Source organism: Paraburkholderia sp. FW306-02-B, assembly GCF_058782725.1.
The window spans coordinates 2,757,466-2,813,204 of sequence record NZ_JBYSXZ010000001.1 but is presented as its reverse complement, the minus strand read 5'-3'; the positions used below and the strand labels follow the sequence as shown (position 1 = coordinate 2,813,204).

The 55,739-nt window shown below is 62.5% G+C and carries 54 protein-coding genes and 1 other RNA gene (2 of these 55 only partly in view); 29 read left to right on the top strand and 26 right to left on the bottom strand.

Features of this window, described 5'->3' with window-relative positions:
- The 6 genes from AC3WOG_RS12425 to AC3WOG_RS12400 form a co-directional block, all read left to right on the top strand.
- Nucleotides 1–578, top strand: the 3' portion of a protein-coding gene (locus AC3WOG_RS12425; protein WP_492578277.1) for a sulfate ABC transporter substrate-binding protein. It extends 463 nt beyond the left edge of the window; 578 of the gene's 1,041 nt are visible here — the last part of the coding sequence; its start codon lies off the left edge, out of view; it ends in the stop codon at nucleotides 576–578.
- 136 nt (nucleotides 579–714) lie between these two features.
- Entirely contained in the window at nucleotides 715–1,623 is a 909-nt protein-coding gene (gene cysT, locus AC3WOG_RS12420; protein ID WP_492578276.1) for a sulfate ABC transporter permease subunit CysT, read from the top strand.
- Nucleotides 1,620–2,648: a sulfate ABC transporter permease subunit CysW gene (gene cysW, locus AC3WOG_RS12415; protein WP_492578275.1), complete on the top strand. Its 1,029-nt coding sequence runs from the start codon at nucleotides 1,620–1,622 to the stop codon at nucleotides 2,646–2,648. Before cysT ends, cysW begins: the two co-directional genes overlap by 4 nt.
- Nucleotides 2,648–3,706: a sulfate/molybdate ABC transporter ATP-binding protein gene (locus AC3WOG_RS12410; RefSeq protein ID WP_492578274.1), complete on the top strand. Its 1,059-nt coding sequence runs from the start codon at nucleotides 2,648–2,650 to the stop codon at nucleotides 3,704–3,706. Before cysW ends, AC3WOG_RS12410 begins: the two co-directional genes overlap by 1 nt.
- A gap of 70 nt (nucleotides 3,707–3,776) precedes the next feature.
- Nucleotides 3,777–4,703: a CysB family HTH-type transcriptional regulator gene (locus AC3WOG_RS12405; protein ID WP_341312321.1), complete on the top strand. Its 927-nt coding sequence runs from the start codon at nucleotides 3,777–3,779 to the stop codon at nucleotides 4,701–4,703.
- 112 nt (nucleotides 4,704–4,815) lie between these two features.
- Entirely contained in the window at nucleotides 4,816–5,871 is a 1,056-nt protein-coding gene (locus AC3WOG_RS12400; protein WP_492578273.1) for an asparaginase, read from the top strand.
- Between the two features lie 582 nt (nucleotides 5,872–6,453).
- Here the strand turns inward: AC3WOG_RS12400 and AC3WOG_RS12395 are convergent.
- From AC3WOG_RS12395 to gcl, 3 genes are all read right to left on the bottom strand, one after another.
- Complete coding sequence (locus tag AC3WOG_RS12395; protein ID WP_492578272.1) at nucleotides 6,454–7,362, bottom strand: 2-hydroxy-3-oxopropionate reductase; 909 nt, start codon at nucleotides 7,360–7,362, stop codon at nucleotides 6,454–6,456.
- A 72-nt stretch (nucleotides 7,363–7,434) separates the two neighbouring features.
- Nucleotides 7,435–8,244 carry a hydroxypyruvate isomerase gene (gene hyi, locus AC3WOG_RS12390; RefSeq protein ID WP_492578271.1) on the bottom strand — a complete coding sequence of 270 codons (810 nt, stop codon included), beginning with the start codon at nucleotides 8,242–8,244 and terminating at the stop codon, nucleotides 7,435–7,437.
- A gap of 99 nt (nucleotides 8,245–8,343) precedes the next feature.
- On the bottom strand, nucleotides 8,344–10,122 hold the full coding sequence (gene gcl / locus AC3WOG_RS12385; protein ID WP_492578270.1) for a glyoxylate carboligase: 1,779 nt from the start codon (nucleotides 10,120–10,122) through the stop codon (nucleotides 8,344–8,346).
- A 174-nt stretch (nucleotides 10,123–10,296) separates the two neighbouring features.
- On the opposite strand from gcl, the gene AC3WOG_RS12380 reads away from it, so the two are divergent.
- The 10 genes from AC3WOG_RS12380 (at nucleotide 10,297) to AC3WOG_RS12335 (ending at nucleotide 18,048) form a co-directional block, all read left to right on the top strand.
- Nucleotides 10,297–11,211 (top strand): LysR family transcriptional regulator, encoded by a 915-nt coding sequence (locus AC3WOG_RS12380; RefSeq protein ID WP_341312316.1) that lies wholly within the window; start codon nucleotides 10,297–10,299, stop codon nucleotides 11,209–11,211.
- Nucleotides 11,212–11,410: 199 nt separating this feature from the next.
- Nucleotides 11,411–12,136, top strand: a complete 726-nt coding sequence (locus AC3WOG_RS12375; RefSeq protein ID WP_492578269.1) for an RNA polymerase sigma factor — start codon at nucleotides 11,411–11,413, stop codon at nucleotides 12,134–12,136.
- Nucleotides 12,126–13,034, top strand: a complete 909-nt coding sequence (locus AC3WOG_RS12370; protein WP_492578268.1) for an anti-sigma factor — start codon at nucleotides 12,126–12,128, stop codon at nucleotides 13,032–13,034. Before AC3WOG_RS12375 ends, AC3WOG_RS12370 begins: the two co-directional genes overlap by 11 nt.
- Before the next feature lie 247 nt (nucleotides 13,035–13,281).
- Nucleotides 13,282–13,656, top strand: a complete 375-nt coding sequence (gene rpsF, locus AC3WOG_RS12365; protein ID WP_006048823.1) for a 30S ribosomal protein S6 — start codon at nucleotides 13,282–13,284, stop codon at nucleotides 13,654–13,656.
- Nucleotides 13,657–13,706: 50 nt separating this feature from the next.
- Entirely contained in the window at nucleotides 13,707–14,006 is a 300-nt protein-coding gene (gene priB / locus AC3WOG_RS12360; RefSeq protein WP_341312313.1) for a primosomal replication protein N, read from the top strand.
- Nucleotides 14,007–14,008: 2 nt separating this feature from the next.
- Entirely contained in the window at nucleotides 14,009–14,284 is a 276-nt protein-coding gene (rpsR, locus tag AC3WOG_RS12355) for a 30S ribosomal protein S18 (protein ID WP_012432802.1), read from the top strand.
- 27 nt (nucleotides 14,285–14,311) lie between these two features.
- Nucleotides 14,312–14,764, top strand: coding sequence for a 50S ribosomal protein L9 (rplI, locus tag AC3WOG_RS12350; protein WP_492578267.1), 453 nt, complete (start codon nucleotides 14,312–14,314; stop codon nucleotides 14,762–14,764).
- Nucleotides 14,765–14,912: 148 nt separating this feature from the next.
- Nucleotides 14,913–16,298, top strand: coding sequence for a replicative DNA helicase (locus AC3WOG_RS12345; protein WP_410832829.1), 1,386 nt, complete (start codon nucleotides 14,913–14,915; stop codon nucleotides 16,296–16,298).
- A 113-nt stretch (nucleotides 16,299–16,411) separates the two neighbouring features.
- A complete protein-coding gene (locus AC3WOG_RS12340) occupies nucleotides 16,412–17,038 on the top strand; it encodes a DUF47 domain-containing protein (protein ID WP_492578266.1) in 627 nt (208 codons plus the stop codon).
- Nucleotides 17,038–18,048, top strand: a complete 1,011-nt coding sequence (locus AC3WOG_RS12335; protein ID WP_492578265.1) for an inorganic phosphate transporter — start codon at nucleotides 17,038–17,040, stop codon at nucleotides 18,046–18,048. Before AC3WOG_RS12340 ends, AC3WOG_RS12335 begins: the two co-directional genes overlap by 1 nt.
- Nucleotides 18,049–18,105: 57 nt before the next feature.
- Here AC3WOG_RS12335 and AC3WOG_RS12330 read toward each other — a convergent pair whose 3' ends face one another.
- From AC3WOG_RS12330 to AC3WOG_RS12275, 12 genes are all read right to left on the bottom strand, one after another.
- On the bottom strand, nucleotides 18,106–18,912 hold the full coding sequence (locus AC3WOG_RS12330; protein WP_492578264.1) for an SDR family oxidoreductase: 807 nt from the start codon (nucleotides 18,910–18,912) through the stop codon (nucleotides 18,106–18,108).
- Nucleotides 18,913–19,018: 106 nt separating this feature from the next.
- Nucleotides 19,019–20,203 carry a C40 family peptidase gene (locus tag AC3WOG_RS12325; protein WP_492578263.1) on the bottom strand — a complete coding sequence of 395 codons (1,185 nt, stop codon included), beginning with the start codon at nucleotides 20,201–20,203 and terminating at the stop codon, nucleotides 19,019–19,021.
- Between the two features lie 205 nt (nucleotides 20,204–20,408).
- The gene (locus tag AC3WOG_RS12320) at nucleotides 20,409–22,283 is read right to left on the bottom strand and encodes a PhoH family protein (protein ID WP_492578262.1); all 1,875 of its coding nucleotides are present in this window, start codon (nucleotides 22,281–22,283) and stop codon (nucleotides 20,409–20,411) included.
- A gap of 347 nt (nucleotides 22,284–22,630) precedes the next feature.
- Nucleotides 22,631–23,092 (bottom strand): peroxiredoxin, encoded by a 462-nt coding sequence (locus AC3WOG_RS12315; protein ID WP_492578261.1) that lies wholly within the window; start codon nucleotides 23,090–23,092, stop codon nucleotides 22,631–22,633.
- A 126-nt stretch (nucleotides 23,093–23,218) separates the two neighbouring features.
- Complete coding sequence (locus AC3WOG_RS12310) at nucleotides 23,219–24,115, bottom strand: polysaccharide deacetylase family protein (protein WP_492578260.1); 897 nt, start codon at nucleotides 24,113–24,115, stop codon at nucleotides 23,219–23,221.
- A gap of 10 nt (nucleotides 24,116–24,125) precedes the next feature.
- A complete protein-coding gene (locus AC3WOG_RS12305) occupies nucleotides 24,126–25,172 on the bottom strand; it encodes a bifunctional UDP-4-keto-pentose/UDP-xylose synthase (protein ID WP_492578259.1) in 1,047 nt (348 codons plus the stop codon).
- A complete protein-coding gene (locus tag AC3WOG_RS12300) occupies nucleotides 25,169–26,104 on the bottom strand; it encodes a formyltransferase (protein ID WP_492578258.1) in 936 nt (311 codons plus the stop codon). The genes AC3WOG_RS12305 and AC3WOG_RS12300 overlap by 4 nt, the downstream gene beginning before the upstream one ends.
- A complete protein-coding gene (locus tag AC3WOG_RS12295) occupies nucleotides 26,101–27,144 on the bottom strand; it encodes a glycosyltransferase (protein WP_492578257.1) in 1,044 nt (347 codons plus the stop codon). Before AC3WOG_RS12295 ends, AC3WOG_RS12300 begins: the two co-directional genes overlap by 4 nt.
- A gap of 6 nt (nucleotides 27,145–27,150) precedes the next feature.
- On the bottom strand, nucleotides 27,151–28,302 hold the full coding sequence (locus AC3WOG_RS12290) for a DegT/DnrJ/EryC1/StrS family aminotransferase (RefSeq protein WP_492578256.1): 1,152 nt from the start codon (nucleotides 28,300–28,302) through the stop codon (nucleotides 27,151–27,153).
- Nucleotides 28,303–28,557: 255 nt separating this feature from the next.
- Nucleotides 28,558–28,929: an SMR family transporter gene (locus tag AC3WOG_RS12285; RefSeq protein WP_410832812.1), complete on the bottom strand. Its 372-nt coding sequence runs from the start codon at nucleotides 28,927–28,929 to the stop codon at nucleotides 28,558–28,560.
- Nucleotides 28,930–28,954: 25 nt separating this feature from the next.
- The gene (locus AC3WOG_RS12280) at nucleotides 28,955–30,676 is read right to left on the bottom strand and encodes a glycosyltransferase family 39 protein (protein ID WP_492578255.1); all 1,722 of its coding nucleotides are present in this window, start codon (nucleotides 30,674–30,676) and stop codon (nucleotides 28,955–28,957) included.
- Nucleotides 30,677–30,987: 311 nt separating this feature from the next.
- Nucleotides 30,988–31,362, bottom strand: a complete 375-nt coding sequence (locus AC3WOG_RS12275) for an Mth938-like domain-containing protein (RefSeq protein ID WP_341312296.1) — start codon at nucleotides 31,360–31,362, stop codon at nucleotides 30,988–30,990.
- A gap of 525 nt (nucleotides 31,363–31,887) precedes the next feature.
- Here AC3WOG_RS12275 and AC3WOG_RS12270 point away from each other — a divergent pair.
- From AC3WOG_RS12270 to AC3WOG_RS12240, 7 genes are all read left to right on the top strand, one after another.
- Nucleotides 31,888–33,135, top strand: coding sequence for a pyridoxal phosphate-dependent aminotransferase (locus tag AC3WOG_RS12270; RefSeq protein WP_492578254.1), 1,248 nt, complete (start codon nucleotides 31,888–31,890; stop codon nucleotides 33,133–33,135).
- A gap of 75 nt (nucleotides 33,136–33,210) precedes the next feature.
- Complete coding sequence (locus tag AC3WOG_RS12265) at nucleotides 33,211–34,542, top strand: homoserine dehydrogenase (protein WP_492578253.1); 1,332 nt, start codon at nucleotides 33,211–33,213, stop codon at nucleotides 34,540–34,542.
- Between the two features lie 8 nt (nucleotides 34,543–34,550).
- Nucleotides 34,551–36,002, top strand: a complete 1,452-nt coding sequence (gene thrC / locus AC3WOG_RS12260) for a threonine synthase (RefSeq protein ID WP_492578252.1) — start codon at nucleotides 34,551–34,553, stop codon at nucleotides 36,000–36,002.
- Nucleotides 36,003–36,006: 4 nt separating this feature from the next.
- Nucleotides 36,007–36,138 carry a hypothetical protein gene (locus AC3WOG_RS12255; protein WP_492578251.1) on the top strand — a complete coding sequence of 44 codons (132 nt, stop codon included), beginning with the start codon at nucleotides 36,007–36,009 and terminating at the stop codon, nucleotides 36,136–36,138.
- 474 nt (nucleotides 36,139–36,612) lie between these two features.
- Complete coding sequence (locus AC3WOG_RS12250; protein WP_492579785.1) at nucleotides 36,613–37,842, top strand: molybdopterin molybdotransferase MoeA; 1,230 nt, start codon at nucleotides 36,613–36,615, stop codon at nucleotides 37,840–37,842.
- Nucleotides 37,843–37,868: 26 nt separating this feature from the next.
- Entirely contained in the window at nucleotides 37,869–38,126 is a 258-nt protein-coding gene (gene moaD, locus AC3WOG_RS12245; RefSeq protein ID WP_492578250.1) for a molybdopterin converting factor subunit 1, read from the top strand.
- A 25-nt stretch (nucleotides 38,127–38,151) separates the two neighbouring features.
- Nucleotides 38,152–38,628 (top strand): molybdenum cofactor biosynthesis protein MoaE, encoded by a 477-nt coding sequence (locus AC3WOG_RS12240; protein ID WP_492578249.1) that lies wholly within the window; start codon nucleotides 38,152–38,154, stop codon nucleotides 38,626–38,628.
- 66 nt (nucleotides 38,629–38,694) lie between these two features.
- On the opposite strand, the gene AC3WOG_RS12235 is transcribed toward AC3WOG_RS12240, so the two are convergent.
- On the bottom strand, nucleotides 38,695–39,255 hold the full coding sequence (locus AC3WOG_RS12235) for a group III truncated hemoglobin (protein ID WP_492578248.1): 561 nt from the start codon (nucleotides 39,253–39,255) through the stop codon (nucleotides 38,695–38,697).
- A gap of 312 nt (nucleotides 39,256–39,567) precedes the next feature.
- On the opposite strand from AC3WOG_RS12235, the gene AC3WOG_RS12230 reads away from it, so the two are divergent.
- On the top strand, nucleotides 39,568–40,077 hold the full coding sequence (locus tag AC3WOG_RS12230) for an Rrf2 family transcriptional regulator (protein ID WP_492578247.1): 510 nt from the start codon (nucleotides 39,568–39,570) through the stop codon (nucleotides 40,075–40,077).
- A 119-nt stretch (nucleotides 40,078–40,196) separates the two neighbouring features.
- On the top strand, nucleotides 40,197–42,794 hold the full coding sequence (gene clpB, locus AC3WOG_RS12225) for an ATP-dependent chaperone ClpB (protein ID WP_492578246.1): 2,598 nt from the start codon (nucleotides 40,197–40,199) through the stop codon (nucleotides 42,792–42,794).
- 170 nt (nucleotides 42,795–42,964) lie between these two features.
- On the opposite strand, the gene AC3WOG_RS12220 is transcribed toward clpB, so the two are convergent.
- Together AC3WOG_RS12220 and AC3WOG_RS12215 are read right to left on the bottom strand one after the other, a co-directional pair.
- Nucleotides 42,965–43,519 carry a YidB family protein gene (locus AC3WOG_RS12220; protein WP_492579784.1) on the bottom strand — a complete coding sequence of 185 codons (555 nt, stop codon included), beginning with the start codon at nucleotides 43,517–43,519 and terminating at the stop codon, nucleotides 42,965–42,967.
- A gap of 27 nt (nucleotides 43,520–43,546) precedes the next feature.
- On the bottom strand, nucleotides 43,547–44,140 hold the full coding sequence (locus AC3WOG_RS12215; protein ID WP_492578245.1) for a ComEA family DNA-binding protein: 594 nt from the start codon (nucleotides 44,138–44,140) through the stop codon (nucleotides 43,547–43,549).
- 279 nt (nucleotides 44,141–44,419) lie between these two features.
- Here AC3WOG_RS12215 and AC3WOG_RS12210 point away from each other — a divergent pair, with 279 nt between their 5' ends.
- A complete protein-coding gene (locus AC3WOG_RS12210) occupies nucleotides 44,420–44,944 on the top strand; it encodes a MerR family transcriptional regulator (RefSeq protein WP_492578244.1) in 525 nt (174 codons plus the stop codon).
- On the top strand, nucleotides 44,896–45,306 hold the full coding sequence (locus AC3WOG_RS12205; RefSeq protein ID WP_492578243.1) for a carboxymuconolactone decarboxylase family protein: 411 nt from the start codon (nucleotides 44,896–44,898) through the stop codon (nucleotides 45,304–45,306). The genes AC3WOG_RS12210 and AC3WOG_RS12205 overlap by 49 nt, the downstream gene beginning before the upstream one ends.
- A gap of 174 nt (nucleotides 45,307–45,480) precedes the next feature.
- Here the strand turns inward: AC3WOG_RS12205 and AC3WOG_RS12200 are convergent, their stop codons facing one another.
- The 8 genes from AC3WOG_RS12200 to trxA form a co-directional block, all read right to left on the bottom strand.
- Complete coding sequence (locus AC3WOG_RS12200) at nucleotides 45,481–46,860, bottom strand: MATE family efflux transporter (protein ID WP_492578242.1); 1,380 nt, start codon at nucleotides 46,858–46,860, stop codon at nucleotides 45,481–45,483.
- A gap of 2 nt (nucleotides 46,861–46,862) precedes the next feature.
- Nucleotides 46,863–48,620 (bottom strand): ArnT family glycosyltransferase, encoded by a 1,758-nt coding sequence (locus AC3WOG_RS12195; RefSeq protein ID WP_492578241.1) that lies wholly within the window; start codon nucleotides 48,618–48,620, stop codon nucleotides 46,863–46,865.
- A 286-nt stretch (nucleotides 48,621–48,906) separates the two neighbouring features.
- A complete protein-coding gene (locus tag AC3WOG_RS12190) occupies nucleotides 48,907–49,173 on the bottom strand; it encodes a type B 50S ribosomal protein L31 (protein ID WP_042323790.1) in 267 nt (88 codons plus the stop codon).
- Nucleotides 49,174–49,394: 221 nt separating this feature from the next.
- The gene (locus AC3WOG_RS12185) at nucleotides 49,395–50,228 is read right to left on the bottom strand and encodes a M90 family metallopeptidase (RefSeq protein WP_492578240.1); all 834 of its coding nucleotides are present in this window, start codon (nucleotides 50,226–50,228) and stop codon (nucleotides 49,395–49,397) included.
- Between the two features lie 15 nt (nucleotides 50,229–50,243).
- The gene (locus AC3WOG_RS12180; RefSeq protein WP_492578239.1) at nucleotides 50,244–51,800 is read right to left on the bottom strand and encodes an MFS transporter; all 1,557 of its coding nucleotides are present in this window, start codon (nucleotides 51,798–51,800) and stop codon (nucleotides 50,244–50,246) included.
- On the bottom strand, nucleotides 51,797–52,327 hold the full coding sequence (locus AC3WOG_RS12175; protein ID WP_492578238.1) for a MerR family transcriptional regulator: 531 nt from the start codon (nucleotides 52,325–52,327) through the stop codon (nucleotides 51,797–51,799). The genes AC3WOG_RS12180 and AC3WOG_RS12175 overlap by 4 nt, the downstream gene beginning before the upstream one ends.
- Before the next feature lie 166 nt (nucleotides 52,328–52,493).
- Nucleotides 52,494–53,762, bottom strand: a complete 1,269-nt coding sequence (gene rho / locus AC3WOG_RS12170; protein ID WP_006048863.1) for a transcription termination factor Rho — start codon at nucleotides 53,760–53,762, stop codon at nucleotides 52,494–52,496.
- Between the two features lie 227 nt (nucleotides 53,763–53,989).
- A complete protein-coding gene (gene trxA / locus AC3WOG_RS12165; RefSeq protein ID WP_006048864.1) occupies nucleotides 53,990–54,316 on the bottom strand; it encodes a thioredoxin TrxA in 327 nt (108 codons plus the stop codon).
- A gap of 444 nt (nucleotides 54,317–54,760) precedes the next feature.
- On the opposite strand from trxA, the gene ffs reads away from it, so the two are divergent.
- Nucleotides 54,761–54,859, top strand: an RNA gene (gene ffs / locus AC3WOG_RS12160) — signal recognition particle sRNA small type.
- 207 nt (nucleotides 54,860–55,066) lie between these two features.
- On the top strand, nucleotides 55,067–55,739 hold the start of the coding sequence (gene dnaX / locus AC3WOG_RS12155) for a DNA polymerase III subunit gamma/tau (RefSeq protein WP_492578235.1). Its footprint extends 2,093 nt past the window's final position; the window shows 673 of its 2,766 coding nt (coding positions 1–673); the start codon lies at nucleotides 55,067–55,069; its stop codon lies beyond the right edge, outside the window.

Sequence of the window (55,739 nt, the reverse complement as noted above, 5' to 3'; positions counted from 1 at the left end):
TGTCGATCGTTACGCCGAATCCGAAGACTTCAGGCGGCGCGCGCTGGAACTATCTGGCTGCATGGGCATATGCCGAACATCAGCCGGGCGGCAACGACCAGAAGGCCAGGGAATTCGTCGGTAAGCTCTATAAGAATGCCGGCGTACTGGATTCGGGTGCGCGCGGCGCGACTACCAGCTTCGTGCAACGGGGCATCGGCGACGTGCTGATCGCGTGGGAAAACGAAGCGTTCCTGTCGCTGAAGGAATTCGGTCCGGACAAGTTTGAGATCGTCGTGCCGTCGGTGAGCATTCTGGCCGAGCCGCCGGTTGCGGTGGTGGACAAGGTGGTCGACAAGCACGGCACGCGCAAGCTGGCCGAAGCGTATCTGAACTTCCTGTATAGCGAGCAGGGTCAGGAAATCGCCGCGAAAAACTTCTACCGTCCACGTTCGAACAAGGTGCCGGCCGAGCTGACCGCAAAGTTTCCGAAGCTGAAGCTGTACACGGTGGACGACTCGTTCGGCGGCTGGGCGAATGCGCAGAAGACGCATTTTGCAGACGGTGGCGTGTTCGATTCGATTTACCAGCCGCAGTAAGACTGTCGATGCCTGAACCGGCATAGGCGGACAGACGCGGTAACCACTCGCCAAAAAGCGCGCCCGGCTGGCGCGCTTTTTGGCCAGCCAGAAGACAAAAAAAGCCGCGCGCATCAACCCTGAAAGAGTATCCAGCATGACGACGCTGACCTTCCGAAAACCGAGCGCCTTGCCCGGTTTTGGCCTGACACTCGGCATCACGGTGGCTTATTTGAGCCTCGTGGTGCTGATTCCGCTTGCGGCTACTTTTCTCAAGACGGCGACGCTCGACTGGAGTCAGTTCGTGCGCGCGGTAAGTTCGCCGCGCGTGCTCGCGTCGTATCGGCTGACGTTCTTCTCGGCGCTCGGCGGCGCATTGATCAATGCGGTGTTCGGCTTCCTGGTGGCGTGGGTGCTGGTGCGCTACACGTTCCCGTTCAAACGGCTCGTCGACGCGGTGGTCGATCTGCCGTTCGCGCTGCCGACATCCGTGGCCGGTATTTCGCTTGCGGCGGTGTACGCGGGCAACGGCTGGATCGGGCAGTTTCTCGAACCGCTCGGCATCAAGGTCGCTTTTACGCCGGCCGGCGTGCTGATCGCGTTGACCTTCATCGGTTTGCCGTTCGTCGTGCGGACCGTGCAGCCGGTGCTCGAAGAGTTCGAGCGCGAGCAGGAAGAAGCCGCCGCGTGTCTCGGCGCGTCGCGTTGGCTGACGTTCCGGCGCGTGGTGCTGCCGGCGGTGTTTCCGGCTTTGCTGACCGGCTTCGCATTGGCGTTCGCGCGCGCGCTCGGCGAGTACGGCTCGGTGATCTTTATCGCCGGTAACGTGCCGATGAAGTCGGAAATCACGTCGCTGCTGATCATCACCAAGCTCGAACAATACGACTACGCCGGCGCCACTGCATTGGCGGTCGTCATGCTGGTCGTGTCGTTCCTGATGCTGTTGTTCATCAATACATTGCAGTGGTATTTGCAGCGGCGCACGGGCCGCGGCGGGGCGGGCCCGGCGCCTGCCGCCGCGAGCGTCGCGGTGAACGGTCCAGTGAGCGGCGGAGGTGTGCAATGAGCCGCGATACTGTCGATGCCGTAGCGATCGCCGCTGCGCCGCGCGCGCCGCTCAACGTGGCTCGCCGTCCCGATCCGGTGACCGAGCCGCCTGTCGTGCGCTGGATTCTGACCGGCATCGCGTTGCTGTTTCTCGCGCTGTTTCTGGTCGTGCCGCTGGTCGCTGTGTTCTATCAGGCGTTGAACAAGGGCGTCGGCTTCTATCTGGAATCGCTCGCCGATCCGGATGCGCTCTCGGCGATCAAGCTCACCGTGATTACCGCCGCGATCGCCGTGCCGCTGAATCTGGTGTTCGGCCTGGCCGCCTCATGGTGTATCGCCAAGTTCGAATTTCGCGGCAAGGCGCTCCTGACCACGCTGATCGATCTGCCGTTTTCGGTCTCGCCGGTGATCTCCGGTTTGATCTACGTGCTGATGTTCGGCGCGCAAGGCTGGTTCGGGCCATGGCTGCAAGCGCACAACGTTCAGATCATCTTCGCCGTGCCCGGCATCGTGCTGGCGACGATCTTCGTCACATTCCCGTTCGTCGCGCGCGAACTGATTCCGTTGATGCAGGCGCAAGGCAACGACGAAGAAGAGGCCGCGCACGTGCTCGGCGCATCGGGCTGGCAGATATTTCGCCGCGTCACGCTGCCGAACGTCAAATGGGGCCTGCTGTACGGCGTGATTCTGTGTAACGCGCGGGCGATGGGCGAGTTCGGCGCCGTGTCGGTTGTGTCCGGTCACATTCGCGGACAAACCGACACAATGCCGCTGCACGTCGAAATTCTCTACAACGAATACAACTTCTCGGCGGCGTTCGCCGTGGCGTCGGTGCTGGCCTTGCTCGCACTCGTGACGCTCGGTCTGAAGCTGCTCGCCGAACGCCATATGTCGGCGGAACTGTCGGACGCGCGCGATGTGCCCGCGTACGCAGGTCCGGTCACGCAGCCCTCGTCGTCGCCCTCGTCGCCCTCGTCGGCATCATCTTCCGTGAATACGGCGAAGGCGTTGCATCGGCATCCGGTCAAGCAAGGAGATCTGTAATGGGTATCACCGTTCGTAACCTGCAAAAGCGCTTTGGCGATTTCGTCGCGCTCGATAACGTTTCGCTCGACTTCCCGCCGGGCGAACTGGTCGCGCTGCTCGGGCCGTCGGGCTGTGGCAAGACGACCTTGCTGCGTGTGATCGCCGGACTCGAATACGCGGACGACGGCCAGGTCGTGCTGCAAGGCCAGGACGTCGCGACGGTCGGTGCGCGCGAGCGCGAAGTGGGTTTCGTGTTCCAGCATTACGCGCTGTTCCGTCATATGACGGTGTTCGAGAACGTCGCGTTCGGCCTGCGCGTGAAGCCGCGTAAGGAGAGGCCCTCGGAAGCGGTGATTCGCGAGAAGGTGCATGAACTGCTGAAGCTCGTGCAGCTCGATTGGCTCGCGCAACGCTATCCGTCGGAACTGTCGGGCGGTCAGCGGCAGCGGATCGCATTGGCGCGCGCGCTGGCCGTCGAACCGAAGGTGCTGCTGCTCGACGAACCGTTCGGCGCACTGGATGCGAAGGTCCGCAAGGAACTGCGCAGCTGGCTGCGGCGTCTGCATGACGATCTGCATATCTCGACGATCTTCGTCACGCACGATCAGGAAGAAGCGCTCGAAGTGGCCGATCGGATCGTCGTGCTCAATCACGGGCACGTGGAGCAGGTCGGCAGTCCGCAAGACGTGTACGACCATCCGCAGACCTCGTTCGTCTACGAGTTTCTCGGCGCGGCGAACCGGCTGCATGGCAAGGTCGATTCGAGCGGCTTCGTGGTGGACGGCGCGGCGCTGCCGGTTGCGATCAAGGTTGATTTCAGCGGCCCGGCGTTCGCCTATGTGCGTCCGCACGATCTGCAGTTGTATCCGCAGGCAGCGGGCCATCGCGAAGGCATCGTCGTCGACGTGCGGCGCGTGGTGACGCTCGGCGGCTCGGTGCGCGTCGAACTCGCGGGCCGCGAAGGCAATGTGCTCGAAGCGGAACTCGATCGCGAAGCGTGGCGCGATCTGCAACTGGCGATCGGCGATGGCGTCACCGCGGTGCCGCGTGCGTTGCGCGTTTTCCCTGCGCAATGAGCCCAATGAGTCGGATCGCCTTAAAAACCCATTCAAATAACCTAACTCTGGCTGAACCGGAGACATACAAATGAACTTCCAGCAATTGCGCTTCGTGCGCGAGGCCGTGCGTCAGAACATGAATCTGACTGAGGTGGCGAACGTGTTGTACACGTCGCAGTCGGGCGTATCGAAACAGATCAAGGATCTCGAAGACGAACTCGGCGTCGATATTTTCATCCGGCGCGGCAAGCGTCTGACGGGGCTCACCGAGCCGGGCAAAGCGGTGCATCAATTGATCGAGCGGATGCTGCTCGACGCGGAGAATCTGCGCCGCGTCGCGCGCCAATACGCCGATCAGGACAGCGGCCACCTGGTCGTGGCGACGACGCACACGCAGGCGCGTTACGCGCTGCCGAAGGTGATCCGCCAGTTCACCGAGGTGTTTCCGAAGGTGCATTTGGCGCTGCGCCAGGGCAGCCCGCAGCAGATCGCGCAGATGATTATCAACGGCGAAGCGGACATCGGCATTTCGACCGAAGCGCTCGACCGTTTCCCGGATATCGTCACGTTCCCGTGCTATTCATGGCATCACATCGTGGTCGTGCCCAAGGGCCATCCGCTGGTGGGACGGCCGAATCTGACGCTTGACGAGATCGCCGAATTCCCGATCGTCACGTATGACCAGGACTTCACGGGCCGTTCGCACATCGACCAGGCGTTCGCGAAAGCGGGCGCATTGCCGGACGTGGTGCTGACCGCCATCGACGCGGACGTGATCAAGACCTATGTCGAACTCGGCATGGGGATCGGCGTGGTCGCGGCGATGGCCTACGATCCGAAGCGCGACACGGAGCTGGTCGCGCTGGATACGCAGCATCTGTTCGAAGCGAGCACGACTCGGGTTGGGTTGCGCAAGGGCGCGTTCCTGCGCGCGTATGCTTATCGGCTGATCGAGATGTTCGCGCCGCAGTTGAACGAAGCGGAGATCGCCGCGCAACTGCGCGAAGCGGTTTAATCAGTTTGATGGGGAGCGGGCCGCCGTGGCCCGCGCTGACCTGGCATAAAACGAACGGCAATGCGTTTTTAAACGCATTGCGGCGCGCGGCGCATCGCTTACAATCGCCGCCATGAATACTTTGACTTCCTCTTCCGCGACGCCTTCTGACGACGGCGCAACGCCGCCGCCGGCACCGCTGTTGCCTCGTATTGCCGTGCTGGCGACCGGCGGCACGATTGCCGGGGCGGCCGCGGACGCCACCAATACGTCCGGCTATCAGGCGGGCGTCGTCGGCGTCGATCAACTGCTGGCCGTGGTGCCGGCCTTGTCTACCGTCGCGCGGATTCAAGCCGAGCAGATTGCCAGCGTCGACAGCAAAGACATGGCGATGCCGCTATGGACCACGCTCGCGCAACGCGTCAACACGCTGCTGGCGTCCGACGAAATCGACGGCGTGGTGATCACGCACGGCACCGATACGCTCGAAGAAACCGCGTACCTGCTGCATCTGACGATCAAGTCCGCCAAGCCGGTCGTGCTGACCGCGGCGATGCGCCCGGCCTCGGCGCTTTCCGCCGATGGCCCGCTGAATCTGCTCAACGCCGCGACGGTCGCGGTGAATGACGCGTCGCGCGGGCAGGGCGTGCTGGTCGCGTTCAACAACCGGATCCACAGCGCTCGCGATGTGGTCAAGACGAGCACCTACGCTGTCGATGCATTCCAGTCGCCGGAAATCGGCGCGCTCGGTTGGGTGCAGGACGGCCGGGTTGAATTCCAGCGCAGCGTGGTGCGCCCGCATACGGTCGCGACCGAATTCGTGATCGGCGCGAAGTGGCCGCATGTGGAGATCGTCGTGAGCTATGCGGGCGTATCGCGGATCGCCGTGGATGCGCTGGTCGCCGCCGGCGTGCGCGGCATCGTGGTGGCGGGCACGGGTAACGGCTCGATTCACGCGACGATGCAGCAGGCGTTGGCCGACGCGGCCTCGCAAGGCGTCGCGGTGGTGCGTTCGTCGAGGGTGGGTTCCGGGCATGTGATGCGCAACGGCGCCGCCGCGGATGATGCGCTGGGTTTCGTCAGCGCGGGGTCGCTGAACCCGTACAAGGCGCGCGTGCTGCTGATGCTGGCGCTGGCCGCGGGCGGCACCGGAGCGGTGGCGTTGCAGAAGGTGTTCGATACGTATTGAAGCGGCGCTCTGGCTACGTCGCACGCGTAGAGGTTTACTGAAAACGCGGCGCTCAAGGCATCTGCCCTGAGCGCCGCGTTGTCGTTTCGGCGTACGGCGATTGGGTTACATAGGCTTATTGAGCCGGCGGAATCACCAGCACCTGACCCGGATTTTTAAGGTTGGGGAAGGGCGCAAGAAAGTGCAAGCAAGCGGCATGCACAAAACAGCCGCTGCGAGAAATTGGTGGAAAAAGCCTGTACATGAAATCCGACAGCCGGACACCCGACGACGACGTCTGACCGACCAAGGCTTCCCCGGCGCCGCCGGGTGCCGCTGCGGACCCCACTTGCCGCTCTCAGCCCAGAGCGGCACGATTTGCCCGCTCCGCCGCACATGCCGCACGACGAACCGGGCGCCCCACCTGCGATTGCCGTGACGATGACGATGCAACGATCACGGCACCCTGTGTAACTGCTTGATGTTGCTTTTATGTGCTGCTTTTGACGCTCGCTGGACACTCCCTGAGTGGCCTGTCGCGGTTCGCTCCGATACGGCGGGTCAAGTGTGCGACCCGTGCAACCGGCCTCTGCAGGAAATGCGTCAAGCAGCCTTTGCTTCGCTATCCGGCGCTTGCGCGACTTCGTAGTTCGCCATGATTTCCAGTGCGCGCACCATCGCCGAGTGATCCCATGCCTTGCCGCCGTTCGCCGCGCACACGCTGAACAGTTGCTGCGCGCTCGCCGTATGCGGTAGAGCGATGCCTAGCTTGCGTGCGCCGTCGAGCGCGAGGTTCAGATCCTTCTGGTGCAGTTCGATGCGGAAGCCCGGATCGAATTTGCGCTTGGTCATGCGCTCGCCGTGCACTTCGAGAATCCGCGACGAAGCGAAGCCGCCCATCAGCGCGCGGCGAACCCGTTCCGGATCGGCACCCGAGCGCGAAGCGAACAGCAGTGCTTCAGCCACGGCTTCGATGTTCAGTGCGACGATGATCTGGTTCGCGACCTTGCAGGTTTGACCCGCGCCGTTGTCGCCGATCAGCGAGATGTTCTTGCCCATCAGTTCGAACAGCGGCAAGGCCCGCGCAAAAGCCTTTTCCGGGCCGCCGACCATGATCGTCAGCGACGCTTCACGCGCGCCGACTTCGCCGCCGGACACCGGCGCATCGAGGTAATCGACGCCGAGGGCATTGATCTTCTTCGCGAACGCCTGCGTGTCGAGCGGCGAGATCGAGCTCATGTCGATCACCAGCTTGCCTTGCGTGAGGCCGGCGGCGACGCCGTCGTCGGCGAACAGCACGTTGGCGACATCAGGCGTGTCCGGCACCATGATGATGACAATGTCGGCGGCTTGTGCGACAGCGGTCGAATTGGCGACCACGCTGGTCGTCTTGCTCAGATCTTCCGGCACCGGGTACGCACCGTTCACGAACAGCGAGTGACCGCCCTTGATGAGGTTGCGCGCCATGTGCGCGCCCATGATGCCGAGGCCGATAAAACCGATCTTCGCCATGTTTCTAAATCTCCAGTGTTGTTTGGGGTCCCCCAGGGGGACTTCCTTCGGGGCGTGATGTGCCTGATTGAATCAGGCGGCGGCGTGGGCTGCGCCGCGTGTTTGCCCGGCCACGCTCTGCACCCAGCCGAGGCCGGCCGTGGTAGTGGTGCGCGGCTTGTATTCGCAACCGACGTAACCGTCGTAGCCGAGCGAGTCGAGCAGGTCGAACAGGAACGGGTAGTTGATTTCTCCGGTGCCCGGTTCGTTGCGGCCCGGGTTGTCGGCGAGCTGGATGTGCGCGATCTGCGGCAGGTTCTTCTTGATCGTCGCCGCGAGTTCGCCTTCCATCCGTTGCATGTGATAGATGTCGTATTGCAGGAACAGATTGTCCGAGCCGACTGCGCAGATCACGTCGAGGCCTTCGCCCGAGCGGTTCAGCGCGAAGCCCGGGATGTCGTACGAATTGCACGGCTCGACCAGCAGCTTGATGCCGGCCTTCTTCAGTTCGCCTGCGGCAAAGCGCAGGTTTTCGACGATCGTCGAGCGTGCCTTTTCCGCATCGACGCCCGCGGTCGGAATGCCGACGAGGCAGTTCAGTTGCGGCACCTTCAGAGCCTTCGCGTATTCGATCGCGCGGCCGACGCCTTCCTGGAACTCACCCACGCGGTCCGGCAGGCACGCGATGCCGCGTTCACCCGCTTCCCAGTTGCCGGCGGGCAGGTTGTGCAGCACCAGCTTCAGGCGGTTCTGTTGCAGACGCTCGCTCAGTTCGGCGATCTGATACGGATACGGAAACAGGAATTCGACGGCGTTGAAGCCCGCGTCCGCGGCTGCCTGAAAGCGCTCGAGGAACGGGACTTCATTGAACAGCATGGTTAGATTCGCTGCAAATTTCGGCATGGCGCGTAGGTCTCGCTGGTCGGTCAGTGGAATAGCTTCATGAGGCGGCCCGGTTGCTGATTGCTTCCGAACCGCTCACGTGATGCAAAGTCAGGAAGCTCAGTCGAGCATGCTGATGATGGCGGTCGGCGCATCTGCGCGCTTTTCGGCCAGCTCTTCGAACTCGTTGATCGCGTCGATCTCGGTGCCCATCGAAATGTTGGTCACGCGCTCGAGAATCACTTCGACGATCACCGGCACGTTGAACTCGGACAGCATCGATTGCGCTTTCAGCAGTGCGGGCTTCAGTTCTTCCGGCTTGAACACGCGGATCGCCTTGCAACCCAGACCTTCAGCAACAGCCACGTGATCCACGCCGTAACCGTTCGTTTCCGGCGAGTTGATGTTCTCGAAGCCGAGCTGCACGCAGAAGTCCATGTCGAACGCGCGCTGTGCCTGGCGGATCAGGCCGAGGTACGAGTTGTTCACCACCACATGCACGTACGGCAGCTTGAATTGCGCGCCGGCGGCCAGTTCTTCGATCATGAACTGGAAGTCGTAGTCGCCCGACAGCGCGACGATCGGACGTTGCGGATCAGCCGCACGCACGCCGAGCGCCGCCGGAATCGTCCAGCCGAGCGGGCCTGCCTGGCCGCAGTTGATCCAGTTGCGCGCTTTGTAGACGTGCAGGAATTGTGCGCCGGCGATCTGCGACAACCCGATCGTGCTCACGTAGCAGGTATCGCGGCCGAACACCTGGTTCATCTCTTCGTACACGCGCTGCGGCTTCATCGGCACGTTGTCGAAGTGCGTCTTGCGATGCATCGTGCGCTTGCGTTGCTGGCAGTCTTCGACCCATGCGCTGCGGTCCTTCAGTTTGCCGGCGGCTTTCCATTCCTGTGCCACTTCGACGAACAGCTCGAGCGCGGCCTTCGCGTCCGAGACGATGCCCAGATCAGGGCCGAACACGCGGCCGATCTGCGTCGGTTCGATATCGACGTGCACGAATTTGCGGCCCTTCGTGTACACCTCGACGCTGCCCGTGTGACGGTTCGCCCAGCGGTTGCCGATGCCGAGTACGAAGTCGGAGGCGAGCATCGTCGCGTTGCCGTAGCGGTGCGAGGTTTGCAGACCGACCATGCCGGCCATCAGCGGATGGTCGTCGGGAATCGCGCCCCACGACATCAGCGTCGGGATCACCGGCACGCCGACGGTTTCGGCGAACGTCACGAGCAGGTCTTCAGCGGCTGCGTTGAGTACGCCGCCACCGGAGACGATCAGCGGCTTGTCCGAATCGCTGAGCAGCGTCAGCGCGGCTTCGATCTGCTTGCGGGTCGCTTTCGGCTTGTAGACCGGCAGCGGTTCATAGGTGTCGATGTCGAACTCGATTTCGGCGAGTTGCACGTCGATCGGCAGGTCGACCAGCACCGGACCCGGACGGCCCGAGCGCATCAGGTGGAATGCCTGCTGAAACACGCGCGGCACCAGCGCCGGCTCGCGCACGGTGACGGCCCATTTGGTGACGGGCTTGGCGATCGATTCGATATCGACGGCCTGGAAGTCTTCCTTGTACAGACGCGCGCGCGGCGCCTGGCCCGTGATAGCCAGAATAGGAATCGAGTCGGCCTGAGCGGAGTACAAACCGGTGATCATGTCGGTGCCGGCGGGGCCTGACGTGCCGATACACACGCCGATGTTGCCCGGCTGAGCGCGCGTATAGCCTTCGGCCATGTGCGAAGCGCCTTCGACGTGACGCGCCAGCACGTGGCTGATGTTGCCTGCCTTGCGCATGGCCGAGTAGAACGGGTTGATGGCTGCGCCCGGAACGCCGAATGCGGTGTCGATACCTTCTTTTTCGAGCACCAGCACGGCTGCGTCGACGGCTCTCATCTTGGCCATGAATGTCTCCTGAATGTCTGGGGATCTGCGAACTAAGGGTGTTGATCGCACTTTAGGCCTGACCTAAAGGTTTGATAAGATCAGTCCAGGTCGCTTATTCCGAAACAAAAAGTATGGAATGCCGGGCATAGCGGCATGTGCAGGGATTGCCGGCGAGACTGACAGGAGACGAACATGGACCGCTTCAAACAGATCGAAACCTTTGTGCGCGTCGCGGACGCGGGCAGCCTCGCTGCTGCCGCGCTGGAAGAGGGCGTGTCGCCGGTGATTCTCGGGCGCCGCATCGACGCCCTGGAAAAGCGCCTCGGCGTGAAGCTGATGTACCGCTCGACGCGGCGGCTGGTCGTCAGCGAAGACGGCGCGGCGTTTCTCGAGCGTTGCCGCGGCCTGCTCACCGAATGGGATCAGGCGGAAAACGAGCTGAGCGCCGGACGGCGCGCGGTGAACGGCCATCTGATCGTGTCGGCGCCGGCCGCGTTCGGGCGCAAGCACGTCGCGCCGCTCGCGCCTGCCTTTCTCGCCGACAAGCCGGAATTGCAGGTGTCGTTCAATCTGACCGACCGGGTGGTGGATCTGGTGCGCGAGGGCTACGACCTGTCGATCCGGATCGGCGGCGCGGTCGATCCGAATTTCGTCGCGGTGAAGCTGGCCTCGAACCGGCGCGTGGTGTGCGGCACGCCGGAGTACTTCCGCAAATACGGCAAGCCGAAAACGCTCGAAGACCTGCCGCGCCACAACTGCCTCGCGTTCAATCTGCAAGGCGGCCAGAACCGAGGCTGGTACTTTCGCCGCAACGGCAAGCTGGCGACGGTGCGCGTGGGCGGCACGCTCGATTGCAACGACGGCGAGCTGCTGCATCGCTGGGTCTCCGAGGGGCTCGGCCTCGGCTGGCGTTCTACGTGGGAAATCCACCAGCAACTGGGGCGCGGCGAACTCGAAACCGTGCTCGACGAGTTCGCGCTGCCCGATTACGACATTCTCGCGGTGTATCCGCAGCAGCGTTATGTGCCGGCCAAGGTGCGCTACTTCATCGATTATCTGAAAGAGGTGTACGCCGACGAGGATTACTGGAACCGCGCGACTTACTAGCGCGCGGGCCGCTCGTGCCTGCTTTTCGCGCAATCGCCCGGGATTGCGCTACTCATCGTTGAGTGCCGCGGTTCATGATTCGCGGTCTTTCCTGCTTTTTTGCGGATTCCATGCGGCGGCGGGAATAAACTCGGCCTGTGGCCGGTTATCTCGTGAAGACGAGTCACACAGCGTAGCCGCAATGCCCTGGAGGGCCGAGGTGGGTGAAACCGATTCAGATGACGCTGGCGCGCACGTCAATGCCGACGCGGACGCAGCGCGTAGCCGTCGTTTTCAGGAACTGGCGCTGCCGCACCTCGACGCCGCGTACAACCTTGCGCGCTGGTTGTGCGGCAACGCCCACGATGCCGACGACGTCGTGCAGGAAGCATTCATGCGTGCGTTCCGTTTCTTCGACACCTTCCGCGGCGATTCGGCCAGACCTTGGCTGATGGCGATCGTACGCCGCACCTGGTACACGGAGTGGCGGCGGCGCGCGTCGTCGCACGAGGTGGTCGAATTCGACGACACCATGGACGACGCCACCTTCGAGGGCTGGAGCGCGGGCGGCGCCGATCCGCAAACGCTGCTGATCCGCGACGAGGACGCGAAGCGCGTGCACGAGGCGCTCGCGCAGTTGCCTGTCGAGTACCGCGAGGTGCTGATCCTGCGCGAGCTGGAAGAGATGGGTTATCGGGAAATCGCGATGGTGGCCGACGTGCCGATCGGCACGGTGATGTCGAGACTCGCGCGAGGCCGCCGCAAACTGGCCGCGCTGTTGGCGGTCAACGAGGGCGGGGGGCCACCGCGCGCCACGATGTCTTCGGCATGCGCGGGGCCAACGGCTTCCGTCACACCGCTTCGGGCGGCCTCCAATGGCCGGCCACCCAACAATACCGGCGCAGCCGCCGCCGGCCTCACTCAGGAGACGCCAGATGGACTGTAACGAAGCGCGGCCGCTCCTCGACGCGAGCGCCGACCGGGAATTGTCTGCGCCGGATGCGCTGCGCGTCCAGCAGCATATTGATAGTTGCGATGCCTGCCGGAGCGAAAGCGAAAGCCTGCATGCGCTGAAGCAGTCGCTGCGCGCGGCGCCGTATCACCGGGCGCCGGACGGGCTGCGTGCGCGGATCGTCGAGTCGCTGCCGCCGACTGCCGAAGCCGTGTCAGCGCCCGAAACCCGTCAGCCGCCGCCACGCAAGCGGCACTGGCTTGGCTGGCTCGACGGTTTGCGTGGTCCGCAGGGCGGCTTTGGCGGGGCGAGCGGCGCTGCCGGGGCGAGCAGACTCATCGGGCAAGGCTGGCTGGCGGCGCTGGTCGTCGCATTGTGTGCGGTGGCGGCGGGCGTCACGCTGAACCTGCACCGTCCGGCGGATGTCGCGCCATTCACCGACGAACTGGTCGAGAGCCACGTCAGGGCGCAGCTGTCCAGCCATGACATCGACGTGATTTCGACGGATCGGCATACGGTGAAGCCATGGTTCAACGGCCGGCTCGATTATTCGCCGCCGGTCGAAGACCTGGCCGCGAACGGTTTCGCGCTGGAAGGTGGGCGGCTGGATTACCTCGCGCACCAGCGGGTGGCGGTGCTGGTGTACCGCTATCGCAAGCACGTGATCGACGTATATGTGTTTCCCGAGAACAGCGCGGCAGCCGCGGGGCTGCGCGTGAACGGCCCGGCTGCGCGGACGGTTTCCCGCGAAGGCTACTCGCTCGCGCACTGGAACGCCGAAGGCATGACCTGGTGGGCGATTACCGACGCCGCGCCCGACGCGTTGAGCGGCCTCGAAACGGCGCTGAAGGCCCGTCTGCAAGGCGGCAACGAGCGGACGGAGGGTGGTTGAGGCGGCCGATGGGGCCGGCGGCTGAGGTCGAGCCGACAAGGCCGCGGAAGGGGCCGGTACGCGTGGGCGGCTTCCGCCAACCCGTCCGAAGCCGCCTAAACCCTTGAAAACACACCCGATTCGCGCGCCAGATTAACGGGATATCTTGCAACCCGGCCCTAATCGGGTTACACTCTTCGGCTTCTCACTTGCCACACCGGTTCCGACGCCCGGGTGGCTTTAATCCACAAGTCCACAAGGAGTGTGTATGCGTCATTATGAAATCGTCTTTATTGTGCACCCCGATCAGAGCGAGCAAGTGCCCGCCATGATCGAGCGCTACAAGAGCACGATCACGTCGCACGGTGGCCAGATCCACCGTATCGAAGACTGGGGCCGTCGCCAACTGGCCTACATGATCGAGAAACTCGCGAAGGCTCACTACGTCTGCATGAACATCGAATGCGACCAAACCACGCTCGACGAGCTGGAACACGCATTCAAGTTCAACGACGCTGTTCTGCGTCACCTGATCGTCAAGATGAAGAAGGCCGAAACCGGCCCGTCGCCGATGATGAAGGAAGTGCAGCGCGAAGAAGCCAAGAAGTCGGCTGCTACGCAACCGTCCGAAGCGCAGGCTTAAGACACACTATTTAAGCTACCAGATCAAGCGTCGTTCTCGTCAAAGGGTACATGAATCGGCTGCAACTTACGGCCAGCGTCGTCGAACGCGAACCGGTGCGGTATACCCCCGCCGGCGTTCCGATTGCAGGCTGCACGTTGCACCACCGCACGGAAGTCGTCGAAGCCGGCATTGCCCGGCAAGTCGAACTGACCATGCAGGCGGTAGCCGCAGGCGAGGCGAGCGGTAAGCTGGAAAGCTGTCAGATGGGCGTAGAAACGCTCTTCACAGGCTTCCTGGCGAAAAAGCACCGCAACGCAAGAACTCTGGTATTTCACATCACAGAATTGCAGGACATTGGAAAGGACTGAACATGCCCCGCCCGACTGGTAAGAAATTCGACAAGCGTCGTCAGCAACAAAATCCGCTCTTCAAGCGCAAGAAGTTCTGCCGTTTCACGGCCGCTAACGTCGATCACATCGACTACAAGGACCTCGAAACGCTGAAGGACTTCATCGGCGAAAACGGCAAGATCACGCCGGCGCGTCTCACGGGTACGAAGTCGCACTATCAACGCCAGCTGGATACGGCAATCAAGCGCGCACGTTTCCTCGCGCTGGTGCCGTACACCGACCAGCACAAGGCCTAACCCGACGACGCGATAAGGAGCATCCGAATGCAAATCATTCTTCTGGAAAAAGTCGTCAATCTGGGCAACCTGGGCGATATCGTGAAGGTCAAGGACGGTTACGCACGTAACTTCCTGATCCCGAACAAGCAAGCTCGCCGTGCAACGAAGGAAGCCCTGGCTGAATTCGAAGTTCGCCGCGCTGAACTCGAAAAGGTCGCCGCTGAAAAGCTGGCTGCCGCTCAAGCTCAAGGCGAAAAGCTGGCAGGCTCGACGGTTCAGATCGGTCAGAAGGCTGGCGTCGACGGCCGTCTGTTCGGCTCGGTGACGAACGCCGACATCGCTGACGCACTGGTCAAGCAAGGTTTCGCAGTGGAAAAGGCGCAAGTGCGTCTGCCGGAAGGCCCGCTGAAGATCGTTGGCGACCACGCCGTACAGATCTCGCTGCACACCGACGTTCTCGTCGATGTGACGGTGGCTGTGATCGGCGAACACGTCTAAGCATCAGGTAGCATCGGCCAGGACGTTGCTGGCAAAAAGGCAGGGGCCGGGTGACCGGCCCCTGCCTTTTTTGTGCCCGGTTTTCGATGCGTTCCCTACCAGTTTTTAGATTTCCCTCCGCGCGCATTTACCCCGATAATCCCTCTCCATGAACGCACCGTCCAAAGATCCCCAACTCGAGTCGCTGAAAGTCCCGCCGCATTCGATCGAGGCCGAGCAATCGGTGCTGGGCGGCTTGCTGCTCGACAACGCGGCTTGGGACCGCATCGCCGACTTCCTGTCGCAGAGCGATTTTTACCGCTACGACCACCGGATCATCTTCGAGCACATCGGCAAGTTGATCGCGGCAACGCGTCCGGCCGACGTGATTACGGTCTACGAGGCGCTCGGCACCTCGGGCAAAGCGGAAGAGGTCGGCGGTCTTGCCTATCTGAACGCGCTGGCGCAGAACACGCCGAGCGCGGCCAATATCCGCCGCTACGCGGAAATCGTGCGCGATCGCGCGGTGTTGCGCCGTCTCGTGTCGGTGGCCGACGAAATCTCCGCTGACGCGTTCAATCCGCAAGGCAAGGAAGTTCGCCAGTTGCTGGACGAGGCCGAATCGAAGGTGTTTTCGATTGCCGAAGACGGCGCGCGCGGCACCCAGGGCTTCCTTGAAATCGGGCCGCTGCTCACGGAAGTGGTCGAGCGGATCGACACGCTGTATCACACCGCCAATCCGAGCGACGTGACCGGCACGCCGACGGGCTTCGTCGATCTGGACCGGATGACCTCCGGTATGCACGGCGGCGAGCTGATCATCGTCGCGGGCCGTCCGTCGATGGGTAAAACGGCGTTTTCGATGAACGTCGGCGAATACGTCGCGGTCGAGTACGGCCTGCCGGTCGCAGTGTTTTCGATGGAAATGCCGGGCACCCAGCTGACGATGCGTATGCTCGGCTCGGTCGGCCGGCTCGACCAGCACCGGATGCGAACCGGGCGTCTGACCGACGAAGATTGGCCGAAGCTCACGCACGCGGTGCAGAAGATGAGCGAGGCGCAGATTTTCATCGACGAAACCGGCGGCCTGAACCCGATGGAATTGCGCTCGCGCGCGCGCCGGCTGTCGCGCCAGTGTGGCAAGCTGGGTCTGATCATCATCGACTATTTGCAACTGATGAGCGGTTCGTCGTCGGGTGAAAACCGCGCGACCGAAATCTCGGAAATCTCGCGTTCGCTGAAGAGTCTTGCCAAAGAACTCGACGTGCCGGTGATCGCATTGTCGCAGCTGAACCGTGGCCTGGAGCAGCGCCCGAACAAGCGGCCGATCATGTCGGACCTGCGCGAATCCGGCGCTATCGAGCAGGATGCGGACGTGATCCTGTTCATTTACCGCGACGAGGTCTATAACCCGGACAGTCCGGACAAGGGCACGGCGGAAATTATCATCGGTAAGCAGCGGAATGGTCCGATCGGACCTGTTCGGCTCACGTTCCACGGCCAATTCACGAAGTTCGACAACTTCGCCGGCGCGCAGAATTTCTACAGCGAGTAAAGAGGTAAGTGCTGCGCTTGTTGTAACGACGCTTTCAAAAGTGCGGCATCGATCTCGGAACGGTACAATGTGGCGCTTTTATGTCAGCCACATGACCAATTTCCGGGATCCCAATGTTCGGTCGTTTCATGCCCACCGAGGGCAAGTTCTTTGAAATTTTCAATGCACACGCAAAGTGCATCGTCTCGGCGAGCCACGAACTCGAGCTGCTGATCGACAATCTGCAAGACGCCGAAACTCATAAGCAAAACGTGCAAAAGGCTGAGAAGGCCGCTGACAAGCTTACGCACGAAGCCATCGACCTGCTGCACAAGACGTTCATCACGCCGCTCGACCGCGACGAGATCCACAAGCTGATCACCACGATGGACGACATCCTCGACCTGATGGAGGACGTCGCAACCGCTATTTCGCTGTACGACGTGCAGGCGGTGACCTCGGAAGCGAGCCAGCTTGCGCACATCTGCACGGCCACCTCCGAGCGCGTGCAGTACGCCGTCAGCCTGCTGTCGGACATGAAGCAGGCGAGCCAGATCCTGAAGGCCTGCGAGGACATCGACCGTCTGGAATCGGAAGCCGACCGCGTGCTGCGCTCGGCGATGTCGAAGTTGTTCCGCGAAGAAGACAACGTCAAGACGCTGATCAAGCTGAAAGCGATTTACGAACTGCTCGAAACGATCACCGACAAGTGCGAGGACGTGGCGAACATCATCGAAGGCATCGTGCTGGAAAACGCATAATGCAATCGATACAACTCGCTATCTGGGCGGTCGCCGCCCTGGTTGCCGTCGCACTGATTTTCGACTTCATGAACGGCTTCCACGACGCGGCGAATTCGATCGCCACAGTCGTGTCGACCGGCGTGCTGAAACCTCAGCAGGCCGTGGCGTTCGCGGCGGCATTCAACGTCGTCGCGTATTTCGTGTTCCATCTGAAAGTGGCGCAGACCGTCGGCAAGGGCACGATCGATCCGGGTATCGTCGATCATTATGTGATTTTCGGCGCGCTGGTCGGCGCGATCGGCTGGAACATCATCACGTGGCATTACGGTATTCCGTCCAGTTCGTCGCATGCGCTGATCGGCGGCCTGGTGGGGGCGGCGCTCGCCAAGTCGGGCTGGGGCTCGCTCAATGTCGACGGCTTGATGAAGACGGTGGCCTTCATCTTCATCTCGCCGCTGCTCGGTTTCGTGCTCGGCTCGTTCTTCATGCTGGCTGTGTCGTGGATCTATTTCCGCACGCCGCCGAGCAAGGTCGACCGGCGTTTCCGACGCTTGCAACTGGTCTCTGCGGGTTTGTATAGCCTCGGCCACGGCGGCAACGACGCGCAGAAAACCATCGGCATCATCTGGATGCTGCTGATCGCGACCGGCTATGCGTCGTCGATCGCGGATGCGCCGCCAATGTGGGTGATCGGCGGCTGTTATCTGTCGATGGGTATCGGTACGCTGTTCGGCGGCTGGCGGATCGTCCGCACGATGGGGCAGAAGATCACCAAGCTGAAGCCGGTTGGCGGTTTTTGCGCGGAGTCGGGCGGGGCGATCACGCTGTTTACCGCGTCGTGGCTCGGTATTCCGGTGTCCACCACGCACACGATCACCGGCGCGATTGTCGGTGTCGGCGCCACGCAGAAGCTGAGCGCGGTGCGCTGGGGCGTGGCCGGCAATATCGTCTGGGCGTGGATTCTGACGATTCCGGCCTCCGCGGCGCTCGCCGCAGCAGCCTGGTGGCTCGGCCACCGCTTCCTGTAAGCGTGGCAAGCGCAGTCGTTCGCGCTAAAAAGGCTGTAAAGCTGTAAAGCGCGCCGCTCAGATCAGCGGCGTGCTGCCCCCATCCATCGGGACAATTGCGCCCGTCACATAGCTCGCGCGGCGGCTCGCCAGAAACAGCGCGACGTCGGCGATTTCCTCCGGTTTCGCATAGCGTCCGAGCGGTACTTTCGCCTGGCCGCGCGCCAGCGCGTCCGCGCCGTCGATGCCTTGCTGCGACGCTTCCAGCTTGACCGCTTCCTCGACGCGCTCGGTCAGTGTCGAACCCGGATTGATCGCGTTGATGCGGATACCGTAGCGCGCGTAGTAATGCGCGAGGCCGACGGTCGCGAGCATGAGCGCTGCATTCGCGGCGCCGCCGGCGATGTGAATATCGCTTGCGATCTTGCCGCCCATGCCGATGATATTGACGATCGTGCCGGGCCCGGCGCCTTCCCCGGTTTTTACCCGCTCGGCCATGCGGCGCAGCACTTCCTGCTGCGGGTAGATGTACGGGAAATATTTCGCTTCCATGGTCGCCCGGAAAGCTTCGGCATCGAGTGTTTCCGGGTCGTAGCGACGCGCCGCGCCGGCACTGTTGATCAACACGTCGATCGGGCCGACCGCGGTCGTGACTTCCTCGACAATATCGGCGGCGCTGTGCGGTTCGTGCAGGTCGGCGCGCGTCCGATGCACGTGCAGGCCTTCCTGGCGCAACTCTTCGTAGGCTCTTGCGAGATTGGCGGGGTCGCGCGAGACGATCGCGACCTTGGCGCCTTCCATCGCGAACGCGCGGGCGCAGGCGAGTCCGATGCCTTTGCTGCCGCCCGTGATCAGCACCACCTTGTCTTTTAGCCCGAGATCCATCGTCACCACCCGCTGTCGGAAGAATATCGAAGACGATAGCAGATCGGAGGCGTTACAGCAGGGCCGGGCACGGATGATGAGGTCTGAAGCGCGTTTCTCAGCGGCGTCAGAAATTGCCGTTGGCGAAACGGGCGATCGGGTCGTCGGTGGTTTGCGTGGGCGCGGCGGCGCCGCGCGAGCCGGTGGAGGCTCGCATGATCTGCACACCCTCATTCGCATCCGCCTGACGCGCTTGCTGCGCCTGGCGCACCGCGACGGAGGCGGGCGGGGGCGGTTCGAACGCATCGGCGGCGGCGTCGATCGGGTCCGGCGCGCGGGCGATGGAAGCGGGCGCGCCGGCTCGCGGCGTCGCAACTTCTTGAGCCACCGAATTTGCGGGGGCGTTATCCGGTATGGCGGGTTGTTGGGCAGATTGAACCGGCGTCGGCGACACAGCGCCTGCCGCGCGCGCCTGCATTTGCGCGGCGCTCATGCCGGGCGGCGGCGGTTCAAAAGGATCAGCTTGTGCAGGCAAAGCCGCGTTCGGCGCGACGGTCGGCTGGGTGGCCGCTATCAATGGAGCACGGGGCGTCGTCGTAACGCGTGTCGCCTGCTGCGGCGCCAACGAGCCTGCTGCATAGGCCGGCGGTTGTTGCGCCGCCGCTTTCGCTGCCGGCGCCAGGTTTGCCGCAGCGCCCGCGTACGTCGGCGCGGCCCGTTCCTGCGGCGCCGAAGCCTGATAGTTCGGCGTATCGAACGGTGCCGGTCCTGCAGCCGGCGTCGCCACGCGTCGGATCCCGTCGAAGCGTTTTGCCCAATACGGATTGGTCAAATAATCGAGCCGCACCGTGCCGCCCGTCGACGGCGCATTGACGAAGCGCAGCTTGCCCACGTAGATACCGACGTGCGAATGCGCGCGCCCGGTCGTGTTGAAGAAAATCAGATCGCCAGGCGCGATTTCGTCCGGTTCGATCGATTCGCCGCGCCCGCTCATATCCGAAGTGGTTCGCGGCAGATTCACGGATGCCGCGCGCGACACCACATAGCGAACCAATCCGCTGCAATCGAAGCCGCTATCGGGCGTATTGCCGCCCCAGCGGTATGGAATACCGACCAGACTCATCGCCTGAATCGAGATTTCCTCACGGCCGATGCTGTGATCGACGAAATTCGGGAAGCCCGGTGGCGGCGCTTGATAAGCGCCGTTCGCCACGGTGACTGAACTGCCGGACCCGCGCGACGTCTTCTGCGGTGCGCCGGCACAGGCGGCGAGCAGCGAAACGATCAGCAGCGAAAATGCGAGTCGGCGCATGAAGTCCAGGCGAGCGGTAAACGTTCGTTTAAAGGCAGACGATGTCCGGATGGTAGCCCGTCAAACCTGGCCCAGGCAAGAACTCTTGACAAATTACTTGAAGTTTGTGTACTAAGTGTTGTCTGCCGCGGACGCGGAGCCAATAAAAAAGCCGCCTCCGGTATGAACCGGAGGCGGCTTTTAGCCGAAGCTAAGGCGTTGAAACTTAAAGGATCTCCGATGCGTAATCCGCGAGGCGCGAGCGCTCGCCGCGCGCCAGCGTCACGTGCCCGCTGTGCGCCCAGCCCTTGAAGCGGTCGACCACGTACGTCAGACCCGAACTGCCTTCCGTCAGGTACGGCGTATCGATCTGCGCAATATTGCCGAGACAGATGATCTTCGTGCCAGGACCTGCGCGCGTGACCAGTGTCTTCATCTGCTTCGGCGTCAGGTTTTGCGCCTCGTCGATGATCAGATACTTGTCCACAAACGTGCGGCCGCGCATGAAGTTCATGCTCTTGACCTTCAGGCGCGAGCGGATCAGTTCCTGAGTCGCGGCGCGGCCCCATTCGCCGGCGGCGTCGTCGGTCTTTTGCAGCACCTCGAGGTTGTCGTCGAATGCACCCATCCACGGCTGCATTTTTTCCTCTTCCGTGCCCGGCAAGAAGCCGATGTCTTCACCGACCGGGACAGTGGCGCGCGTCACGATGATTTCGTTGTAGCGCTTGTCGTCGAGCACCTGCGCGAGACCGGCGGCCAACGCGACCAGGGTCTTGCCGGTGCCGGCTTGACCCAGCAGCGTGACGAAGTCGATTTCCGGATTCATCAACAGGTTCAGCGCGAAATTCTGCTCGCGATTGCGCGCCGTGATACCCCACACGTTGTTCTTGTGGTGGCCGTAATCGCGCAAGGTTTGCAGGAGCGCGGTCTTGCCGTTCAACTCGCGCACCAGCGCATGAAAGGTCGGCTCGCCGTTCTGCGGTTCCAGATAGACGAACTCGTTGACCAGCATCGACGCGCACAGCGGACCGGTCACGCGGTAATACGTGGTGCCCGTTTTGGTGTCCTGCCAGCTCTCCATGCCCTTCGCGTGCCTGGTCCAGAAATCCTGTGGCAGCGCGCGAATGCCCGAGAACAGCAGATCGCTGTCCTCGAGCACCTGGTCGTTGAAATAATCCTCGGCGGGCAGGCCGAGCGCATGCGCCTTGATGCGCATGTTGATGTCTTTCGACACCAGCACGACCTGGCGGTCCATCCGGTCGCGCTGCAACGCGCGCACGACGCCGAGAATCTGGTTGTCAGCCTTGCCTTCAGGTAGACCTTCAACAGGCTCGATGGCGGTGAGCTTGGTCTGGAAGTACAGACGCCCGGACGCCTCGCGGCTGCCCAGACGCGCAAGTGAAATACCGTCCGACATGCTGCCGGCGTTCGCCACCAGCGCGTCCAGCGTGCGGCTCACCTGGCGTGCGTTGCGCGCGACTTCCGACATGCCTTTCTTGTGGTTGTCGAGTTCTTCCAACGTCATCATCGGCAGATAGACGTCGTGTTCCTCGAAACGGAACAGGCAGCTTGGATCGTGCATCAACACGTTGGTGTCGAGCACGAAGAGCTTCTGTGCTTCGACCACGTCGGCGGTTGCGCCGCGTTTCTTGCCAGCGCTGCGCGTGCTGGGCGCTACGGCCGCAGGTGCGCTAGCGGCAGGCTGTTTTGCGCTCGGCGTGCGCGCGACTACCGGCTGCGGCTGTGCGGCAGGCGCAGCTTGGGCGGGTTCGGCTTGCGGGCGGGCGGCAGGCACGGGTTGCAGCAAAGCGGCGGCCTGCTTCGATTTGCGACGGGGCGCCCCTGCGTCGAGCGCCGCTGCGGCTTGCCCGGCAGCGGCAGAAGCCGACGATGCCGGTACGGGCCGCAAGGTGGTGGCGGCATTGGCGGCATGCGCCATCGGCGTGGCGACGTTCGCGCGGCCGTAATCGGCCGACTCTGCGGTTTCCCCTTCGTTCGCCTGTTTCTTCGCGGCGGAGCGCGCCGGCGTGGCGGCTTTGGCCTTGTATTCGTCAGGCGGCAGGAGATTGCCGAGCTTGCTGGGGGGGGTAGGCAAAGGCATGGTTTCCCTCGAAATAATCGGGTCACATATCGTGCGCCGCCTGTCGCATTCTGCCGGTGCCAAGGTGTGCGCACGCAGTTTGCGCCCGGAGGCGCGCTTTCGGTCTAGAGATGCCGGTTCGCCTGGTCTTCGATCGGCTCCTTAACGGAAACGCGCGGCCGAGTGAACGAACGGCCGCGCGCAATTAAAAAAGCCGCCGCCCCGGCGTACGGGGCAAGCGGCTCGCCTATGGTCATCGCGTTGTGCCTCACGACTTCGACGGCAACGACAAAACGGCCGTGAAGTCTGGCGCAACTGCGGAAAGAATGGGGTGGACAGGCACTCATTGCAACCCAATATAACGCGCCTCAAAGCGCTTGTACAGCCTCCAGAATGTCATCGACGTGCCCAGGCACTTTCACGCCGCGCCACGCCTGGCGCAGCACGCCTTCGCCGTCGATGAGGAATGTGGAGCGCTCAATTCCCCGTACTTCTTTGCCATACATTTTCTTCATTTTCATGACACCGAAGAGCGCGCACAGCGTTTCTTCCGGATCCGAGATCAACGGGAACGGCAATTCGAGCTTGGCCTTGAAATTGTCATGCGAGCGCAGGCTGTCGCGCGATACGCCGAGAATTTCCGCACCGGCTTTTTTGAACCTGGGATACAGATCGCGGAACTGCAGACCTTCGGTCGTGCAGCCCGGCGTGTTGTCCTTCGGATAAAAATACAGCACCACCTTCTTGCCGCGCAGCTTGGACAGCGTGAGCTCGCCACCGGTAGCAGGGGCGGTAAAGTCGGGGACGGGTTGGTCGACTGCGATGGGCACGAGGTTCTCCGGTTGTTATGGCCGGCGCCGGGTTGCTGCGGCGTGGGCCTGGCATTTTGGCTTTGGGGAGGTCGGCCACCGGTGCGCGGAACGTCGACACGCGGCGGTCGGTTCGATCAGGGGCGCCTATGAGGGCTGGACAATCAACTCGCCGGAGCGGCCTGGAATTTCACCCCATGTAACAGGGTACGATGGCAGCGTACTGCGGTCTAGCGTGGCGTAGTAATCGCCCATCGTCGCGAAGCTGTGGCCTTGCGCGCGCCAGCCGTCCAGCAACTGTTCGAAAATCGGCGCGAGCTTTTGCCCTTCGAGTTCCGCGTGCAGCGTGAACACCTGGTCATGCGGATTGTGTTCGGTGCGCTTCAACATCCATGCGGCGACGTTGTTCAGATCGACACCATCCACGCCGAGCACTTCGTCGAGGGTCGGCAGCGTGGTGGGCATCTGCACATGCGACAGTTGCCTGCCGTCGACTACCGGCAGATACGGCGAATGGCCGCGGCCGTCGGACGCGTAGCGCATGCCCCATGCGTCGATCTGTTCGAACGCGTGGCCGTTCATCTGCCAGCCGGCCGCGCCGTGCGTAACCGGCGGCGCGCCGAAGATCGCGACGAAACGGTTGTGGCTCTTCTGCATCTGCTTGACGGTCCACTCGCGGTCTTGCGAACGCACGTTGTCCTGCCAATAAACGTGATCCCACGTGTGAATGCCGCATTCGAAGCCGGCTTCATGAATCGCGCGCATTTCCGCGGCGGTCTTCACGCCGATGTCCGGACCGGGCAGCAGCACGCCGTACATCAGTTGCTTGATGCCGTAGTGCTCGACCACCGAAGTGCGCGATACCTTCTGCAAGAAGCCCGGCCGCAGCACGCGGCGCATCGCCCAACCGGTGTGGTCGGGCCCGAGGCTGAAGAGGAAAGTGGCGCGCGCCTTGAAGCGGTCGAAGATGCGTGCGAGATTCGGCACGCCTTCGCGGGTGCCGCGCAGCGTGTCGACGTCGATCTTCAGAACGATACGAGGCAAGGATCAGCCCTTATTGCTGTTCGACGAGCGCGCGTGCTTCGCCGACATGGCCACGGTACGCTTCGAAAATTTTGCGCAGCGCTTCGTCGAAGGTCGACTTCGGCGCCCAGCCGAGCTCCTGCATCGTGTTGTCGATCTTCGGCACGCGGTTTTGCACGTCCTGATAGCCGGTACCGTAGTACGCGCCCGACGACGTTTCGACGAGTTGCACCTGCTTGGCCGTTTCCGCGTATTCCGGGAATTCGGCGGCCAGCGCCAGCATCTTGTGCGCGAGCTCGCGCACCGAGAAGTTGTTGGTCGGGTTGCCGATGTTGTAGATCTTGCCCGTCGCCACGCCGTCCTTGTTCTCGATGATTTTCATCAGCGCGCCAATGCCGTCGTCGATATCCGTGAACGCGCGCTTTTGCGCGCCGCCGTCCACCAGGCTGATGTTCTCGCCGCGCACGATGTGGCCGAGGAACTGCGTGACCACGCGCGAGCTGCCTTCCTTCGGCGTGTAGATCGAGTCGAGACCCGGGCCGATCCAGTTGAACGGACGGAACAGCGTGAAGTTCAGGCCTTCCATGCCATAACCCCAGATCACGCGATCCATCAGCTGCTTCGAGCACGCGTAGATCCAGCGCGGCTTGTTGATCGGACCGTACGACAGTTGCGATTCTTCCGGATCGAACTGCTCGTCCGTGCACATGCCGTAGACCTCGGAGGTCGACGGAAACACGAGGTGTTTGCCGTACTTGACGGCCGAACGCACGATCGGCAGATTCGCCTCGAAGTCGAGTTCGAACACGCGCAGCGGCTGCTTCACATACGTGGCGGGCGTGGCGATCGCGACCAGCGGCAGGATCACATCGCACTTCTTGACGTGATACTCGACCCACTCCTTGTTGATCGTGATGTCGCCTTCGAAGAAGTGCATCCGCTCATGATTGACAAGGTCGCCGAGACGTTCGGTCTGCATGTCCATCCCGAACACTTCCCAGTCGGTCGTTTCGAGAATGCGTTTGGACAGGTGATGGCCGATGAAGCCGTTCACACCCAGAATCAGGACTTTTTTCATGAATGACGGGGAGTTTGGATGAGCTGGGCGAATTCGGCCGGGGTGACGACGGTTTCGCCGCCGTCGTGCTGGTGCCGCAATTCATGGATGGCGATCGCGCGACCGTCGCCGCATATCGCGAAAACGGCATTATCGCTTACGTGCAGGCCCGGGGGCAAATCCGAGCGAAGCGCGCCGGGCGTGGCCAGACGTGCGCGGGCGATGGTGAAGCGCTTGTTGTCGATATCGGTGAAGGCGCCGGGATAGGGCGGCGCGACCGCGCGGATCAGGTTGTAGACCTGCTGAGCGGGTTGCGTCCAGTCGATGCGGCCGTCTTCCGGTTTGCGCCCGCCGTAGTAACTGCCGTGCGACAGATTGTTCGGCAGATGCGGCGCTTCGCCCGCCAGCAAGGAAGGCAGCACGCGCCACAGGGTTTGCTCGGCGGCCACCGTGACCTTGTCGAAGACTTGCGCGGCGGTGTCGTCGGGCAGGATCGGCACCGGCGTTTGCGCGATGATCGCGCCCGCGTCGGGCTTGGCGGCCATTTCGTGCAGCGTCGCGCCGGTTTCGGTTTCGCCGTTGAGCACCGCCCAGTTGGTCGGCACGCGCCCGCGGTATTTGGGCAAGAGCGAACCGTGCATGTTGTAAGCGCCCCGTGCGGCGAGCGCCAGCAGATCGACCGGCAGCATGTGGCGGTAGTAGAACGAGAAGACGAAGTCCGGCCGCGCGGCGCTCACCGCGGCGCGCAGTTCGACGCTCTTCGGATCAGCCGGCGTGACGACCGGAATGCCGTGCTCGGCGGCCACTGACGCGACGCTGCCGAACCAGATGTTTTCGGTCGGGCTGTCTTCATGGGTGACGACCAGCGCCACGTCGACGCCGCGCGCGAGCAGCACCTGCAGGCAGCGCACGCCGACGTTGTGATACGCGAAGACGACTGCGCGCGGCTTCATGGATTGGGTCCCTGATCGATCAGCGGCGCGGCTTGCACGGCCTGCACGACTGCCTGACGCGGCGCTTCGGTGACAGTGGTGCCGTCGCGCTGTTCGAGAATCGTCTGCACCAGATAGCGCGGACGGGCGCGCACCTGCTGATAGATCCGCCCGATGTATTCGCCGAGCAGCCCGAGCGCGAAGATGATCACGCCGAGCAGGAAGAAGGTGATGGCGAACAGCGTGAACACACCTTGCACTTCCGCGCCGATGATAAAGCGGCGAATCAGCAGCAGCACGAACAGCGCCGCGGAACCGAGCGAAAGAATCACGCCGATGAACGACAGCCATTGCAGCGGCACGACCGAGAAGCCGGTGACGAGGTCGAAATTCAGGCGGATCAACGAATACAGCGAATATTTCGATTCGCCGGCAAAACGCTCTTCGTGCGCGACTTCGATCTCGACCGGATTCTGCGCGAAGGTGTAGGCGAGCGCCGGGATGAAGGTGTTGATCTCGCCGCAGCGATTGATCGTGTCGATGATGTGGCGGCTGTACGCGCGCAGCATGCAGCCCTGATCGGTCATCTTGATGCGGGTGATGCGCTCGCGCAGGCGGTTCATCGCGCGCGAAGCCTTGCGGCGCCACAGGCTGTCTTGGCGCTGCAGGCGAATCGTGCCGACGTAGTCGTAGCCTTCGCGCATCTTCGCGACCAGCTTGCCGATTTCTTCAGGCGGGTTCTGCAAGTCGGCGTCGAGCGTGATGACGATCTCGCCGCGCGATTGCTCGAAGCCCGCCAGAATCGCCATGTGCTGGCCGTAGTTGCCGTTCAGCAGGATCACGCGGGTCGTGTCGGGCCGCGCGCGGAACTGCTCGGCGAGCAGGGCGGCGGATTTGTCGCGGCTGCCGTCGTTGATGAAGATCACTTCATAGCCGGTGCCGAGCGCGTCGAGCGCCGGATAGAGTCGCGCGAACAGCGCGGCCAGCCCGGCTTCCTCGTTGTACACCGGGATGATGATCGACACTTCCGGTGCGACGGCGCGATGTTCCGAATAACTCATTTCCGCTTATTTTCCGTATTGTTCGCAAATTTCATTGACCGCACGACAGACCCGTTCCACATCGCCTTCGTTCATCAGCGTGAACAAGGGCAGCGTGACAGTGGTCGCGCCGAAGCGCTCCGCGTGCGGGAACATCCCTTCCTTGAAGCCGCGCGCCCGATACAGCGAGAACAGGTGAATCGCCGGATAGTGCACACCCGAGCCGATGCCACGCTCCTTCAACGCGCCCATGAAGCCGGCGCGATCGATCGACAGTTTTTCGAGCGGCAGCGTGATCTGGAACATGTGCCAGTTGCTGTTTTCGAAGTCGGCAAGCGGCAAGCCGACGCCCAGCTTCACCGCCGCGCCGCCTTCGAAACCGGCGAAGTACGCGCGCACGAGCTTCTTGCGCTGCGCGATGAAGCGCTCCAGATGCGGCAATTGGCCAAGGCCGACACGCGCGGCGACGTCCGTGAGGTTGTACTTGCCGCCCAGCACGTCGCAGTCCATGCCGTCGAAGCCGGTGCGGGTGATGCCTTGCAGCCGGTACTTCTGTGCGAGGATCGCTTCTTCCTCATTGTTCAGCACCAGCGCACCGCCTTCGATCGAGGTCAGATTCTTGTTCGCGTGGAAGCTGAACGAGACCATATCGCCGAGCTTGCCGATGCGCTCGCCTTTCCACGTCGAGCCGAACGCCTGCGCGGCGTCTTCGATCACGCGCAGCTTGTGGGTGCGGGCGATTTCATAGAGACGATCCATGTCGACCGGCAGACCCGACAGATAAACCGGAATGATCGCCTTGGTGCGCGGCGTGACGGCCTTTTCGAGCAGATCGAGGTCGATATTGCGGGTGGCCGGATCGATGTCGACGAACACCGGCGTCGCGCCGGTTTCATAGATCACATTGCTAGTCGCGACCCACGAGGCGGGCGTGGTGATCACTTCGTCGCCTTCGCCTACACCGGCGATGCGCAGCCCGATTTCGAGCGTCGCCGTGCCGGAATTGAAGGTGCGCACCGGACGGCCGCCGCAGAACGCCGAGAGCGCCGCTTCGAACTTCTGATTCTGCGGGCCGGTGGTGATCCAACCGGAGCGGAGCACGTCGGCGACGCCCTGGATCGTTTCTTCATCGATTTCGGGTTTGACAAACGGCAAAAACGGGACTGTTGACTGGCTCATTGAATGCTTCGCTCGATTGAAAGGGGCGCGACCCGCAGGGCGCGAAGTAAAGCACACACTATGCGCAAACCCAAGGCCACGACTAAAAAAGGGCGCAACCGCAAAGGATACAGCGGCCATCCTTACGTTTTACTTAGCCAGCGTCGATGCCCGGCTTACAGCATCTTTGCCGCCGGCGTCTGGCGAGGTCCGCGTCGGCGGTCGCAATAAACGGTAATAAAGCATGCCCGGCAAGCCACTGCCGGGGCTCCACGCCTAGCTGCGCGCCAGGATGACTACGCCGATCAGGATGATGCCGATCCCGATCAGCTTCTGCACTGACATCACTTCGCCGAATAGATACCACGCCGCGATCGCGTTGACGACGTAGCCGAGCGAGAGCATCGGATAGGCAATCGACACATCCACCCGCGACAGTCCGATCACCCACACGGCGACGCTGATCACGTAGCAGGCCAGCCCGCCGATGATCGGCGGCTGGGTTGCGAGCCGCCAGCCAATGGGCAGGATGTTCGCACGGGTGAATTCGAAGTGTCCAACGGCATTCGTTCCGGCTTTGAGCAGCAACTGCGCGCCGGCGTTCAACGTGACGCCGGCGAGAATGCAAAAGAGGGAAATCGGATTCATCTAACGTTCTGATCCTGATGTGGGGTCATTGTTGGGTTTTTTCTACTGGCGCCGCGGCGTCGGACGCAGCCACAGGCTTCATCACCACCACCCGGCGCGAGTCGCGCGCGACAACCTGCATCGGCAGGTGCTGCGCAAGCAGTTTGTCGTAAGTGGACGGCGGGAGCAGCGCGAGCGCGTAGCGATCGGCCTTCCAGCGTTCGACCCAGGCATTGACCGACGGCACCCATTTCTGCGGTTCGACGGAAATACCGAACGCCAGCTCGTCCGGATGCTCGACCATGATCATCGTGTGGTCGACATAGAACGGCAGCGTGTGGTCGAGCACACCGACCGAGTAGAACGGCGTATCCGCCGGCAGTCTGGCGATCTCGGCCTTGATCGCGGGCGCGAGCGGCGCGCCGGAGCTCAACCGTCCGAACACGTCGTGACCGGTGCCGGCGATCGTGCCGAGCAGCAGCCACGCCACGCCGAACGCAGCGACGGCGCCGAGAATGCCGGCGCGGCTACGGCGGTTCAGCCACAGCGCCGCCAGCGTCAGCACGAAGGCGACGGCGAGCGCCGCCAGCACCCAGGTGCGGTATTCGACGTACAGCTCGGTCGGGTTGCGCGCGCTGCCGAAGCGCGACATGAACAGCGCGGCGAATGCCGCCATCACCAGAAACAGTGCGTAGCCGGCCAGATGGCGGCGCAGCTGGTCACGCGTGACGAGCGGCAGATACATGCCGATCAGCAGCGCGATGGCCGGGGCGATCGGCAGCGTGTAGGACAGCAGCTTCGAGTGCGACGCACTGAAGAACAGGAAGATGAACACCGTCCACACCAGTAGCAGGATCACCGGTGCGAAGCCGTTCGGCTGGCGCGGCTGGCGCCACGCGTGGCGAACGCTTTGCACGGTAATCGACAGCCACGGCAGGAACCCGACCAGCAGCACCGGCACGAAATAATAGAACGGCCCGGGGCGGTTCTGTTCAGGCGTCAGATAGCGCTTGAACTGCTGGACGATGAAGAAGAAGTTCAGGAACTCCGGATTGCGCTGTTGCACCAGCACGAACCAGGGTGTAACGATCGCGAAGAACACGATCAGGCCGCCGATCAGGTGCAGGCGCTTCCAGACCGCCCAGTCGCGCGCGAGCAGCGTGTACAGCACCAGCACCGCGCCCGGCAGGATCACGCCGACCAGACCCTTGGACAACACCGCCATCGCCATCGACGCCCAGCACAGCCACATCCAGCCGCGCACGTTGGCGCCCGGCAGGTTGGGGCGCTGCGCAAGCAGCAGCGCGCAGAGCGAGAGCTCCATCCAGAACGACAGGCCCATGTCGAGCGTGTTGAAGTGGCCCATCAGGTTCCAGTACGGCGAGGTCGCCAGCACGAGCGCCGTGAACACGCCGGTCGCCGCGTTGAACACCCGCGCGCCGGTAAAGCCGATCAGCAGCACGCCAGCAAAGCCCGTCAGCGCGGTGTAAAGGCGCGCCTGCCATTCGCCGATGCCGAACCACGCGAACGTGAGCGCGTTTGCCCAGGTTTGCAGCGGGGGTTTCTCGAAATACTTGTAGCCGTTGTAGCGCGGCGTGATCCAGTCGCCGGTGACGAACATCTCACGCGCCATTTCGGCGTAACGGCCTTCGTCGCTGGGCAGCAGATGGCGCCAGCCGAGCGGCACGAACCAGATCACGGCGAGGGCCAGCACGAGCAGCAGGATCGTGGTGCGATTGAGCGGTAGCCGGGACGGCGTATCGTTCATGAATTTCAACCTTTTTGGCGACGCCGCATGGGGCAGCATTGCGTTGTTGTTCGGAAATGACGGCTGGTGCTTCGGGAGGGCTGGCCACCCGGGGCTGGCCCCCAGCGCCCCGGTTGCAGGGCACAAGATGACACTTGCTGCCGGTAGCTATGCACAAGTGCGCCGGCACGGCACCGATGGCGCGCAGTGTACGTTATCGACTGTGACGCGGCCAAGGTGTGCGGTCAGTTCGGCGACGCGGTTGCCGCAGGTGTCATATGCGGCAACGGCTTGCGCCTGCACGACACCAGCGCCGCACCCATGCGGCGCCGTTACGCTTCGATCAGCAACGCGGCCGCGACCTTGCGGCCCTCGGCCATCAGAATGTTGTAGGTGCGGCAGGCGGCCTTGAAGTCCATCGTTTCGACGCCGATGCGTTTGGCGGTGAGCGCGGCGGTCAGGCGCGGATGCGGGAAACGCAGCCGCTCGCCGCTGCCGAACACGACCACTTCGGGCGCGGACTCCACCAGCATGGCGAAGTGTTCGGCGCTCAACTGCTCGAACGAGGAAACGGGCCAAGGGATCACGGGCGCGTCCGGCAGCACGAGAATGCTGCCCGAATGGCGTACCAGATTGATTTCGACATAGTCGGCGCCGTAACCGGTGACGGTGTTCAGGGCGCCGCTGGAATCCTGATGTAATTTCAAATTCGTTTTCCGAAGTCGTCGTGAGACATCATGCGTGTTGGCGGCCTGGTCGGGCGGAACTGGAGCAGGGCGGTTTGACGCGAGTGGGACACGCGAATGGCACAGAAGCGGCCGAAAAGGCTTGCCGTTGCGGTTGGTGCATTGCGGAAGTCGGCCAAAATCCGCTAAATTATAGCTTTTTAGCCGGAAAGCGGCGCCCCTCGCTTTATGTGCCGCCCGATGTGCCGCCACCAGCGGCACGCGAGAGCCAGGCGCGGCCGGCTACCCGCCTTCGCTTCACGCGCTGTTTTGCTCGTTGTTTCGCCTGGCGTTCGCCAGTTTGGCTGCTTCACCGGCGCGATCCGCTGGGTCTGCGGCGATATGTGTGCGGAGTCGGCCCAACCCGCGGCCCAACCCGCGGCCCAACCCGCGTCTGCCGGCCGCCGCTGGCCGCGCCGCGTCAGAATTCCCCGTATCGGCGGACTTGCCCGGCCCGGCGTTTGTTTCGCCCCCGCTTGTTCGCCCAAGCCTACCAACCAGGATGAAGTGCCCGCCGTGAAACAGATTCTGAAATCCAACAAGTTGTTGAACGTCTGCTACGACATTCGCGGGCCCGTCCTCGAACATGCGAAGCGGCTCGAAGAAGAGGGTCATCGCATCATCAAGCTGAACATCGGCAATCTCGCGCCGTTCGGCTTTGACGCGCCGGATGAAATCATCCAGGACATGATCCTGAATCTGCCGGGCTCGTCCGGCTACTCGGATTCCAAGGGTGTGTTCGCCGCGCGCAAGGCGATCATGCATTACACGCAGCAAAAGGGCGTGCACGGCGTCGAACTCGACGACATCTATATCGGCAACGGCGCATCCGAGCTGATCGTGATGGCAATGCAGGGCCTGCTCAACGACGGCGACGAAGTGCTGCTGCCCGCCCCGGACTACCCGTTGTGGACCGCGGGCGTGAGCCTGTCGGGCGGCACGCCGGTGCACTACATCTGCGACGAAGCGAACCGCTGGATGCCCGATCTCGACGACATCCGCGCGAAAATCACGCCGAATACGCGCGCGCTCGTCGTGATCAACCCGAACAACCCGACTGGCGCGCTGTATTCGGACGAACTGCTGCTCGGCCTGATCGAGATCGCGCGCCAGCACGGCCTCGTCATTTTCGCCGACGAGGTTTATGACAAGATCGTCTACGACGGCAAGAAGCACACGTCGATGGCGGCGTTGTCCGAAGACGTGCTCACCGTCACGTTCAACAGCCTGTCGAAGAGCTACCGTTCATGCGGCTACCGCGCCGGCTGGATGTTCATCTCGGGCCTCGCCGGCGAGAACCGCCGGCACGCGAAAGATTATTTCGAAGGGCTCGGCATTCTGGCCTCGATGCGCCTGTGCCCGAACGTGCCCGGCCAGTACGCGATCCAGACCGCGCTCGGCGGCTATCAGAGCATCAACGACCTGATCGTGCCGAGCGGCCGCCTGTACAAACAGCGCGAACTCGCGTATGACATGTTGACGGCCATCCCCGGTGTGAGTTGCGTGAAGCCCGAAGCGGCGCTCTACATGTTCCCGCGCCTCGACCCGAAGATTTATCCGATCCAGGACGACCAGCAGTTCATCCTCGACCTGCTGCTGGAAGAACGCGTGCTGCTCGTGCAGGGCACCGGTTTTAACTGGAAGACGCCGGATCACTTCCGCGTCGTGTTCCTGCCGAACGTGGACGATCTCGCGGATTCGATCAACCGGATCGCGCGCTTCCTCGACGGCTACCGCAAACGCCACACGGCTTAACGCGGATTCGGCGCGCGCCGCGCGCCATCCCGGCACCCGTTTCCTTTAAATCACTTACTCGAAAACACACGCTGCATGGAACCGATCAAAGTTGGACTGCTGGGCTTCGGCACGGTAGGCAGCGGCACCTTCACGGTACTGCGCCGCAATCAGGAAGAAATCAAACGCCGTGCGGGCCGCGGTATCGAGATTGCGCGCATCGCCGTGCGCAATCCCGCCAAAGCGACTGCGGCGCTCGGCAGTGAAGCCGGCACAGTGGCGCTGACCGATGACTTCAACGCGGTGGTCGACGATCCGTCGATCGATATCATTGCGGAAATGATCGGCGGCACGGGTGTCGCGCGCGATCTCGTCCTGCGCGCGATCAACAACGGCAAGCATGTGGTGACCGCCAACAAGGCGCTGCTCGCGGTGCACGGCACGGAAATTTTCGAAGCGGCGCGCGCCAACGGCGTGATGGTGTCGTTCGAAGCGGCGGTGGCCGGTGGCATTCCGATCATCAAGGCGCTGCGCGAAGGGCTGACGGCCAATCGGATCCAGTACATCGCCGGCATCATCAACGGTACGACGAACTACATCCTGTCGGAGATGCGCGACCGCGGCCTCGACTTCGCGACCGCGCTGAAGGCCGCGCAGGAGCTGGGTTACGCCGAAGCCGATCCGACCTTCGACATCGAAGGCGTGGACGCCGCGCACAAGGCGACGATCATGAGCGCGATCGCGTTCGGCGTGCCGGTGCAATTCGACAAGGCTTACGTCGAAGGCATCAGCAAGCTCGCTGCGATCGACATCAAATACGCCGAAGAACTCGGCTACCGTATCAAGCTGCTCGGCATCGCGCGCCGCACCGACAAGGGCATCGAGCTGCGCGTGCACCCGACGCTGATTCCGGAAAAGCGCCTGCTGGCGAACGTGGAAGGCGCGATGAACGCGGTCGTCGTGCACGGCGACGCAGTGGGCACGACGCTGTACTACGGCAAGGGCGCGGGCGCGGAGCCGACGGCATCCGCGGTGGTTGCCGATCTGGTCGACGTGACGCGTTTGCACACCGCCGATCCGGAACATCGTGTGCCGCATCTGGCGTTCCAGCCGGACAGCCTGTCGAGCACGCCGATCCTGCCGATCGACGAAGTGACGAGCGGTTATTACCTGCGTTTGCGTGTGGCTGACGTGACCGGCGTGCTGGCCGACATCACGCGCATTCTCGCGGACACCGGCATTTCGATCGACGCGCTGCTGCAGAAGGAATCGGAGCAGGTCGACGCGAACGGCAAGGGCGAAACCGACATTATTCTGATCACGCACGAGACGGTCGAAAAGAACGTCAACGCCGCGATCAAAACGATCGAAGCGCTGAAGACCGTTGTCTCGCAAGTCACGAAGCTGCGCATGGAAGCGCTCAACTAGGCCGACATATGAACTACCTCTCCACGCGCGGCGCCGGAGCCGGCGAGCGCCATACGTTTTCCGACATTCTGCTGGGCGGTCTCGCGAAAGACGGCGGCCTGTACCTGCCCGCCGAATACCCGCGTGTTTCCGCTGACGAACTGACGCGCTGGCGCACGCTGCCTTACGCGGATCTCGCGTTCGAGATCCTGTCGAAATTCAGCGACGACATTCCCGCCGAAGACCTGCGCATGCTGACGCGCCGCACCTACACGGCCGAGACTTACTGCAACGTGCGCGACGACGAAAGCGCTGCACAGATCACGCCGCTCAAGACGCTGGGCGTTGAGAACGGCGCGCCGCTGTCGCTGCTCGAACTATCGAATGGACCGACGCTGGCGTTCAAGGACATGGCGATGCAGTTGATCGGCAACCTGTTCGAGTACGCGCTGGCCAGGCACGGCGAAACGCTGAACATTCTCGGCGCGACTTCGGGCGACACCGGCAGCGCTGCTGAGTACGCGATGCGCGGCAAGAAGGGCATTCGCGTGTTCATGCTGTCGCCGCATAAGAAGATGAGCGCGTTCCAGACCGCGCAGATGTACAGCTTGCAGGACCCGAACATTTTCAACCTCGCGGTTGAGGGCGTGTTCGACGACTGCCAGGACATCGTCAAGGCTGTGTCGAACGATCACGCGTTCAAGGCGAAGTACCAGATCGGCACGGTCAACTCGATCAACTGGGCGCGTGTCGTGGCGCAGGTCGTGTACTACTTCAAGGGCTATTTTGCCGCGACGAAGTCGAACGACGAGCGCGTGTCGTTCACCGTGCCGTCGGGCAACTTCGGCAATGTTTGCGCGGGCCACATTGCACGGATGATGGGGTTGCCCATCGAGAAGCTGGTGGTGGCGACAAACGAAAACGACGTGCTCGACGAGTTTTTCCGCACGGGCATTTACCGGGTGCGCAAGGCGGCTGAGACGTACCACACGAGCAGCCCGAGCATGGACATTTCGAAGGCATCGAACTTCGAGCGTTTCGTGTTCGACCTGCTGGGCCGCGATCCGGCGCGGGTGCTGCAACTGTTTCGCGACGTCGAAGAGAAGGGCGGCTTCGACCTGGCGGCGAGCGGCGACTTTGCGCGGGTCAAGGAATTCGGTTTCGTGTCGGGCCGCAGCAGCCACGAGGACCGGGTGGAAGTGATCCGCGACGTATTCGCGCGTTACGACACGATGATCGACACGCACACGGCCGATGGCTTGAAGGTCGCGCGTGAGCATTTGCAGCCGGGCATTCCGATGATCGTGCTGGAGACGGCGCAGCCGATCAAGTTTGGCGAAACGATCCGCGAAGCGCTGCTGCGCGAGCCGGAACGTCCCGCCGCGTTTTCGGGTTTGGAGTCGCTGCCGCAACGTTTCGAAGTGCTGCCGGCGGACGTGCAGCGCGTGAAGGACTTCATGATGGCGAACACGGGCGAGTAAAACCATGAGCATCGAGCGCGACGGAGTCGCGCTCGATGCGGTGGATGAAGTGGTGCAGTGCAACGACTCCGCAATCGATAGATGTGACCGCCCGACCGGCGAAAGAACCGGCACGAAGTCTGGGCAGCGCTATTGAGCCAAGAAATACCGACTGCGGCTGGGCAACCCCGTTGGTTTTAGAAGTACCGCCACGGCCGGACAACGCCGTTGGGTTTAGAAGTACCGCTGCGGCGCGCGCAGCGCCGCCGGAAGCATGACGGCCTTGTCACCAGCGCGGAGTGTGCGAGCACACAGATTCCAGATGCTCCACTACCTCCTCCAAGCCAGGGGACCCGCTTAAGAGCTGGCGGTGTAAAGCCGCTTTCTTTTGCCTACTTTTCTTTGCGGCAGGCAAAGAAAAGTAGGTGCCCCCCGCACAGGGGCAACGCTAATAAACCAAAGACAAAAGAAAATCCCAACACCGTAGGCAAACAGAAAAATACCGCCGCCAAAGGCAAAAAAAAACCTATAACACAAGGCCGCCCCAGGCCGCCCCAATCGACCGCTACAATATTCCTTTAACCCGCGGCTTCGAAACCAGAAGATGTCCACCCCAACGCCCCGCGCTCCGATGCTCTCAACCGCCGACGCCTTGGCGACATTGCTCAGCGCCGCGAGCCCAATCGCCGGTACAGAATCAACCCCCACGCTGAAAGCGCTAAACCGCGTGCTATCGGCAGACGTGATCTCGCCACTAGACGTCCCCCCCATGAACACAAGTTCAATGGACGGCTACGCGCTAAGCACCGCCGACCTGGCGCATGGCAACCGCCGCCTGCCAGTGTCCCAACGCATTCCGGCCGGCCACGCGCCAAGTCAGCTAGAACCAAACACAGCAGCCCGCATCTTCACAGGCGCAACGGTGCCGCCAGGCGCCGACGCAATCGTGATGCAGGAGCAAACCGAAACCACCGGCGACGAAGTCACGATCCTGCACAGCCCCAAACCGGGCGAATGGGTCACCGCCCAAGGCGCGGACATCCGCAGTGGTTCGATCATCCTGCCCGCGGGCACACGCCTGACACCACAAGCCCTGGGACTAGCCGCCTCAGTCGGCTGCGCCGAATTAAAAGTGCGCCGCCGCGTAAAAGTCGCCGTTTTCTTCACAGGAGACGAACTGACCATGCCCGGCGAGCCGCTGAAACCCGGCGCGATCTACAACTCGAACCGTTTCACGCTGCGCGGACTGCTGGAAAACCTCGGATGCGAGGTCACGGACTACGGAATCGTTCCGGACAAACTCGACGCAACTCGCGCGACGTTACGCGAAGCCGCACAAGCGCACGATCTGATTCTGACCTGCGGTGGCGTGTCGGTGGGCGAGGAAGATCACGTGAAACCGGCGGTCGAGGCCGAAGGGCGCCTGTCGATGTGGCAGATCGCGATGAAGCCCGGTAAGCCGCTCGCCTTCGGCGCGGTGCGCCGCGCGCCATTGCAGGCGGATGCCGCCGCGTCCGGCGAAACGTTTTTCATCGGTCTGCCGGGCAATCCGGTGTCGAGTTTTGTCACTTTCCTGCTGTTCGTCCGGCCGTTCGTCCTGCGTCTGGCCGGTCTGCAGACGGTCGCACCGCGCGCACTGTCGCTGCGTGCCGACTTTACGCAGAACAAAGCCGACCGCCGCAACGAATTCCTGCGCGCGCGTGTCAATCCAGCCGGCGGCCTCGATCTGTTTCCGAATCAGAGTTCAGCCGTGCTGACCTCGACAGTATGGGGCGACGGCCTGATCGACAATCCGCCGAATCACGCGATCAGCGCCGGCGAGACCGTGCGCTTCATTCCCTTTTCCGAACTGCTGAACTAAGGCCGGCAACGGCCGCTGGCGTCCCGATGAAGATCCAACTCAGATATTTTGCAAGTGTGCGCGAAGCGCTCGAGATGGCAGATGAGACGGTCGAACTGCCCGACGGCATCGCGACGGTCGGCGACGTGCGCGCGTGGCTGCGCGTGCGCGGCGGCATTTGGGCCGACACCCTCGCCGAGGGCCGCGCGTTGCGCATGGCGTGCAATCACGTAATGACCGACGCCGGCACGCGCGTCACGGCAGGTTGCGAAGTCGCGTTCTTTCCGCCCGTCACCGGCGGTTAAGGCCCAAATCGCACAGGAGCCAGAGATGCCCGTTCGCGTCCAGACAGAAGACTTCGACCTCACTGCCGAGGTTGCCGGGTTGCGCGCGCGCAATCCGAAGATCGGCGCGGTAGCCTGTTTCGTCGGCACCGTGCGCGATCTGAACGAAAGCAGCATGGTCGAAACGATGGAGCTCGAACACTATCCGGGCATGACGGAGAAGTCGTTGGAGGCGATCGTCGTGAGCGCGCGCGAGCGTTGGCCGGGGATCGAGGTGCTGATCGTGCATCGGGTCGGCAAGCTCTATCCGCTCGACCAGATCGTGCTGGTGGCGACAACCGCCGCGCATCGCGGCGACGCCTTCGCGTCATGTGAATTCGTGATGGACTATCTGAAGACCCAGGCGCCGTTCTGGAAGAAAGAGAAGACCGAGGAAGGCGAACGCTGGGTCGATGCGCGCGTCACCGACGATGCCGCGCTCGCTCGTTGGGGCGTCGAATCGAGCAACCGGACGGCTGAATAGCCCGCGCGCCTTTCGGGCCCGTCGAGGGGCGCGCCTCATACGCCTCATGCACTTCACGCGATTGGCTCAATCGTCCGGCGTTTTGCCGATGATCCGGGTGGGAAACGGCTCGCCACGCGGCCGCGCCGAGGCGTGCGGGTCAGGTGAATCATGCGGCTCGCCGTCGCGCGGACGCCGCCTTGGCGCAACGCGCTCCAGCAAAGCCTGCTGCTCAGCCGGAATCGTGTAATCCCAGCCGAAGCGGCTCAACTGCAAACTCTGTGCGATGCGCAGCGCCGGTTCCATGAAGCGGATCGCCGCAGCCGGTTCGTAGCGCGACTCCACCGTGTCCAGGAACAGATACAGCCAGCGGCTGAAATGCTGCGGCTCGACGCCCTCGAGCGGTTGATGCGCCTGCTGCACATTGCCGCGGTATTGCTTCGCGCCCAGCACGAGACTCGCCCAGAACGTGCACATCTTCGGCAGATGGTCGTCCCAGCGGCCCGCCAGCGTCGCTTCGAACACGGGACCGAGCAGCGGATCGGCACGCACGCGGTCGTAAAAGCCGTAGACCAGGTCGCGAATATTCGCGTCGGTGGGCTCTGCGGCGCGCTCGGCAACGGGCGCCGCGGGGAAGGACGGATTCATGCATTTTCCATAAGGTGCAGCCGTTCAGCGCGGATCGCCACTGTGCGCTACGAGGAGCCACAGAGCGTCACGAATGGCCTCAAATTGCGTCGAAACGGAAGGAAGTAGGCCGCGAATGGCCCGCTTTTCGTACGAATGGCCCGAGCGGGAAACGTTACCATTACTGCCGGAAGACAAATACCGCCAGTCAACGCAAAGTAATAAGATGTGTAGCGCCTGCATCTTATGGCGAAGCGACGGCCCCCGGCAACCCTTGCATCGACGCGGTTATCCCCCGGATCGCGGCTTGCGCTCATCGTGGTACCTGCACTTATGAGACTGACCGACTATACGGACTATTCGCTGCGCGTCCTGTTGTATCTTGCCGTCCGTGGCGAGGGGTTGTCGACTATCCAGGACATCTCGGACGCGTACGGGATCTCCAAGAACCATTTGATGAAGGTCGTGCAGCAGCTCGGCGAACTCGGCTGGGTCGAGACCGTGCGCGGGCGCAACGGCGGTTTGCGTCTGGCCGAGCAGACCAGCGCGCTGACGCTCGGCGAAATTGTGCGCGCCACCGAAAGCGACTTTGCGCTGGTCGGCTGCTTCCCGGATGAGCGCGGCGAGCGTCGCGACTGTGTCATTACGCCGCATTGCCGTGTCAGAGGAGCGCTCGAAGCCGCCCGCAATGCATTCCTTGCCGAGCTCGACCGCCATACCATCGGCGATGTCGCACAGCCGCACGGTCCGCTGGCTGCGTTGCTCGGCCTGAGCCGCGCGATTCCTATCATGCCGATCGCACCGGCCACGCCCGCCGGCGGCGGTGCGGCCCCGGTCGCCTGAAACCGGCGAGGCAGTTCTCGCGCATCAAATGTTAAATAGTTGTCGCCTGATGCAAAAAAGCGCTTGAAAGCTGCGTAAAACGCCTCATTTTGGTGGTAATCGAAATTGGAGGTCTCTTGATGAGAATCGACAAACTCACCACTAAATTCCAGGAAGCACTGGCTGACGCGCAGAGTCTGGCCGTCGGACACGACAATCAATACATCGAACCAGTCCACGTTCTCTCGGCGCTCGTCGCCCAGCAGGACGGTTCGGCTCGCTCGCTGCTCTCGCGGGCCGGCGTGCATGTCCAGGCGCTGCAAACCGCGTTGAACGACGCGATGACGCGCTTGCCGCAGGTGCAGGGCACCGACGGCAACGTGCAGATCGGCCGCGAACTGACCGGCTTGCTGAACCAGGCCGACAAGGAAGCGCAAAAGCTCAACGACACGTTCATCGCGAGCGAAATGTTCCTGCTTGCCGTCGCCGACGATAAGGGCGAGGCGGGCCGCCTCGCGCGTCAGCACGGCCTGTCGCGCAAGTCGCTGGAAAGCGCGATTGCCGCGGTGCGCGGCGGGTCGCAAGTGCATAGCCAGGACGCCGAAAGCCAGCGCGAAGCGCTGAAGAAGTACACCATCGATCTGACCGAACGCGCACGTGCCGGCAAGCTCGATCCGGTGATCGGCCGGGACGACGAAATCCGCCGTTCGATCCAGATTCTGCAACGCCGCACCAAGAACAATCCGGTGCTGATCGGCGAGCCGGGCGTGGGCAAGACCGCGATCGTCGAGGGCCTCGCGCAGCGGATCGTCAACGGTGAGGTGCCGGAAACGCTCAAGGGCAAGCGCGTGCTGTCTTTGGACATGGCAGCCTTGCTGGCCGGCGCCAAATACCGCGGCGAGTTCGAAGAACGCCTGAAGGCCGTGCTGAACGACATCGCGAAAGACGAAGGCCAGACCATCGTCTTCATCGACGAAATTCACACGATGGTCGGCGCCGGCAAGGCCGAAGGCGCGATGGACGCGGGCAATATGCTCAAGCCTGCGCTGTCGCGCGGCGAACTGCATTGCGTCGGCGCCACCACGCTCGACGAATATCGCAAGTACATCGAAAAGGATGCCGCGCTCGAACGCCGCTTCCAGAAGGTGCTGGTCGACGAACCGACGGTGGAAGCCACCATTGCGATCCTGCGCGGTTTGCAGGAGAAGTACGAGCTGCATCACGGCGTCGACATCACCGACCCGGCGATCGTCGCGGCGGCTGAACTGTCGCATCGCTACATCACGGACCGTTTCCTGCCGGACAAGGCGATCGACCTGATCGACGAAGCGGCTTCGAAGATCAAGATGGAAATCGACTCGAAGCCGGAAGAGATGGATCGGCTCGACCGTCGTTTGATCCAGTTGAAGATCGAACGCGAAGCCGTCAAGAAGGAAAAGGACGAAGCGTCGCAAAAGCGTCTGCAATTGATCGAGGAAGAAATCGAGCGGCTGGACCGCGAATATTCGGACCTCGAAGAAATCTGGACCGCGGAAAAAGCGGCGGTGCAGGGCAGTGCGCAGCTGAAGGAAGAGATCGAGAAAACGCGTGCGGAAATCACCCGCTTGCAGCGTGAGGGCAAGCTGGAGAAGGTCGCCGAGTTGCAATACGGCAAGCTGCCGGGTCTCGAAGCGCAGTTGAAGGAAGTGACCCAGGCCGAAGCGAAGGAGCAGAACAATCCGACCCGGCCGCGTCTGTTACGCACCCAAGTGGGCGCGGAGGAAATCGCTGAAGTCGTGTCGCGTTCGACCGGCATTCCGGTGTCGCGCATGATGCAGGGCGAGCGCGAAAAGCTGCTGCAGATCGAGGAAAAACTGCACGATCGCGTGGTCGGTCAGGACGAAGCGATTAGCGCGGTGGCCGATGCGATTCGTCGTTCGCGCGCGGGTCTGGCGGATCCGAACCGGCCGTATGGTTCGTTCCTGTTCCTCGGGCCGACCGGTGTGGGCAAAACCGAACTGTGCAAGGCGCTGGCGGCGTTCCTGTTCGATTCGGAAGATCATCTGGTCCGCATCGACATGAGCGAATTCATGGAGAAGCATAGCGTCGCGCGTTTGATCGGCGCGCCGCCGGGCTACGTCGGTTACGAGGAAGGCGGTTATCTGACTGAAGCCGTGCGCCGTAAGCCTTACAGCGTGATCCTGCTCGACGAAATCGAGAAGGCGCATCCGGACGTGTTCAACGTGCTGCTGCAAGTGCTCGACGACGGCCGCATGACCGATGGCCAGGGCCGTACCGTGGACTTCAAGAACACGGTGATCGTGATGACGTCGAACCTCGGTTCGCAGGTCATCCAGTCGATGGTCGGCGAGCCGCAGGAAGCGGTGAAGGACGCGGTCTGGGAAGAAGTGAAGCTGCATTTCCGGCCCGAATTCCTCAACCGGATCGACGACGTCGTGGTGTTCCATGCGCTCGACCGCTCGAATATCCAGTCGATCGCGCGGATCCAGCTGCAACGTCTGCATGAACGGCTCGCCAAGCTCGACATGCAACTGGTGGTGTCGGATGCGGCGCTCGAGCACGTCGGCAAGGTCGGCTACGATCCGCTGTTCGGTGCGCGGCCGTTGAAGCGTGCGATCCAGCAGGAAATCGAGAACCCGGTCGCGAAGCTGATTCTGGCCGGCAAGTTCGGTCCGAAGGATGTGATTCCAGTCGAAATGGAAGACGGCAAGCTGGTGTTCGAACGCGTTGTACATTAAGCGACAGGCGTTCGACAGACGTTAGGCAGGAAATGGCTGGAGTACGGGCCGAAACTGCCAAACGCGTCTGCCAAACTCATCTGCCAAAAATCAAAAGCGGCAACGAAGGTGACTTCGTTGCCGCTTTTTTTCGCCATTTGACGGGCGGTCAGGACATCTGGCGAGGCCGCTTACGCGTTGCCCTTGCCGAACAGCGCCGACAGGCCGCCGAGCGCGCCGAGCACAGTTGTCGAATTCAGTTGGCCTTCGGCGGGCACTTCGCCTTCCGGCGTCGCCGCGTTGAAGACGTGCGGCAGAATCTGCGACAGGAGGCCCGTGACCTGATCCGGCTGCACGCCGGCTTTCGCTGCGAGGCTGGCGACGGCATCCGAGCCGAGCACGCTATGCAGTGCATCCGGTGCGATCGGCTGGTTCTCTCCATTACCGACCCACGACGAAACGACGTCGCCGAGGCCCTTTTCCTTGAAGCTGCTGATCAGGCCGTTCAGGCCGCCCGGCTGGCTGTTGACGAATTCGAGCGCGGCGGAAATCAAGGCTTGCTGGCCGCCGCCCTCGGGCGATTTGCCAACCAGGGAACCGATAGTGTCGAGTAGGCTCATGACGGACTCTCTTGAATGCCGACACGTGCTTGACGGGTCGGCGGGTGAAAACGCCGCGCGGTTGCGCGGCGCTGGGGAGGCGAGGCGGGCGGCAGCGGGGCGGCATACACGCCATCGCGCGACCATCGCGCTGCCGATGCTCAAGCCAGGATATTACGCGCCGGAGGCTGCGGCAGCCGATGCAGCCTTGCTCTTCTTGGCCTTTTTCTTCGAGGCCTTGGTGCCGGACGCGTCAGCCGGCGCGCTTGCCGCGGCCGCCGTAGCCGGCGCCGAAGCGGCAGCCGCATCGGACGCCGCGGTCTTGCTCTTCTTCTTCGACTTCGATGCCTTCGTGCCTGACGCTTCGGCCGGCGCTGCGGTCGTCGTCGGGGCCGGTGTCGCGGCCGGCGTGGTGGCCGCAGGTGCAGCCGCCGGTGCCGCCTTGGTGCTCGCGGTGCTGGTCGACTTCGCGGCTGCCTTGGCGCCGGTCGGCGGCGTGGACGCGCCGTTGACGGTCAAACCTGCCGCTTCGAGATTGGTCACCGATTTGGTGCCGAGACCTTTGACGCGGGACGCGAGATCGTCAGCATCCTTGAACGGGCCGTTCCTGGTGCGTTCGTCGATAATCGCTTTCGCGTGGACCGGGCCGATGCCCTTTACCGATTCGAGCGCGGCCTGATCGGCGGAATTTACTTCGACGGCCGCCGCAAATCCGGCCGATAGCGACAAAGCCAAAGCAACGCAAAGCATTAGAAGCTTCTTCAGCATGGCAAGCACTCCATTGAGGGCAAAAAAAGTTAGCCGGGAACGGACGACGCATCCTGTCAGCGGGCGCTGCGCTTAAGCATAGAACAAATTGCGCGCCCTTATTTGTCAACGCCGACGATTTATACCGATCGATTCATGACAAGTAAATCTATTTGGACAATATTTAAACCTTTTGCCTCGCGAATAAGCCGTATTGCGCTTATCGATCAACGCGTCGCTGAATGACAACGCGATCCGCTTGACTTAGAGTGCACTCGAAGTCCTAACCTGAGTTCCGTCATGTCAACAATGTCGAAAGCACTCACCATCGGCCAGGTCGCGGAAACGATCGGCATCTCTACGCATACGCTGCGCTACTACGAACAGGCCGGCCTGATTCGGGCGGTCGGGCGGACGCAGGCGGGGCATCGTCTGTATTCGCCTGCCGACCTCGACTGGCTGCAGTTCCTGATGCGTCTGAAGGCGACCGGCATGCCGATCGCCGGGATGCAGGCATTCGCCGCGCTGCGGGCAGAAGGTCAGCGTACGGTGGGCGAGCGCCGCGAGATGCTGGTGGCGCATCGGGATGCGGTTCTGGCGAGGATCGCCGAGTTGCAGAGCAATCTCGGCGCGATCATCGACAAGATCGCGTACTACGAAGTCGCTGAGCGGCACCCCGCTGGGCGGCACCCCGCTGGGCGGCACCCCGCTGAGAGCAATCCGACACGACAGATCGACAAAACTCAATCGCACTCGCACCCGGAAAAGGACTCACCATGGAACACGCACAAAACGATCGCTACACCCAAGGCTGGAACAAACTGAAGGAAATCGACGGCGCTGCGGGCGAGCAGGTGATTGCCGCGCTCGCGCCGATCGCGCCGGATTTCGGGCGCCTGTTGATCGAATTCGGCTTCGGCGACATTTACAGCCGGCCGCAACTCGATCTGCGCGCGCGGGAGATCGCGACGATTGCGTCGTTGGCGACGCTCGGCTGCGCACAGCCGCAGTTGAAGGTGCATATCGAGGCGGCGCTGAACGTCGGTTGCACGCGCGAAGAGATCGTCGAGGTGTTCATGCAGATGGCGCTCTATGCGGGATTCCCGGCGGCACTGAACGCGCTGTTCGCGGCTCGGGAGATTTTCGAACGGCACGATCTGGCGTTGAGCAAAGCGCAAGCGGCTTGACGATGGCGGTGTAGGGCAGAGCGGCTGCTGGGCGCGGCCGCTTTTTATTCGACTTGAAATGCAACTAACGGTCGGTTTCAGCAAACAACTTGGACGACGCGTGCGTGCTGCGCCTAAAAGCTGGGTTTTCCACGAACGGGGCGTTTCCGCAATCTTGCGGCAATCCCCTTCGCGTCAAGCCGCCAAATCCGCCCTGACCACCGCCTCGGCACGCAAATACCGCTTACTGACAACCCGCCAGTAAAGCAGCAAGCCGATGCCGGCAATCGCCAGACTTGCCGTATTCGCGACCCAGAACCCTCGTGCGCCGGTCAGCCACTCGGGGATGGCGCCGCTCACATTGAAGCCGAGCAGATAGCCGCCGCCCAGCCCCACGCCCCACAGTGCGATCGCATAGATCACGGTCGGCACGATCGCCACCTTGTAGGCGCGCAGCACGAACGCGGTGGTGATCTGCAACGCATCGAACAGGTGGTAGCACGCGACGATCAGCACCAACGGCATCGCAGCCGCGGCCACCTGCGCATTCGGCGTATAGCCTTCGATCACGTACGGCCGCAGCACCAGCACAATCGCGCCGTAACAGAAAGCAATCGTCACGGCCATCATGACGCCGTGCCGCGACAGCGTGCGCGCCGCTTCGTGACGATGCGCGCCGAGCGCCTGGGCGACCAGCGTCGACGAGGCGATGCCGATCGACAGCGGCGTCATATACAGCACCGCGCCGATGTTGCCGGCGATCTGGTGGCCGGCGAGCGTCGTCGTGCCGAAGCGCGCGATGAAGAGCGCCATGAACGTGTACGAGGTGACTTCGATCAGATACGACAGGCCCATCGGAATGCCGAGCCGCAACTGCGCCGCCTGGCGCCGCCAGACCGGCCAGCAGAAGCGCGCGAAGATCGCAAACGGCTCGAACACGTAGACGCGCGTCAACAGCAGCATGCCGACCAGCGCGAGCCCCCAGTTGATCGCGATGCTGGCGAGCGCGCAACCCGGGCCGCCCATCGCCGGCACGCCGAGCCCGCCGAAGATGAACCACCTGTTGAGCGGAAACTTGAGCAGCAGCGCGCCGATCTGCAGGATCATCACCAACCGCGGCTTGCCAACGGCATTGGTCAGCGAACTGTAGACGCGAAACGCGAGGCTCGCCGGCAAGCCGAACGACAGAATCCGCAGGTAAGCGACCGTGCGCTCATGCAGCGCCTCAGGCACGCGCGCAAGACGCAGCACCGGCCCCGGAAAATAGAGGATCAGAAAGCCGATCACGGTCAACGCAAGCGCGAGCCAGAGCGCCTGGCGCACTTCCTCGCCGATCTCGATGTAGCGGCGCGCGCCATAGAGCTGCGCGGTGATGGGTTGCAGCGCGGTCAGAATGCCCGTCAGGCCAATGTAGACGGAAATGTAGATCGACGAGCCGAGGCCGAGTGCGGCGAGATCGACGGCCGAATAGCGGCCGACCATCGCCGTGTCGATCACCCCGAAGGCGATGATCGCCAGTTGGCCGATCAGCACGGGCCATGCGAGACCGGCGATTTTCCGTACGTCGGCGAACATGCTCAGTCCGGCTTCTTGTGCCAGTTGCGGCGTTTGATGACCGGCGGCTTCGGACGATCGATGCGCACGTACAAACGGAAGCGCTCGTCACGGTCGGCCACGCGGCGACCTTCCCATACCAGCTTCCAGACGAAGTCCGACATCGCGCTCGGCTCGCCGAAATCCTGGGTGTCCTGGCGCAGGATCACGTCGCAATCCTGGTTGAACGAGAAGTGCATGTCGCCGAAATAGGCGAAGGTCGCGATCTGCGCATTGCCGAGGCGCACCGGCGAGATGCAGGTGTAGTCCTCCGGCAGATGGCTCGAGATCTGTTCGGCGACGTCCTTATAGGTCCGGCTGTAGTTGACGACCGGCAACCACAGCGTCATCAGCAGCACCCACATCAGCGTCGTGCCGGCACTCGAGAGCACCACGCTGCGCCACAAGACTTTCGGATGACGCGCGAGACGCCACTGCACCAGCACGAACCAGCATATCGTTACGGCGACCGCGCACACGAACGACAGAATCTTGAATTGCGGCGCAAAACCCGGCGCGAGCCGCGCGAGATTACGTGCGAGCGGATGCGGGAAGCCGGTCAGCCCGGCCACGTACACCAGCCAGACGAAACTGCCGAGTATCGTGAAGCTCAACAGTGCGAACCAGTCGATCGCGTTGATCGCACCGCGTTTGAGCGTGGGCAGCGCGAACGTGGCCAGCACCGCGAGCGGCGGCAGCAGCAGCATGTAAAGCCGGTTCGACTGATGGCTCTGCAGCACGACGAGCACCAGCAGCGGCCCGATCACCGACAGCGGAATTGCTACGTGCGGCGCGCGCCGCAGGCCCGACCAGCTGAACCACGCCCAGATCGCCAGCGGCCACGCCGGCCACGTGAACAGCGGCAGGTTTTTCAGCGCGTATTTCGCCACCGAGCCGGGCGGCCCGGCGAACGAGCTCACGCTTACGTGCACCCATTGATTCAGGTACCAGACGGCGTCGTCGGGAAATGCTGCGAGCGCGGCGATCGGCCACGCGACCGACAGGGCCAGCGCGACCGGCAAGCCGGCCAGCAGCAGCCAGCGCGAACGCGCCTCGCGCACGATCAACGTCATCGCCAGCGTGCCGAGCAGCAAGGCGCCGACCAGCACCGGACTGCTTGCGAGCGTCACCAGTCCGAGCGCCAGCCCCCAGACCAGCGCGCCCTGAATCGGCTTGTCGATCATCCGCACAAGCCCGTACACGAGCATCGCGATGCCGACGAACTGCGCCAGCTGCGGGGTGGTTTCGTGGCCGCGTTCGGCAAGACCGAAGCATGCGAGAAGAATCAGCAGCGCGCCGTCGGCGAGGGTGCGGCCGTAGTCACGCGGTTCCGGCTCGCCGCCGAACGCGTACTTGAACGGCTGGACTTCGGCGCGCCGGCCGAGCAGGTAGGCGGCATACCAGACGAACGCACAGCCTGCGCAGAACAGCAGGCCGGTGAACACACGCGACGCGTTGCTCGCGTCGACCCATGGCGCCAGCACGCGGATTGCACTTGCGCCGAGCCAGTAGCCGAGTGGGCCGTCTTCCGTGAGGTATTTGCCGACCAGGTTCGGCAGCAGCCAATCGTGGGCGCCGCCGTTGGCCATCGTCCACATGACGCCGAAGCCGGCTGCGTCCTCGTTCTTCCACGGATCGCGGCCGAAGAGGCCAAACGACGCGTAGACGATGCAGATGGTCAGCAGCAGCCAGCGCGGCAACGCACTGGTCGCAGAGGCTGTGAGGCGAACGGCAGGTCTCATGCGGTGTGTGTGGATATCGGATAAGCGGTGCAGCCGGGACCGGACGGAATGTCCGGCAGAATGGCCGATTCGGAGCATCCGGCATTGTAGTCGTGCCGTGCGATGTGCGTCATGGCCGGTAACGGCTCGCAACGTCGTTGGGGTGCTGGTAACAATGCCGCCGGAACGGGCGGCAGCGTTCGTTATGGATAAGCGCCCGGTATGAGGTGACAAAAAAGGGCAGCTCGCGCTGCCCTTTTTTTGCTGCTGCTTCGTGGCTGGCCTATGGCCGGCGACGAGGCGCGTATTACTTCGCTGCTGCCTTGCCGGTAGCGCGCGAGCCGAACTTCTTGTTGAACTTCTCGACGCGGCCAGCCGTGTCCATGATCTTTTGTTGGCCGGTGTAGAACGGATGCGATTCCGACGACACTTCGATCTTGGCGAGCGGGTAGGTCTTGCCGTTGAATTCGGCGGTTTCACGCGTCTGGATGGTCGAGCGCGTCACAAACTTGAAGTCGTTCGACATATCGATGAACAGGACTTCGCGGTAATCCGGGTGAATACCTTCTTTCATGGTCTTTCCTTTAATCTGGCGGTAGCCAACCCGCGTGCAGTCGCGAACAACCACGAACAGCATCTTGGCGCGAGCCACTTGCCTAGGGTCGAAAAACGGCGATTATGCCAGAAAATCAGTCGCTTGACGACCTTTCTGCCAGCTTTTTGCCAGTCTGATCTGATTGTCTGGATTGCCCTGCGGCCGTTATCGGACGGGCTCGCACGGATGTCAGGCAGGCGTCAGGCCGGTGTGAACGCCACGCCGACCCGCGCCGGGTCCTGTCGGTAATAACGGGCCAACAGCCGGTACAGTTCCGGATACTCGGCCTCGAACGCCTGCGGCTTGACGAACAGCGCCTCGCTGCAGACGGCAAAAAATTCCGATGGATGATCGGCCGCGTAAGGATCGATCAGCGAATCGCGCTCGAATCGCGCCCAGCGGCGCTCCGGCACTGCGTCGACTTTGGCGCAGAAGTGGTCGTATGCATGGTCGAAGACGTCCGCCCATGCCTGGGTGTCGAGCGGCGCGTGCCAGCGGCGCAGCAGAGGCGGATGGCCGTCCGCTTCGCCGGTCAGCATGTCGATCTTGTGCGCGAATTCGTGAATCACGACGTTATAGGCGTCCGCGCTGTCGGTCATCTGCGCGTCTTCCCACGACAGCACCACCGGCCCGCCTTCCCACGCTTCGCCGCTCGCGTCGTGTTCGACTTCGTGTACCACGCCGTCTTCGTCCTCGACCGTTTTACGGATCACGAACTCGCCCGGATAGACGATCACGCCGACCCAGCCATGGTACAGGTCGAGGCTCAGGTTCAGCACCGGCAACGAGGCTTGCGCGGCGATCGCAACGGTCATTGCTTCCGTCAGCTCGAGTTCATGCGCGGTAGAGAATTCCTTTTGCGCGATGAACAGGCTCGTCAGTTCCCGCAGACGCACGAGATCCGGTGCGTCGAGGTACGCGAGGAACGGCAGGCCGTCGAGCGTGGCCTGCCAGAGCGCGTCGTCGATTGCGTACTCGCGCAGCGCGCGGTCGCGGCGGCGCGTGCCGAACCATTGAGTGAGTTTCGAAAGCATGGCCTGATGAAACCCTTAGTCGATCTGTTTTTGCCACGCGGCAAAAATGCCGCCGCATATCGCTATGCCGATCAGGAAGTAAAAACCGTCCAGCGACGTCAAAAAACTCGCCTGCTGCATGACCATCCGGCTGATCTCCACCACCGCGAGCGCGTGCGCTTCGGGCGGCGAGCGGCCGGCGGCGGCAAAGCTGTTGGTCAGCGCGGCAAGCGAACCCTGAAAGGCTGGATTGTACGGATTCACGAACTCCGCGAGCCGCGCTTCATGCAGCGCCTGCCGATGCTGCTCGACGATGATCACCGAGGCCGTCGCAAACGAGATCGTCAGCTGCCGCACGATATTTTTCAACCGGTAGCCGTGCGTGAATTCTTCGATAGCGAAGATTCTAAACGTCAGATTGGCGACCGGCAGCACGATGAACAGCAGCAGTAGACCGCGCAGCAACAGCGGCACGATCAACGCCGCTTCGCCGACGCCCGGCGACATGCGCGTCATCCACGCCGCGGCGAACGCGGCCACCGCGAAGCCCGGCACGATGATCCACTTCTTGCGTGGCAGCAGCTTCGCATAACGCAGGTAGATGAACAGCGCGCTCGCCGAAATCAGCGACGTGACGCCGACCAGTTGTCCGGTGTTTTCGACCGGATAGCCCAGACCGCTTTCGAGAAAGCGTGAGATCAGATAGCTGAAAACGGTCGAGATGTAGTAGTAGAACATGTACAGCACGAGCCCAACCTGGAAGACTTTTTTGCGCAGCGCATGCAGACGCACGAGCGGCGTCGGGTGATGCCATTGATGGTACGCAAACCAGGCCAGCGCGACGATCCCGGCGACCGTTAGAAGAATCAGTCCCGGCGACGCGCTGAACAACTGGAAGCGCACTTGCTGCATCACGATTTGCAGCGCGCCTTGCGCAAACGCAAAGATGATGTACGGCCAGAAATGCGCCGAACCGCGGTCCTCCGGCAGGCGATTGCCCGAGTCGGGCAGGGCGAGCATCGCCAGCATGGCGAACAGCACGCCCACCGGCGCCGTGCAAGCGAACAGCGCGCGCCAGTCGAAATGCGCGACCAGCTGGCCGCCGATCAATGGCGCGAGCGCGCTGCTCAACACGATCAGTATGAGAAACGCGCGCGTCGCAGCCGGCCGTTGCTGGGGCGTAAAGCTCATCTGGATCAGGATGCGGCAGGTACCCATCATCGGGCCGATAAAGTAGCCTTGAAAGCCGCGCGCAAACGCGAGTTCGATCGACGACTCGCACAGCGCGGCGGCGACCGCGCCGGCGGAATAGAGCAGCATGCAGCCGGCCACGTAGCGCCGGTAACCAAAGCGTTCGACCCACCATTGCTGCTGAAGGATGCCGAGCACCGCCGCCATCGCGTACGCGCTCGACGCCCACACGAGTTCGTCGGGGGACGCGTTGATGCCGCCGGCGATGTAGCTGGTGAAGAAGGAAAAGATCGCGTTGTCGAAATAGTCGAGGCCGGTGACGACGGCCAGCACCCAGGGGAAAAAATCGCCGCGCAGTTTTTCGACACTAAATAAAGGTACGCGGGGCGACGTTGCACTCATGTGGGTTCGCCTGGCTTTCTGGTGCGCTTCGCGGACGGCGGCGTGTTCGTCCTTCCGGCCTTGGCGAGCGCGTTGCGGCGCTGCTCCAGCAGTGCGTCGGCATTCTCGCCGGCGAGGCGTCGTTCGAGATAGTCCAGATCGGGGCTCAGTTCGGCCCTAAGCCTTTGCGCTTCCTTGAGTTCACGGCGCATCGCTTCAATGCGCGCGTCGAGAGCGTCGACCTGTTGCGCGATGGCGTCGCGAATCTGCCGCAGCGATTCGGTGGAGTAGCGGTGGCCGCCGTCGACCGCTTCGAGCGGACGTTTGAGCATTTCCGTGATGCCGTGCAGCGAGAAACCGAGCGAACGCAGACGCAGAATCCGACCGAAGCGCTTGAGGTCTTCCTCGTCGTAAAGCCGGTAGCGGCCCTCGCTGCGCGTGGGCGAGACGAGGCCGCGTTCCTCGTAATATTTCAGCGTGCGCGGCGTGACGCCAAGGCGTTCAGCGGCGTCGCGTACGGTCAGCGGGGCGGGTGAGTCCTTCGGCATAAGCGGTGAGGGGCATGGCAGACTGCTGAATTATAGTACAACGTGTACGTTCACGTACATCTTGCCGCGCTGTTGCACTGCTGTTGCACGTTTTTTTCAGGCGAAAAAAAGCCGCTCGTTTGTGGCGAGCGGCTTTCTTGTGCGATACGGCTTTTGGGGCGAGGCCTTAGCTGCCGCCGCCACGACGCATCATGTCGAAGAACTCGGAGTTGCTCTTCGTCTGGCGAATCTTGTCGAGCAGGAATTCCATCGACTCGACTTCGTCCATGTCGTGAATGAACTTGCGCAGCACCCAGATCTTTTGCAGAACCTCGGGCTTGATCAGCAGTTCTTCGCGGCGCGTGCCGGACTTGTTCAGGTTGATCGACGGGTAGACGCGCTTTTCAGCAAGACGGCGCTCCAGGTGCACTTCCATGTTGCCGGTGCCCTTGAATTCTTCGTAGATCACGTCGTCCATGCGGCTGCCGGTTTCGATCAGTGCAGTGCCGATGATGGTAAGCGAGCCGCCTTCTTCGATATTGCGTGCGGCGCCGAAGAAGCGTTTTGGACGTTGCAGCGCGTTCGCGTCGACACCGCCCGTCAGTACCTTGCCCGAGGCCGGCACGACCGTGTTGTACGCACGCGCGAGACGTGTGATCGAGTCGAGCAGAATTACCACGTCGTTCTTCATTTCGACGAGGCGCTTGGCTTTTTCGATCACCATTTCGGCGACTTGCACGTGACGCGCAGCCGGTTCGTCGAAGGTGGAGGCGATCACTTCGCCGGCCACCGAACGCTGCATTTCGGTCACTTCTTCCGGACGTTCGTCGATCAGCAGCACGAACAGCACGACATCCGGATGGTTCTGCTTAATCGCGTGAGCGATGTGTTGCAGCATCACGGTCTTGCCCGACTTCGGCGAGGCGACCAGCAGGCCGCGCTGGCCTTTGCCGATCGGCGCGATCATATCGATGATGCGGCCCGTGACGTTTTCTTCGCCACGCATTTCGCGCTCGAGCAGCAGCACCTTGTTCGGGTGCAGCGGCGTCAGGTTTTCGAACATGATCTTGTGCTTCGAGGCTTCCGGCGGCTGGCCGTTGACCTTGTCCACCTTCACCAGCGCGAAATAGCGTTCGCCGTCTTTCGGCGTGCGCACTTCGCCTTCGATCGTGTCGCCCGTATGCAGGTTGAAGCGGCGGATTTGCGACGGGCTGATGTAAATATCGTCCGTGCTGGCCAGATAGGAGGTTTCCGGCGAACGCAGGAAGCCGAAGCCGTCCGGCAGCACTTCGAGCGTACCGTCGCCGAAGATCGTGTCGCCCGTTTTGGCTCGTTTTTTTAGAATGGCGAACATCAATTCCTGCTTGCGCAGGCGGTTCGCACTTTCGATCTCGAGGCCATTGGCCATCTCGATCAATTCGGACACGTGCAGAGTCTTAAGCTCGGATAAATGCATACGGAGAACCCGCAGGAGAAGGTGCGACGAAATGAAATCTGGGAGGAGAGTGAGCGGAACCGCTCAAGGACTTACACGTCTTTTCGACGTTTTGCGGATTCTAGCATAGCACACGCCAATTTCCGCCAGTGCGACGGCATGGCATCTTTCTTATTGAGCGTGTTGCCGGCTGACAACACGCTCAAGACAGCGCACCCGAGTTCTCGGGACGCGCTGATGCGACCGCTTTACAGGTTGCCGTCGAGGAACGCGGTGAGTTGCGACTTCGACAATGCGCCGACCTTCTGCGCGGCGACTGCGCCGTTCTTGAAGAGGATCAGCGTCGGGATGCCGCGCACGCCGAACTTGACCGGCGTCGATTGATGCTCGTCGACGTTGATCTTGGCGATTTGCAGGCGATCGGCGTAATCCTTCGCGACTTCGTCGAGGATCGGCGCGATCATCTTGCACGGACCGCACCATTCAGCCCAGAAATCGAGCAGCACGGGTTTATCGGATTTAACGACGTCCTGTTCGAACGATGCGTCGCTAATATGCTTGATTTGTTCGCTCATTGTATGAATACCTCTATCGGTTCGAGGCCCGCCTGAATTGCTCGCCACGATACACCAAAACCTAAGGAAACTTCTGTTCGCTTTGCCGCAATCGGCGCCTTGCCGGCACATGCCTGAAAAGTCTTGGGACCATTTCCGGAATGTGCGGAAGGCTCGCGTTTGCGGGTCATCCGTACGGCAGTTTAGCTTAATTCGCTATGCGTTGCCGGTGGTGATAGTACTCATCAAGGGCAGTGGGGCCAACGGCTGCCGGTGAAGTGCCACGCTGTTTCATTTACTGCTACGCACCTTATCTGGTGGCTCGGAGCGCAAACACAAGTGCCTCGGACAGGCGTTGCCCGCGATGCTGCCTATATGATGTGCGGGTCCTGATTCGACGCGCCGAACGTGCTTTGGTCGTATTAACAGTCGCGCGGCGGGCCAAGCGATGATAGAATGTTTCGTGACGGGCCTCCTCGCATGGAGGGATGGTCAACCTGGTCAGGTCGGGAACGAAGCAGCCACAGCCGTTTTCCACCAGTGCCGAGGGTCGGGCTCGTCACCTTCCTTTTCTTCCGCTTCACTTCCGTTTTACTTTCGCTTTACTCCCTGTCGCTCTTCCCAGCCCCTCTGTTGTCTGTCGGCGTGAATTTCGCGCGGCGCATCTATTTTTTTCTATCAGTTCGTTAGCCAATTTCAATGACGCGGCAACATGCGTTCGCGCGCCGTCGATTCGGTTTGGCGCGCCATCGTTACTGATACAATTTCCGCATGACCTATCAAGTTCTCGCACGCAAATGGCGGCCGAAGGATTTTGCTTCGCTCGTCGGACAGGAGCACGTGGTGCGCGCGCTCACGCACGCGCTCGACGGTGGCCGTCTGCATCATGCCTATCTGTTCACCGGCACCCGCGGCGTCGGCAAAACCACGCTGTCGCGCATCTTCGCCAAGGCGCTGAATTGCGAAACCGGCGTGACCTCGACGCCGTGCGGCGTATGCCGCGCGTGTCGCGAGATCGACGAAGGCCGCTTTGTCGACTATGTCGAGATGGACGCGGCGAGTAATCGCGGCGTCGACGAGATGGCCGCGCTGCTGGAGCGCGCCGTGTATGCGCCGGTCGACGCGCGCTTCAAGGTCTACATGATCGACGAAGTGCACATGCTGACCAACCACGCGTTCAACGCGATGTTGAAGACGCTGGAAGAGCCGCCGTCGCACGTCAAGTTCATCCTCGCCACCACCGATCCGCAGAAGATCCCAGTCACGGTGTTGTCGCGCTGTCTGCAGTTCAATCTGAAGCAGATGCCGGCCGGGCATATCGTCTCGCACCTCGAGCATATTCTCGGCGAAGAGCACGTGCCGTTCGACGCCCAGGCGTTGCGCCTGCTCGCGCGCGCGGCCGACGGTTCGATGCGCGACGCGCTCTCGCTAACCGATCAGGCGA

What these genes read in the sequence shown, in the direction of transcription:
- cysT (WP_492578276.1), top strand. Translation starts at nt 715, where the DNA reads ATGACGACGCTGACCTTCCGAAAACCGAGCGCCTTGCCCGGTTTTGGC.
- cysW (WP_492578275.1), top strand. Translation starts at nt 1,620, where the DNA reads ATGAGCCGCGATACTGTCGATGCCGTAGCGATCGCCGCTGCGCCGCGC.
- AC3WOG_RS12410 (WP_492578274.1), top strand. Translation starts at nt 2,648, where the DNA reads ATGGGTATCACCGTTCGTAACCTGCAAAAGCGCTTTGGCGATTTCGTC.
- AC3WOG_RS12405 (WP_341312321.1), top strand. Translation starts at nt 3,777, where the DNA reads ATGAACTTCCAGCAATTGCGCTTCGTGCGCGAGGCCGTGCGTCAGAAC.
- AC3WOG_RS12400 (WP_492578273.1), top strand. Translation starts at nt 4,816, where the DNA reads ATGAATACTTTGACTTCCTCTTCCGCGACGCCTTCTGACGACGGCGCA.
- AC3WOG_RS12395 (WP_492578272.1), bottom strand. Translation starts at nt 7,362, where the DNA reads ATGGCGAAGATCGGTTTTATCGGCCTCGGCATCATGGGCGCGCACATG.
- hyi (WP_492578271.1), bottom strand. Translation starts at nt 8,244, where the DNA reads ATGCCGAAATTTGCAGCGAATCTAACCATGCTGTTCAATGAAGTCCCG.
- gcl (WP_492578270.1), bottom strand. Translation starts at nt 10,122, where the DNA reads ATGGCCAAGATGAGAGCCGTCGACGCAGCCGTGCTGGTGCTCGAAAAA.
- AC3WOG_RS12380 (WP_341312316.1), top strand. Translation starts at nt 10,297, where the DNA reads ATGGACCGCTTCAAACAGATCGAAACCTTTGTGCGCGTCGCGGACGCG.
- AC3WOG_RS12370 (WP_492578268.1), top strand. Translation starts at nt 12,126, where the DNA reads ATGGACTGTAACGAAGCGCGGCCGCTCCTCGACGCGAGCGCCGACCGG.
- rpsF (WP_006048823.1), top strand. Translation starts at nt 13,282, where the DNA reads ATGCGTCATTATGAAATCGTCTTTATTGTGCACCCCGATCAGAGCGAG.
- priB (WP_341312313.1), top strand. Translation starts at nt 13,707, where the DNA reads ATGAATCGGCTGCAACTTACGGCCAGCGTCGTCGAACGCGAACCGGTG.
- rpsR (WP_012432802.1), top strand. Translation starts at nt 14,009, where the DNA reads ATGCCCCGCCCGACTGGTAAGAAATTCGACAAGCGTCGTCAGCAACAA.
- rplI (WP_492578267.1), top strand. Translation starts at nt 14,312, where the DNA reads ATGCAAATCATTCTTCTGGAAAAAGTCGTCAATCTGGGCAACCTGGGC.
- AC3WOG_RS12345 (WP_410832829.1), top strand. Translation starts at nt 14,913, where the DNA reads ATGAACGCACCGTCCAAAGATCCCCAACTCGAGTCGCTGAAAGTCCCG.
- AC3WOG_RS12340 (WP_492578266.1), top strand. Translation starts at nt 16,412, where the DNA reads ATGTTCGGTCGTTTCATGCCCACCGAGGGCAAGTTCTTTGAAATTTTC.
- AC3WOG_RS12335 (WP_492578265.1), top strand. Translation starts at nt 17,038, where the DNA reads ATGCAATCGATACAACTCGCTATCTGGGCGGTCGCCGCCCTGGTTGCC.
- AC3WOG_RS12330 (WP_492578264.1), bottom strand. Translation starts at nt 18,912, where the DNA reads ATGGATCTCGGGCTAAAAGACAAGGTGGTGCTGATCACGGGCGGCAGC.
- AC3WOG_RS12325 (WP_492578263.1), bottom strand. Translation starts at nt 20,203, where the DNA reads ATGCGCCGACTCGCATTTTCGCTGCTGATCGTTTCGCTGCTCGCCGCC.
- AC3WOG_RS12320 (WP_492578262.1), bottom strand. Translation starts at nt 22,283, where the DNA reads ATGCCTTTGCCTACCCCCCCCAGCAAGCTCGGCAATCTCCTGCCGCCT.
- AC3WOG_RS12305 (WP_492578259.1), bottom strand. Translation starts at nt 25,172, where the DNA reads ATGAAAAAAGTCCTGATTCTGGGTGTGAACGGCTTCATCGGCCATCAC.
- AC3WOG_RS12300 (WP_492578258.1), bottom strand. Translation starts at nt 26,104, where the DNA reads ATGAAGCCGCGCGCAGTCGTCTTCGCGTATCACAACGTCGGCGTGCGC.
- AC3WOG_RS12295 (WP_492578257.1), bottom strand. Translation starts at nt 27,144, where the DNA reads ATGAGTTATTCGGAACATCGCGCCGTCGCACCGGAAGTGTCGATCATC.
- AC3WOG_RS12290 (WP_492578256.1), bottom strand. Translation starts at nt 28,302, where the DNA reads ATGAGCCAGTCAACAGTCCCGTTTTTGCCGTTTGTCAAACCCGAAATC.
- AC3WOG_RS12285 (WP_410832812.1), bottom strand. Translation starts at nt 28,929, where the DNA reads ATGAATCCGATTTCCCTCTTTTGCATTCTCGCCGGCGTCACGTTGAAC.
- AC3WOG_RS12280 (WP_492578255.1), bottom strand. Translation starts at nt 30,676, where the DNA reads ATGAACGATACGCCGTCCCGGCTACCGCTCAATCGCACCACGATCCTG.
- AC3WOG_RS12265 (WP_492578253.1), top strand. Translation starts at nt 33,211, where the DNA reads ATGGAACCGATCAAAGTTGGACTGCTGGGCTTCGGCACGGTAGGCAGC.
- thrC (WP_492578252.1), top strand. Translation starts at nt 34,551, where the DNA reads ATGAACTACCTCTCCACGCGCGGCGCCGGAGCCGGCGAGCGCCATACG.
- AC3WOG_RS12255 (WP_492578251.1), top strand. Translation starts at nt 36,007, where the DNA reads ATGAGCATCGAGCGCGACGGAGTCGCGCTCGATGCGGTGGATGAAGTG.
- AC3WOG_RS12250 (WP_492579785.1), top strand. Translation starts at nt 36,613, where the DNA reads ATGCTCTCAACCGCCGACGCCTTGGCGACATTGCTCAGCGCCGCGAGC.
- moaD (WP_492578250.1), top strand. Translation starts at nt 37,869, where the DNA reads ATGAAGATCCAACTCAGATATTTTGCAAGTGTGCGCGAAGCGCTCGAG.
- AC3WOG_RS12240 (WP_492578249.1), top strand. Translation starts at nt 38,152, where the DNA reads ATGCCCGTTCGCGTCCAGACAGAAGACTTCGACCTCACTGCCGAGGTT.
- AC3WOG_RS12235 (WP_492578248.1), bottom strand. Translation starts at nt 39,255, where the DNA reads ATGAATCCGTCCTTCCCCGCGGCGCCCGTTGCCGAGCGCGCCGCAGAG.
- AC3WOG_RS12230 (WP_492578247.1), top strand. Translation starts at nt 39,568, where the DNA reads ATGAGACTGACCGACTATACGGACTATTCGCTGCGCGTCCTGTTGTAT.
- clpB (WP_492578246.1), top strand. Translation starts at nt 40,197, where the DNA reads ATGAGAATCGACAAACTCACCACTAAATTCCAGGAAGCACTGGCTGAC.
- AC3WOG_RS12220 (WP_492579784.1), bottom strand. Translation starts at nt 43,519, where the DNA reads ATGGTCGCGCGATGGCGTGTATGCCGCCCCGCTGCCGCCCGCCTCGCC.
- AC3WOG_RS12215 (WP_492578245.1), bottom strand. Translation starts at nt 44,140, where the DNA reads ATGCTGAAGAAGCTTCTAATGCTTTGCGTTGCTTTGGCTTTGTCGCTA.
- AC3WOG_RS12210 (WP_492578244.1), top strand. Translation starts at nt 44,420, where the DNA reads ATGTCAACAATGTCGAAAGCACTCACCATCGGCCAGGTCGCGGAAACG.
- AC3WOG_RS12205 (WP_492578243.1), top strand. Translation starts at nt 44,896, where the DNA reads ATGGAACACGCACAAAACGATCGCTACACCCAAGGCTGGAACAAACTG.
- AC3WOG_RS12200 (WP_492578242.1), bottom strand. Translation starts at nt 46,860, where the DNA reads ATGTTCGCCGACGTACGGAAAATCGCCGGTCTCGCATGGCCCGTGCTG.
- AC3WOG_RS12195 (WP_492578241.1), bottom strand. Translation starts at nt 48,620, where the DNA reads ATGAGACCTGCCGTTCGCCTCACAGCCTCTGCGACCAGTGCGTTGCCG.
- AC3WOG_RS12190 (WP_042323790.1), bottom strand. Translation starts at nt 49,173, where the DNA reads ATGAAAGAAGGTATTCACCCGGATTACCGCGAAGTCCTGTTCATCGAT.
- AC3WOG_RS12185 (WP_492578240.1), bottom strand. Translation starts at nt 50,228, where the DNA reads ATGCTTTCGAAACTCACTCAATGGTTCGGCACGCGCCGCCGCGACCGC.
- AC3WOG_RS12180 (WP_492578239.1), bottom strand. Translation starts at nt 51,800, where the DNA reads ATGAGTGCAACGTCGCCCCGCGTACCTTTATTTAGTGTCGAAAAACTG.
- AC3WOG_RS12175 (WP_492578238.1), bottom strand. Translation starts at nt 52,327, where the DNA reads ATGCCGAAGGACTCACCCGCCCCGCTGACCGTACGCGACGCCGCTGAA.
- rho (WP_006048863.1), bottom strand. Translation starts at nt 53,762, where the DNA reads ATGCATTTATCCGAGCTTAAGACTCTGCACGTGTCCGAATTGATCGAG.
- trxA (WP_006048864.1), bottom strand. Translation starts at nt 54,316, where the DNA reads ATGAGCGAACAAATCAAGCATATTAGCGACGCATCGTTCGAACAGGAC.